The 57671-nt window shown below is 43.0% G+C and carries 50 protein-coding genes, 1 pseudogene and 2 riboswitches; of the genes and pseudogenes, 34 read left to right on the plus strand and 17 right to left on the minus strand.

Annotated elements, in window-relative coordinates:
• Nucleotides 1-122: 122 nt before the first annotated feature.
• Nucleotides 123-205: riboswitch (cyclic di-GMP riboswitch) on the minus strand.
• Between the two features lie 237 nt (nt 206-442).
• From BM265_RS06000 to BM265_RS06020, 5 genes and pseudogenes are all read right to left on the minus strand, one after another.
• Nucleotides 443-3178: a DUF4116 domain-containing protein gene (locus BM265_RS06000; protein WP_074960657.1), complete on the minus strand. Its 2736-nt coding sequence runs from the start codon at nt 3176-3178 to the stop codon at nt 443-445.
• A 134-nt stretch (nt 3179-3312) separates the two neighbouring features.
• Nucleotides 3313-3819 (minus strand): annotated as a pseudogene (locus BM265_RS06005) (recombinase family protein).
• A gap of 229 nt (nt 3820-4048) precedes the next feature.
• Nucleotides 4049-4480: a hypothetical protein gene (locus BM265_RS06010; protein ID WP_074960658.1), complete on the minus strand. Its 432-nt coding sequence runs from the start codon at nt 4478-4480 to the stop codon at nt 4049-4051.
• A 49-nt stretch (nt 4481-4529) separates the two neighbouring features.
• Nucleotides 4530-5516: a hypothetical protein gene (locus BM265_RS06015; RefSeq protein ID WP_074960659.1), complete on the minus strand. Its 987-nt coding sequence runs from the start codon at nt 5514-5516 to the stop codon at nt 4530-4532.
• A 201-nt stretch (nt 5517-5717) separates the two neighbouring features.
• On the minus strand, nt 5718-5990 hold the full coding sequence (locus BM265_RS06020; RefSeq protein ID WP_242940787.1) for an SOS response-associated peptidase family protein: 273 nt from the start codon (nt 5988-5990) through the stop codon (nt 5718-5720).
• A gap of 248 nt (nt 5991-6238) precedes the next feature.
• Here BM265_RS06020 and BM265_RS20000 point away from each other — a divergent pair, with 248 nt between their 5' ends.
• Together BM265_RS20000 and BM265_RS06030 are read left to right on the plus strand one after the other, a co-directional pair.
• The gene (locus BM265_RS20000; protein ID WP_207646958.1) at nt 6239-6412 is read left to right on the plus strand and encodes a hypothetical protein; all 174 of its coding nucleotides are present in this window, start codon (nt 6239-6241) and stop codon (nt 6410-6412) included.
• Between the two features lie 313 nt (nt 6413-6725).
• A complete protein-coding gene (locus tag BM265_RS06030) occupies nt 6726-7427 on the plus strand; it encodes a hypothetical protein (RefSeq protein WP_074960660.1) in 702 nt (233 codons plus the stop codon).
• Between the two features lie 119 nt (nt 7428-7546).
• Here the strand turns inward: BM265_RS06030 and BM265_RS06035 are convergent, their stop codons facing one another.
• From BM265_RS06035 to BM265_RS06045, 3 genes are read right to left on the minus strand one after another with little or no spacing between them, the layout of a single operon-like run.
• Nucleotides 7547-8194, minus strand: coding sequence for a hypothetical protein (locus BM265_RS06035; RefSeq protein ID WP_074960661.1), 648 nt, complete (start codon nt 8192-8194; stop codon nt 7547-7549).
• On the minus strand, nt 8143-8655 hold the full coding sequence (locus BM265_RS20870) for a DNA topoisomerase (RefSeq protein WP_074960662.1): 513 nt from the start codon (nt 8653-8655) through the stop codon (nt 8143-8145). The genes BM265_RS06035 and BM265_RS20870 overlap by 52 nt, the downstream gene beginning before the upstream one ends.
• Nucleotides 8562-9725, minus strand: coding sequence for a DNA topoisomerase (locus BM265_RS06045; protein WP_074960663.1), 1164 nt, complete (start codon nt 9723-9725; stop codon nt 8562-8564). Before BM265_RS06045 ends, BM265_RS20870 begins: the two co-directional genes overlap by 94 nt.
• 402 nt (nt 9726-10127) lie before the next feature.
• Here BM265_RS06045 and BM265_RS06050 point away from each other — a divergent pair, with 402 nt between their 5' ends.
• On the plus strand, nt 10128-11522 hold the full coding sequence (locus tag BM265_RS06050; RefSeq protein ID WP_074960664.1) for a hypothetical protein: 1395 nt from the start codon (nt 10128-10130) through the stop codon (nt 11520-11522).
• A 180-nt stretch (nt 11523-11702) separates the two neighbouring features.
• Here BM265_RS06050 and BM265_RS06055 read toward each other — a convergent pair whose 3' ends face one another.
• The 4 genes from BM265_RS06055 to fic form a co-directional block, all read right to left on the minus strand.
• The gene (locus BM265_RS06055; RefSeq protein ID WP_074960665.1) at nt 11703-12032 is read right to left on the minus strand and encodes a helix-turn-helix domain-containing protein; all 330 of its coding nucleotides are present in this window, start codon (nt 12030-12032) and stop codon (nt 11703-11705) included.
• Nucleotides 12019-12606 (minus strand): helix-turn-helix domain-containing protein, encoded by a 588-nt coding sequence (locus tag BM265_RS06060; RefSeq protein ID WP_074960666.1) that lies wholly within the window; start codon nt 12604-12606, stop codon nt 12019-12021. Before BM265_RS06060 ends, BM265_RS06055 begins: the two co-directional genes overlap by 14 nt.
• A 91-nt stretch (nt 12607-12697) precedes the next feature.
• Complete coding sequence (locus BM265_RS06065; protein ID WP_024856315.1) at nt 12698-12883, minus strand: hypothetical protein; 186 nt, start codon at nt 12881-12883, stop codon at nt 12698-12700.
• Between the two features lie 41 nt (nt 12884-12924).
• Complete coding sequence (gene fic / locus BM265_RS06070; RefSeq protein WP_177219550.1) at nt 12925-13530, minus strand: protein adenylyltransferase Fic; 606 nt, start codon at nt 13528-13530, stop codon at nt 12925-12927.
• 936 nt (nt 13531-14466) lie between these two features.
• Here fic and BM265_RS06075 point away from each other — a divergent pair.
• Nucleotides 14467-16968, plus strand: coding sequence for a fibronectin type III domain-containing protein (locus BM265_RS06075; RefSeq protein ID WP_074960668.1), 2502 nt, complete (start codon nt 14467-14469; stop codon nt 16966-16968).
• Nucleotides 16969-17086: 118 nt separating this feature from the next.
• On the opposite strand, the gene BM265_RS06080 is transcribed toward BM265_RS06075, so the two are convergent.
• From BM265_RS06080 to BM265_RS06095, 4 genes are all read right to left on the minus strand, one after another.
• Nucleotides 17087-17890 (minus strand): zinc ribbon domain-containing protein, encoded by an 804-nt coding sequence (locus tag BM265_RS06080; protein WP_074960669.1) that lies wholly within the window; start codon nt 17888-17890, stop codon nt 17087-17089.
• Between the two features lie 15 nt (nt 17891-17905).
• Nucleotides 17906-20257 carry a substrate-binding and GGDEF domain-containing protein gene (locus tag BM265_RS06085; RefSeq protein ID WP_074960670.1) on the minus strand — a complete coding sequence of 784 codons (2352 nt, stop codon included), beginning with the start codon at nt 20255-20257 and terminating at the stop codon, nt 17906-17908.
• 167 nt (nt 20258-20424) lie between these two features.
• The gene (locus BM265_RS06090; protein ID WP_074960671.1) at nt 20425-23052 is read right to left on the minus strand and encodes an EAL domain-containing protein; all 2628 of its coding nucleotides are present in this window, start codon (nt 23050-23052) and stop codon (nt 20425-20427) included.
• 504 nt (nt 23053-23556) lie between these two features.
• Complete coding sequence (locus BM265_RS06095) at nt 23557-25542, minus strand: hypothetical protein (protein WP_074960672.1); 1986 nt, start codon at nt 25540-25542, stop codon at nt 23557-23559.
• A 353-nt stretch (nt 25543-25895) separates the two neighbouring features.
• On the opposite strand from BM265_RS06095, the gene BM265_RS06100 reads away from it, so the two are divergent.
• The 10 genes from BM265_RS06100 (at nt 25896) to BM265_RS06145 (ending at nt 36423) form a co-directional block, all read left to right on the plus strand.
• A complete protein-coding gene (locus BM265_RS06100) occupies nt 25896-26609 on the plus strand; it encodes a hypothetical protein (RefSeq protein WP_074960673.1) in 714 nt (237 codons plus the stop codon).
• A gap of 37 nt (nt 26610-26646) precedes the next feature.
• Nucleotides 26647-27189, plus strand: a complete 543-nt coding sequence (locus BM265_RS06105; protein ID WP_074960674.1) for a hypothetical protein — start codon at nt 26647-26649, stop codon at nt 27187-27189.
• Nucleotides 27190-27210: 21 nt separating this feature from the next.
• Nucleotides 27211-27684 carry a peptidylprolyl isomerase gene (locus BM265_RS06110; RefSeq protein WP_074960675.1) on the plus strand — a complete coding sequence of 158 codons (474 nt, stop codon included), beginning with the start codon at nt 27211-27213 and terminating at the stop codon, nt 27682-27684.
• A 94-nt stretch (nt 27685-27778) separates the two neighbouring features.
• Nucleotides 27779-29131 (plus strand): hypothetical protein, encoded by a 1353-nt coding sequence (locus BM265_RS06115; protein ID WP_074960676.1) that lies wholly within the window; start codon nt 27779-27781, stop codon nt 29129-29131.
• A gap of 305 nt (nt 29132-29436) precedes the next feature.
• Nucleotides 29437-30726: a 23S rRNA (uracil(1939)-C(5))-methyltransferase RlmD gene (gene rlmD, locus BM265_RS06120; RefSeq protein WP_074960677.1), complete on the plus strand. Its 1290-nt coding sequence runs from the start codon at nt 29437-29439 to the stop codon at nt 30724-30726.
• A 190-nt stretch (nt 30727-30916) separates the two neighbouring features.
• Complete coding sequence (locus BM265_RS06125) at nt 30917-31852, plus strand: AAA family ATPase (RefSeq protein ID WP_074960678.1); 936 nt, start codon at nt 30917-30919, stop codon at nt 31850-31852.
• A gap of 5 nt (nt 31853-31857) precedes the next feature.
• On the plus strand, nt 31858-33027 hold the full coding sequence (locus BM265_RS06130; RefSeq protein WP_074960679.1) for a DUF58 domain-containing protein: 1170 nt from the start codon (nt 31858-31860) through the stop codon (nt 33025-33027).
• 14 nt (nt 33028-33041) lie between these two features.
• Complete coding sequence (locus BM265_RS06135; RefSeq protein WP_074960680.1) at nt 33042-35267, plus strand: DUF4129 domain-containing transglutaminase family protein; 2226 nt, start codon at nt 33042-33044, stop codon at nt 35265-35267.
• 12 nt (nt 35268-35279) lie between these two features.
• Nucleotides 35280-35825, plus strand: coding sequence for a DUF6985 domain-containing protein (locus BM265_RS06140; protein ID WP_074960681.1), 546 nt, complete (start codon nt 35280-35282; stop codon nt 35823-35825).
• Nucleotides 35826-35847: 22 nt separating this feature from the next.
• The gene (locus tag BM265_RS06145) at nt 35848-36423 is read left to right on the plus strand and encodes a hypothetical protein (RefSeq protein WP_074960682.1); all 576 of its coding nucleotides are present in this window, start codon (nt 35848-35850) and stop codon (nt 36421-36423) included.
• 107 nt (nt 36424-36530) lie between these two features.
• Here BM265_RS06145 and queA read toward each other — a convergent pair whose 3' ends face one another.
• A complete protein-coding gene (gene queA / locus BM265_RS06150; protein ID WP_081358380.1) occupies nt 36531-37601 on the minus strand; it encodes a tRNA preQ1(34) S-adenosylmethionine ribosyltransferase-isomerase QueA in 1071 nt (356 codons plus the stop codon).
• Between the two features lie 149 nt (nt 37602-37750).
• Nucleotides 37751-37950, plus strand: a riboswitch (Lysine riboswitch).
• 166 nt (nt 37951-38116) lie between these two features.
• Between queA and asd the strand changes: the two genes are divergently transcribed.
• The 20 genes from asd to BM265_RS06250 all read left to right on the plus strand — a co-directional run bounded on the left by asd (nt 38117) and on the right by BM265_RS06250 (nt 57620).
• Nucleotides 38117-39202 (plus strand): aspartate-semialdehyde dehydrogenase, encoded by a 1086-nt coding sequence (asd, locus tag BM265_RS06155; protein ID WP_074960683.1) that lies wholly within the window; start codon nt 38117-38119, stop codon nt 39200-39202.
• A gap of 95 nt (nt 39203-39297) precedes the next feature.
• The gene (gene dapA, locus BM265_RS06160; protein WP_074960684.1) at nt 39298-40194 is read left to right on the plus strand and encodes a 4-hydroxy-tetrahydrodipicolinate synthase; all 897 of its coding nucleotides are present in this window, start codon (nt 39298-39300) and stop codon (nt 40192-40194) included.
• Nucleotides 40195-40271: 77 nt separating this feature from the next.
• Complete coding sequence (gene dapB, locus BM265_RS06165) at nt 40272-41030, plus strand: 4-hydroxy-tetrahydrodipicolinate reductase (protein WP_074960685.1); 759 nt, start codon at nt 40272-40274, stop codon at nt 41028-41030.
• Nucleotides 41031-41438: 408 nt separating this feature from the next.
• Nucleotides 41439-41906, plus strand: a complete 468-nt coding sequence (locus tag BM265_RS06170) for a hypothetical protein (protein WP_074960686.1) — start codon at nt 41439-41441, stop codon at nt 41904-41906.
• Between the two features lie 350 nt (nt 41907-42256).
• A complete protein-coding gene (locus BM265_RS19675; RefSeq protein ID WP_207646959.1) occupies nt 42257-42670 on the plus strand; it encodes a hypothetical protein in 414 nt (137 codons plus the stop codon).
• A 369-nt stretch (nt 42671-43039) separates the two neighbouring features.
• Nucleotides 43040-43438, plus strand: coding sequence for a hypothetical protein (locus BM265_RS19680; protein WP_143098683.1), 399 nt, complete (start codon nt 43040-43042; stop codon nt 43436-43438).
• A gap of 162 nt (nt 43439-43600) precedes the next feature.
• The gene (locus BM265_RS06185; protein WP_074960689.1) at nt 43601-45271 is read left to right on the plus strand and encodes a formate--tetrahydrofolate ligase; all 1671 of its coding nucleotides are present in this window, start codon (nt 43601-43603) and stop codon (nt 45269-45271) included.
• A gap of 17 nt (nt 45272-45288) precedes the next feature.
• Nucleotides 45289-46488 carry a DUF3810 domain-containing protein gene (locus BM265_RS06190; protein WP_074960690.1) on the plus strand — a complete coding sequence of 400 codons (1200 nt, stop codon included), beginning with the start codon at nt 45289-45291 and terminating at the stop codon, nt 46486-46488.
• 14 nt (nt 46489-46502) lie between these two features.
• On the plus strand, nt 46503-46964 hold the full coding sequence (gene tsaE / locus BM265_RS06195) for a tRNA (adenosine(37)-N6)-threonylcarbamoyltransferase complex ATPase subunit type 1 TsaE (RefSeq protein ID WP_074960691.1): 462 nt from the start codon (nt 46503-46505) through the stop codon (nt 46962-46964).
• Nucleotides 46936-47637: a tRNA (adenosine(37)-N6)-threonylcarbamoyltransferase complex dimerization subunit type 1 TsaB gene (gene tsaB / locus BM265_RS06200; RefSeq protein ID WP_242940788.1), complete on the plus strand. Its 702-nt coding sequence runs from the start codon at nt 46936-46938 to the stop codon at nt 47635-47637. The genes tsaE and tsaB overlap by 29 nt, the downstream gene beginning before the upstream one ends.
• A 79-nt stretch (nt 47638-47716) precedes the next feature.
• Nucleotides 47717-47905, plus strand: a complete 189-nt coding sequence (locus BM265_RS20365) for a hypothetical protein (protein ID WP_074960693.1) — start codon at nt 47717-47719, stop codon at nt 47903-47905.
• A 38-nt stretch (nt 47906-47943) separates the two neighbouring features.
• Complete coding sequence (gene rpiB, locus BM265_RS06210) at nt 47944-48384, plus strand: ribose 5-phosphate isomerase B (protein WP_074960694.1); 441 nt, start codon at nt 47944-47946, stop codon at nt 48382-48384.
• 220 nt (nt 48385-48604) lie between these two features.
• Nucleotides 48605-50845: a GH25 family lysozyme gene (locus BM265_RS06215; RefSeq protein WP_074960695.1), complete on the plus strand. Its 2241-nt coding sequence runs from the start codon at nt 48605-48607 to the stop codon at nt 50843-50845.
• Nucleotides 50846-50992: 147 nt separating this feature from the next.
• Nucleotides 50993-52357, plus strand: coding sequence for a hypothetical protein (locus BM265_RS06220; protein ID WP_074960696.1), 1365 nt, complete (start codon nt 50993-50995; stop codon nt 52355-52357).
• A gap of 45 nt (nt 52358-52402) precedes the next feature.
• Complete coding sequence (locus BM265_RS06225) at nt 52403-53107, plus strand: response regulator transcription factor (protein WP_024856350.1); 705 nt, start codon at nt 52403-52405, stop codon at nt 53105-53107.
• Between the two features lie 16 nt (nt 53108-53123).
• On the plus strand, nt 53124-54650 hold the full coding sequence (locus tag BM265_RS06230; RefSeq protein ID WP_074960697.1) for a HAMP domain-containing sensor histidine kinase: 1527 nt from the start codon (nt 53124-53126) through the stop codon (nt 54648-54650).
• A complete protein-coding gene (locus BM265_RS06235) occupies nt 54640-55605 on the plus strand; it encodes a DUF1385 domain-containing protein (RefSeq protein ID WP_074960698.1) in 966 nt (321 codons plus the stop codon). The genes BM265_RS06230 and BM265_RS06235 overlap by 11 nt, the downstream gene beginning before the upstream one ends.
• On the plus strand, nt 55602-56453 hold the full coding sequence (gene prmC, locus BM265_RS06240; RefSeq protein ID WP_081358382.1) for a peptide chain release factor N(5)-glutamine methyltransferase: 852 nt from the start codon (nt 55602-55604) through the stop codon (nt 56451-56453). Before BM265_RS06235 ends, prmC begins: the two co-directional genes overlap by 4 nt.
• Nucleotides 56450-57106 carry a leucine-rich repeat domain-containing protein gene (locus BM265_RS06245; protein ID WP_074960700.1) on the plus strand — a complete coding sequence of 219 codons (657 nt, stop codon included), beginning with the start codon at nt 56450-56452 and terminating at the stop codon, nt 57104-57106. Before prmC ends, BM265_RS06245 begins: the two co-directional genes overlap by 4 nt.
• 127 nt (nt 57107-57233) lie before the next feature.
• Nucleotides 57234-57620: a hypothetical protein gene (locus tag BM265_RS06250; protein WP_074960701.1), complete on the plus strand. Its 387-nt coding sequence runs from the start codon at nt 57234-57236 to the stop codon at nt 57618-57620.
• Nucleotides 57621-57671 lie beyond the last annotated feature (51 nt).

Genomic DNA, 57671 nt, shown 5'->3' on the forward strand with positions numbered 1-57671 from the left:
GTGCGCTCTGAAACAGCTTATTTCACCAGTTAATATGTTTTTTTACTCTGATGTTCGGATATGGTTAGAGGGTGCTGCGATTGCAACACCCCCTTAAATACCGAAATAATATCGAGGATAACCTCGGCAACCGGCTGTCATACCATTCGGCTTAGACCCTTTGGCTTTGCGTCGCTGTCTTTCGACAGGTTTGCTTATATTATTAATATACCTTTTTGTTGTTGAATTGTCAATAATATAGCGAATAACTAGAAAAAAAGATAATGATTTCTACTTTATGCACAATAGACCATGTAGTGGATTAAACAAATTGACGTATGAAGAATGGTATAGTAAGTACTTTTTCGGTAATCATTTAGACTGCTGTACCTGTCTTACAATGTTTTCTTGAAAACTTCTTTACGCCTACCACCTTTTGCATCTATATTTTGTTTGTAGCAATTTATATATCTATATAATCCAAACTATCAGAGGTTAATGCTTCACTATTAATGAGATCATCATACCAAGTACGAATCACATTATTGTCAAACATATACTGGATGGCTCTTAACTTGTTTGAAGGATTATATACACTGGTATCCGGAAAATATTGAAAATTACAATTTACTTTATTTAGTATTTGAAGTTTTCCAGATTTTTGAAGCTCATTGTAATCTGGTAAGAGTGTAGGAGCTTTATCGTAAAGAAGAGTTGAAACATTTGAATAAGGAAACTTGTCGACTATATTAATAGCAAAATAAGGAATAATCGAACTATCTTCAATATTCAGGTATAAATGTGTAAAAGGAGTAATATCTACTATGCTCCCGTGAATAAAGCCACTGCCGCCGAACCTCTTGACTTCTTCCGATATAGCCCTTAATTTCTCATGTACAGGTTTAAGAAATAGCTTCATTTTTTGATAGTATTCATCCATGTGAATATAATAATACTGTGGATCACGATGCGACAATGGATGAATTTTACCTCCTTCCAAGAGGGATATTCTATTATATTCATCTCTGAGTAGGAACATATACAATTCATTCTTTTTTAACATTAGGATATCGTCTCTTGACTTAAAACTGGTAATATTTATTCCTTTTATTCGGCGGTTAAAATACAGATAACTATCCTTTGATATCTTATATATACCGTCCGGATAAGGCAAGAATGGTTCATCCCATTCAGCAGTAGTAAATGCTTTTAACTTGAATTCTTTTGGAGAATAACCAATCTGATTATCATGAAGAACAAAAGCACCATTCGATTGTTTGATTATACCGTTTCTATGAGTATGACCACTAACGTAAATCCAGTTTTCATTTAGTGGTTTATCAGTCCAATTATCATAGGGACAGTGAGTCAATACTATGACACGCCTGTCACCTACACATCTGCTTAGTTTATTGTAGACAGCGGCAAACCTTTCGGTTTGAGTTATGTCATCTTCAACAGTTTGCAGAGTATGTCTGTACAGCCCTCTTTTAGCATTGTAAAACGGGTTTAATCCTGAAAAGCCAGTCCCTCCAAGGATTATCAACCCAGTTCCTAATTTATACCTGAGTTCTTCTTCAGATATTTTCAATATTGTATTTTCGTCTATTAATCCTCCCGGTAAAAGGAAAATTGTATTTTGGAGCATTTTTATTCCAAATTTATCAAATACAGTTCTATTGTATTTGTCTGAGATAAAGTCAACAGAGGGAGGTACAATAACTTCTTCAGGATCATAATGACCATTCCAAAGCTCGTGATTCCCTAAAACAGATACTATTTTGCCTTCCCATTTTTCCGAAAGATACTCATAGAAATGATACATAATAGGGAATGAATGGGCAACATCACCGCCGATAAGAAGAACACTATCACACGTATCTGTGATTCCATCAATCATCTCGTCAACTTTTTGCTCAACATATTCATATAGCTTTGATAGTTTTACGTCTTTTTCATCTGGAAATGTATTATGAAATTGATGTTCAAGATGGAGATCTGATATATAGTATATTGTTCTTTGATTATTTCTATCATCTGAAAAATCATATATTTGAGGAATTGATGAGACAGGCTCTACTTCATAAATTGAATCAGGTAGATCACATTCTGAAGCATCAAGTTTTATAATTGTATTGTATACAACTTTTTGCTTTTTTTGAATATAATCAACTGTTGCACTGGGTAGAAATTGTTCCAAGATATTTTTCTGCTCATTTACTTCGATAATTTGTTTAAGAACATCCTCATTTATTACGGCTATCATATAATTAATAAATTCTTTATCCGATATGATTTTCCGAGGAATGTTTTTTAACAGTTTTGTTATCAGCGACTTCTCATCTAAGTAACCGTTTTTAATCCTAAAATTTGCTATATAGTCTATTACCTCTTTGCACATATCTATATTCAAATATTTATGAGGAATATCCTTAAAATTTTTGATATCAGTGTTGAATGCATTAATGCATCTTTGTTTATTTTTATATTTCTCTGGTATATATTCAAGAGCCATGACTGTATTATCAAGTGCTTTGTCCACAATAACTGTATCAATATAGCTTTCAGGCACATATTTTATAGCGATACCGTTCCTTGATATTGCAACTTCACAGATATCCTTTGTTCGATACTCTTCAGGAATATTTTTTAAGCTAAGTGGTTGAGCTTTTACTGATGCATATACAATATCTTTATCTATAATTTTGTCTGGAATATACTTTATTGGATAGACTCGTCTTTCGTTTTTTCTTATATTTCTTTTCATTTCAAGAGGAACTGAGGTAAAGAAAAAATAAGCAGCCGAGCCTATTGGTTCAGAACTAACCGCCTCCATAGCTACTTCTTTGTCTATATAATCGACGGGAACAAATTCAATTGCCATTCCATCACTTACAACTGCAGCAAGACAAAGGTTTCGGTCTATAAGATCTTTAGGAACAAACTTCAAAGTCATTCCTTCTGATTTTACAGCTTTAAAACAGATTTCGTATGTTTTAAGTCTTTTAGAAGCATATTGCAACGAAAATGGATTTTCACTAATTGCCGCTTCGACCATCTGAGAAGATTGCTTTCTTTTATTTGTAGCTTTAAGCAGATGGATTGCACCGGTTAATTTGAATTGGACCGGAACATCAATACTTTTGCTAATATCTGTTATGATCAAGTTATTTGTTATATCCAGTTTATTATTGTTCAATATTATTACCACCTTTATTTCAAATTCCATTTGTTCATAAAACGGAGCAAGACAATATGCAGATGACTTAAATCAAAAAATTATAATCCAGACTCCTTAACGATACGATAAAACCTATTGGGCTTCATATTCAATTATTGCATAGTAGCACGCGCAGTCTGTTCGCCATTACGCCACTTCTTACACTCCTTTTTGAAAAGAGCCTTATCGTATGGAATAGGCTGTCTCCCTTTGTAAAGCCCCTGCTGTTTGGCTATTGCAATGCCTTCAAGCTGCCGCTGACGGATCATATCACGTTCAAACTCCGCAAGTCCTGCAAATATAGTCAGCATCAGCTTTCCCTGTGGAGTTGTGGTATCCAGTGATTCCTTGAGACTACGAAGTTCAACATTTTTCTTTTTCAGTTCGTTGATGATGTTAAGAAGATCCTGCACGTTACGGGCAAGCCGTGAATACTCACTGACAATAATAATGTCACCCTACCTGACATACTGGAGCATTTCTTTCAGCTGAGGACGGTCACAGTTTTTTCCAGACTGCTTATCTATAAAGTTTTTCTCCGTTCCGAGCTTTTTAAATTCTTCGATTTGTCTCGCTTCATTCTGATCTATGGACGATACCCTTGCATATCCTATCATCATAATTCGTGATTCTCCTTAAATAGTATTTGATATAAGTATAAACCGTATTATGAAATATGTCAATCCACTCGAAGTAATTTAAATGACATATATTTCTTATGTTTCATTAGGGTATACATAAAAGACAGATACCTCAAAGTCAAATGAAGTATCTGTCTTTAACTATTTTGGATTCAAATATGTATTCAACAATATCTTTATATAATATCGGTTCTCATTTTTCTTATTGTCAGTCAAGCTTATCTACAAATATCTTATTTGTTTTTAACGTATCTGGATAAATAATAGCGTCATCTGTTTCTCTTCGGATTCTCAGTTTTGATATTTGTTCATCGTTAAGATTTTTGATGATAGCAAAAGCATCATATTCCTTTCTTTTCCCTTTGCTATGGACTAAATCAAGCTTATCATGAAATGTTTCTTTATTCATGATGTAATACCACGAAAATCCTCGTTCAGATTTGAATATATATTTTTCCCAGTTTCCTAGGATCCCGTTTTTTTCTATACTATCTTTATTAATGTACCTTGTAAAATGAACTAAACCATTCTGCTTGATCATTTCAATTTCTTGTTCATTAAGTTTTGCTTTAGGAGTATGATATTTTATATTATTATAATGTCCTTTCAGATTTGTCCCGATTTGATTAATGAGATTCAAAGTACTAACCTTCTTTCTGTTTTCTCAGATGGGTTTAATATTATCTTTATTATTTTGCGAGTAAATCGTATTTAATATCGTCATATTCTTCGCCTTTAATGGCAGCTTTTTTCATTCGTATCAGTTTTTTTCTGTTTATTACTTTTTGATCAGTATTCAACTGAAGGAAAGATGCCATATACCCAAATACTCTTTTTTGCTGTTGTTTGTCTAAACCTGATAAAATCCCACTTGCAAGAGAAACGGCTACTGCATCTTTTTTTATCAGAGTCTGGATTTCATCGATTAATAATTTCGTGCGTCTATAGAACGAAATGCACTGGAATGATAAACCGAAATCAGCTGCGACTTGATCTCCGTTTTTTTGGGTGATATCTATATAGCAATTGAGTTTATCACCTATAATAAGTCCTAGTTCACCTCTTCCCGATGTTCGGGTTGTCATTTGTTTCATTTTTGTAAATAAATCGCTTAATTCCTCGTATAGTTTTTTAGCTTCTTCACTTTTGTGTATTATTCTTTTGTCAACACTTAAATTTTTCGGGCTTTCGAGGTTTATATCTTCGAGGGATGTTTTATCAGTCGATAACCTATAAGAATATAGACGGATATCTACACTATCAGTAAATACTTCAATGGCGTTTTTTAGTCTATTTATTGGTTCGTTTTCTCTTTTTTCAACGAGGATAATTATTCGCGAATTCTTTTTATTTGCTTTTAGTTTATTTTCGTCAACGGGTATGCCTTGACGTTTGGCAAGCGCAGCCATACTCTGAGACTCTTTTGTGCGAAGTAAATATAAATATTCACCGACTTGTTCTAGGACATAAGTTAACGAACCATCCGTGATTGATTTTGCTTCAATAATAACCGGCGTATGATTTTTGTCTAGTGCTAAGATATCAAATTTAACATTGCTTCTATTATCCTCTTTTTCATTAATACATATTGTGTGGCTACTTTCAAGAAAGATTAAATCTGCTTCTATTTTTTTTATGTTTTTTTCTATTAGTTCCTTAAGTATAGTGTCTGACATAAAAAACCTCCAAAAATTCAAAGTCCGTTAGAATTTTCGCTCTAATGGACTTTATTATATAACAAATATTTCGTTTTGTCAAGGGGGTTTCAAAAATAATGGATTGATCATTCATAGTTGAAATTTTTACGGAAATATGCTATACTTTCTCAATCATAAATATTAACGGCACTGTGCTATAAAGACGTAGTGCCGTTAATTTTATGTGTACAGTTCAGGATAGTCGATAGCCTTTTCCATAATCATTTTCGTAAGTGCCATTTTAGCTATCTTATATGGATCACCATTTGGACGTATCCATTCGTTCAGGTTGTCCTTTCCGAGAATAAGTGGCATTCGATCATGAATGCTACTTACGGGAGCCACAGCTGCTCTTGTAATCACGGTGAACATCGGAACTTGAATTCCCCTATGTTCCTCAAAGCGATACAATCCAGCGAGGTATGTGATTTCAGTTCCTTCGGGCTGTATCACAAACTTTTCTTTCTTTATGTTACGCTGTTCATTTGCATCTTGACTTAACGGAATACACAGATGATAACCTTAAAAAGTTCTGCGAAGACCAAGTAAATAAATTATCTATTTTTGGACATATCGATCAAGATCTATTTACATATACTATCCAAAAATCCGGTAACAGAGCAGTTATTATATTAAGAGATAACACTACACATGACAATGAGAACGAGAGAGGAAGTTATTCTATAATACACGTTCATTGTTTGGACGAAAACTTTGTGGATACTACGTTCTCATTTGCTGTTGCACCATGTAATGGCAAAGAAAGTATATCTGATGAAGAACTTGAAAGCGCAGATAGTTGGTTTTTTGAATTTGCACAAAGTGTAAAAACAACGAAGAGCGATAATATACCTCAACCAGATATTATGCCTTAACTAATAGATAAAAATACAAAGCGTCTGACACTACAACCTTTAGGTGAGTGCCGGACGCTTTTATGTTTGGCTGAACTGTGTCCATAGACACCCTTTTGCAAGATGAATTAGCTCATATGCTATATTCTGGAAATAATATTCTTAGCTGAATAGGATGTTTTGTTAAAATGGTAAAACTATTTGCTATTTGAAATAGGTAGTTAGTTAAATTTGTCAATTGATAAATTTTATTAAATATGATAAAATTACTAATGCAAAATGAATTGTTCGTTTTGCAAGGAAGGTAAAATTTATTTGTAAAGGAGAAGAGGAAATGTTCAAAAGAATATCAAACCTCAAGAAGAAGATCCTTTCGGTAGCAATGGCTGCAGCTATTCTGCTTACCGGAGAGATTGGTTATGGTGGACTTGCTAATAGCGAGAATGCAGCTGTTTCCACGATTATCACCGCGAGTGCAGCAAAGAAGAAGTATTACTGTAAGTACAAGAAAAAGGGCTGTACATATTCGAATACTGACCAGAGCAAGGTCAAGAGCCATGAAAAACACTGTCAGTACAGACCCTTTAATTATTGTAAGTACAAGAGCTATGGCTGTACATTCAAACATAAGGACAAGAGCATGGTGACTTCTCATGAGAAGACCTGCGACTATAGGACGAGAAAGTGCAAGTATAAATCTCACGGCTGCACGAGTACTTTTAATTCACAGAGTGATCTTGAAAAACATGAAAAGGATTGTCCTTACAAGAAATGGTGCCCACACTGCCGTAAAAATCAGTCGACTGTAAGTAGCTGTGATAAACACATTCCCAAGTGCACTAAAAATCCTAACAGGAAATGCTCTGATGCTGCTTTAGCGCTGCTCGACCCAGGACTTGATCCGCCCAAGTGGGATGTAACGAATCAGAAATGGTATTGTCCTTACTGTTATCAGGAGCAGAATTCCAATAAATCTGATGTTATTGTTGCAGGGCACATTGATGTGTGTAACGTTAGAAGATATCACGATTATTGATTTATATGATAATTCGGACACAGCCTGCGCTGTGTCCGTTTGTTTTTCTAACCATATATAATCTAGAATATGGATTTTGAAGCGAACTTAGGTGTGTCTATAGACACACTTTGCTGTATTTAACCATCAACTTTCTTCTTTTCTCGGATACGCTCTATACCGACAAAGTCATGCATATTATCAGACTTGAAAGTTACACCAATCTTGTACTTGCCCTTGCCGTTTTTCTCCTCGATGCTGACCGTAGTGCTTCCGCTGCCGAGAAGAGCCTTACAGTTTGCTTTTGTCAGGGACATTGGCTTAGAGTATTTTATCTCTTTGCCGTCCTTTACGAACGAGAAATGACAGTATGTATTTTTGAAGATGACGAACTTGCAGCCGCTTTTGTATGCAGAGCAATAGAAGTTCTTAGTGCCGTCAAGTACATCACTGCCACAGAAAGGGCATTTTCCTAAGCTGTTGCTATCTGTAAATTTCTGAGCGGAACTTACTGTAACATCCTGTGCGATGATACTGCGTATCTCATCGGCAGTTTTCTCTATTGAGTGCTGCATCGTTTCTCTCCCAAGTTCAACCGACTTTATCATCATGTTGAATTCAATGTTCCTTTCGGTGAAAAGGTCTATATTCAGCTGATGAAGATAACCGATGAAAGCTTCACCTTTTTCGGTGCAGTAATACTTTCCTTGTTTTATATCAAGGTATTTGTAAGTCTTTACGCATTTAGTGATAAGTCCTGTCCGCGTTGCAACGGTGCCAATCTCCATGCTTTTTTTACAGCTTCATACAGTTCGCTGTCATCGGCAGGGGAGTCATCGTTATCCTGGGCAGATGATGATTTAGCAAAAGGCGCTTTAAGGTACGCATTAAGGCTATCTATGGTATAACGTGGGGGAGCCTTTGTCATCTTGTTATCTATGACCCATGTGAATGAAACAAGTTCTCCTTGAGAAAAAGAAGGAAGTGTCTTGCTATCATCATCGTTTTCATCGGATTTCTTAGGCTCATAACGTCTGAAACTGGGTGTCAGGGGAGTATCACCCTTAATTTTGAATTCATGAGTGCCATCAGTGAACACTATCACGGTCCTGTTGACAGTACACGGAGGAGCGAATACCGCACAGAAACGTTTGACTATCGTGTTATAGACCTTCTGTTCATCATCGGACAGACTGCTTTCACTGGTCGGAAAGTTAAGCGTAGGTCTGATAGCGGAGTGACTATCCACCTTGCTGCTGTCAAAGTTTTTTTACTGTCCTTATGTTCAAGATCGAGGGAGTATACAGCATTCATCTTGTCAGCAACAGCGAATACATCTGCTTTTTCTTCCTCCGCGAAGTATTCCGTATTAGCACGGGGATATGTAATGTATTTTTTGTCATACAGCGACTGGATAAGCGGCATCGACTTGTCCAGTGTCATGCCGAGATCCTTTGACAGCTTGCCTTGAAGCGTATCGAGAGAAAACATCTTCGGGGGAGTGACAACAGCTTTTTTCGTATCGATGCTGCCGACCCGATATACACCCGATGACAGTTCTGTAAGCCGCATCTGTGCCTGTTCCTGAGTATCGTATTTTTCCTTATCGGTGACAGTGACTTTTATACCGTCCTTTTCCGTTTCACCATGAAGCTGAAAATACGGTGTCGAAACGAAGTTGCGTATTTCAAGTTCGCGCTGATACACGGTATCGACTATCGGGATAATTACACGACCAACGCCCCAGCCTTTACGGACATTAGCTTTCTGCATCAGATAACGGGAAAGATTATATCCGAACAGCCAATCAACGAATGTTCTCGCATAGCCAGCGTTAGCCAGATCATCGTATTTGCTGTCATTTTCCAGTGAGCTAAGGGCTTTCAGTATCGTGCTTTCGGTCTGTTCCGGCAGCCACAGACGATACACAGGCTTTGTGTTACTAGCGACGCGCAGGACGTTACGCACGATGATCTCACCCTCACGGTCCGCATCACCGCAGTGTATTATACCGTCGATCTCGGGCATATCCATCAGCTTCTTGATAAGCGAATACTGTCTTGCACAGTCCTTGTCATTCGGGAACAGCCTGAAATTCGCGGGTATTATCGGCAGAACCGCAGTTTCACCCTCGGGTATATATTTTTCAGGTTCTCCGAGCGTAAGCAGATGCCCGAAACAGAACGTTATCACGTAGCTGCTGCTTTCGTAATAATACAAATCTTTGTTGCCTACACGCTGAACATTCTCACGATGTGCAATCGCATCACGGACGTTCTTAGCTAAACTCGGTTTTTCGCATATTATAAGCTTTTTCATTCTTTCTTTTTCCTTTCTCTTGGTGTTCTTGGCTGAAATCGTTCAGCCTTGTATACTGCATCAAAAAATTCGGCTGGAACTTTCAATGCATAGCAGATTATTTCGATGTAAATCTAGAAGAGTTGATTATTCGATTGATAAAATAGTTACTAACTTTATCTGATTCCTGTATCTGACAAAATAATAGTAAATATCTTTAAAATATTCGCAAAATGTCCGTATTTATTTTGAATTGTGCAAAACAACAATTCAATTATTACAAAATTATCTTTGTTTTATTGACAAACATTTACGCTTGTGATAGAATGACACCGTAGGCAAACAGTTATAAAAACAACCTTGCAAGGCAACTGTTCTACACATTACAACAAAATGTTTATTAATAAAGACAGGAGAGTAAGTATGTTTAAGAGTAAAAATCTCATTAAGCGAATCACCGCTGTTGCATCAGCTGCAGTAATCTACACTGCTTCTATGTCTGGCACATTTTTGGGTTCGCCTATGGAAAAATATGGCTTGCAGAATACAATTGTTGCTGAAGCTGCAAGTGTTCTTGATGGAGCAGAGTTTATTGCTTCTAAGAATTCATTGCAGGCAAATCATTGGTATATGTCTAAGAACGGTCAATACGGTCTGATTTTCCAGGGTAGCGATGGTAATCTTGTTATTTACAGATACAATGATGATGGCAATAGAAAACCTTACTGGGCTTCGGGAACAGATAGATGTGATGCGAACCTTTGTCAGATACAGGATGACGGCAACTTTGTTATTTATGATAAATATAGAAGACCCGTATGGACGACAGACAGCTTTCAAACTCCTGCTTCTCTGTATCTCAGCAATAATGGCGAACTGTTCATTTATTCCCGTAAGACCCGAAGTAAAGTTTGGTCCAGCAAGTATTCATCAAACCCGAATGGTACAAGAATTTATCAGGAGCCTAAAAATGAGCCGCAAAAGCCGAGTCATACTCATAGGATGGGTTTTGAGAGTAAAAATAATAGAGTTTATTATGGTTGCTACGATTGCGATTATATTGACCATGAAGTAGACTATTATGAGTATGTTCAAACGACATTTGAACAGCAGAAGAGGTTTAATTCAAAGGAAGAAGCTCTTGCACGTTACTTCTATTTGCTTGATCAGACTATTGATGAAAAAAAAGCTCTAGAAGCTGCAAAGGCATTCTATAACGTGGTTCCTTTGGGAGAGACCAAGAAAACAGGTCTTAAGAAATTTATAGCTGATGAAGCCAAAATAGCTGATTACTTTCCAATTGATAGTCTGCCCGATTGTGAAGGTAAGACTTATGTAGCTAAATGTCAAATAGCTAATAAGTGTTTGGGTGTTTATGATCTGCTTACCAATAACAATAGCAAGACTGTTAATATTGGTACATTAAATACTCTCATAGATGTGTTACATACAGCAACTGATCTTGTTGATGGCGGTTCAAATTCATACGGCAAAATTCTGGATCAGATTCAAACATCTGCGAAAGAATCAGTTAAAGCCGGCTTGAAAAAAAATATTAAGGAGTATTTACTGGGTCAGATTTATGATACTTGGGATGGCGGAGCATCAAATGAATTCTGGGCAAATACAGTTACATTAGACAGCCTTAAAAATGGAGAAACATTTGAATTTGATGGATATGGTAATTTAACTGTAAAAAAATATTTAACAAAGAAATTTGGTAAAGACGGCTCAATCGTATATGAGGCTTTATTAAATCTAAAATGTGTACAGGAAGCGACCGGCATAGATTTCTGGGAACTGGTAGAAAAGTTCTAATCAATTACAGTGGCGGTCACTAACCACTTAAATAAAAAATAATTTTTTATAACACAGTCCGATTCTATTAATGGATGGGGCTGTGTTTTTGTAATAATACAAGTGCTTGTTTCCTATGTACTGGTCGTTCTGAATGTATGTAACTACATATCTAAATAGCTTTTGGTATGATATGCTTTTTCATGTTTTCTTTTTCCTATCTCTTGGTGTTCTCGGCTGAAATCTTTCAGCCTTGTATACTGCATCGAAAAAATCGGCTGGAACTTTAAGCGCATAGCAGATCCTTTCAAGCATTTCTAAATTCGGGATGTTGTCACCGCATTCCCATGTGTATACAGTGAACTTAGTGCAGCAGATAGTATCCGCAAGCTTTGCTTGTGATATACCCGCCTGCGTTCGTGTTTTCTTTAGGAGTTCCGCAAATGTTTCATTTGCTTTAGGTTTTGTTTTTGGTGGTTCATCACCTAGCTGATACTTAGCTTCCATCATCATGAGCTCATAGTAGTTCAATCCAAATCTCCGGGAGAAAAGAAAGAACATGTTCGCTATTATCTGTGTGATCGCCTGCCTTTGTTCTGCGCCTTGTGCGGAATACTAGCCTTGTTTTTATCAACGCACCGACAAGCTCTATGACTTCACTGCGCTTCAGCTTCATCATCTCGGCAAGGTCGTTGTAACTATGAAAGAAGGACTTTTTATTGCTGTCAGCCAACTTACAGAAAAGCGCATACGCATAGAACATCTTCTGCGACAGACCAAGCTTGAACACATTGTTAGGCATATAAAAATAATCCGAGAGGAAAGAAAAGGCTTGCAGATCGTAGTGAGTTGCACCCAGACAGCCGTTAGAACGTGTCTGACGATATTGGTGAGTAAATGTGATACCCTTTTCAGACAAAGCCTTTAAAACACGCTTAACGGTTGCTACAGACAGTCCACAGCTTGCTGCTATCGTTTCCTGCTTGATGCAGACCGCATAACCGTTCGTTGTCAGCTTGGTGTGACTGTTAACGATGCTGTAAAGGCGGCAGGCTACCATTAGTTCGTTACGGGACAGATCCAGCAGTTTGTTTGGAATTTTCATTTCACACCTCGATATATGTATTTTTGAAATAAAAAAACGGCAGACAGGTATAATCTGTCTACCGTAATTATACAGTATTAAATACTGTATGTCAAGAGTTTTCCTCAATATATTTATCTACAAATTCTTTGAATAGAGCATTTGGTGTTGTATTGTTCTTGTACGCAAGTTCTTTGAACTTAGCAGCTTTTTCTTTTCGAAGTCTGACTGCCAGATTAGTTAGGTTCTCTTTGCCCCATTTGATGTTGGCTTTCTGATGTGCTTCTGAAACTGCCATTGTGTCACCTCCGATTTAAATAGATTGTTATACGGTGATAGTCACCTCAAATCGTTGATGTCAAATGCCGTGTAGCCCTCGTAATAATAGCTGGTGTCAATTCCTTTCATGAATACTTCACGATCTTCTGTCTTCTCGGTAAGGGCATTTTTGAGCAGAACGTTTATCTCTGTGGAGCGTATCGGACTTCTTTCCATAGCAAGAAGGTAATCCTCCTTATCTATCAAGCTCCAGTCTACGACTTTTTTTAGCTCGCTCTTGAAAATGTGATCGAGCCAAATCCTTGTCGCTCTGCCGTTTCCTTCACGGAAAGGGTGACAGATATTCATCTCAACATATTTAGCAACGATATCATCAAAAGTCTTTTGCGGCATCTGTTCTACCGTTTTCAAAGACTGCTCCAGATACATGACAGGTGCAAAGCGAAAACTGCCTTTTGCAATATTTACAGTGCGGATCTTTCCGGCAAAGTAATAAATATCCTCAAAGAGCGTTTTGTGGATAAACATTAGCGTTTCAATTGTACCCGCCTTTTTATCAGCAAGCATATCCTGTTCAAACATTGCGATTACTTTCTGTTTTGAAATGCGTTCTTCTTCTCTTGCAAGCTCCGCCGAGCTTTGTGCATTTATTTTATTTTCAAGCATTATTTCACCTCTTTATGATTATAGTATATCCGAAACAGTAGTGTTTGTCAACCTCTTTTACAAGAAGAGTTAGATAATTCATTAATTGATTACACATTGTGAGAGTTCTCGATGTACTTGCGTATTTCTTCACGTTCTGTCATATCCAGATTGCCGCGCCCGATAGCCATTTTTATTATTTTCTCGACTTCGCTCAGGTTATTGTTTTTATACTCGTTAGTAAACTGTCCTCCCGACAGATTGTATCACACTCGGAGGTTATTTTAAATCGCTTGCTGAAGCTTTTTTATCTCCCCCGGTAGAACCGGGGGTTTATTTTCGCTAAAGCACCAAAAATAGCCTGCAAGTATCATTATGATACTTGCAGGCTATAAATATTTTAAGACGGTTATTGTCGATTTAGATAATGTGTAATATAAAGCTGACATTGAAATTAATCAGATGCTTAAATGTGATTTGTGCGAGTTAATATAGTATTATATAACAAGTTGTTGTATCTTAAAAATCTTTGAAAATCTGACTACTATTTGACTGCTAAAACTAAAACAAGGGATAAAATACTATAATAAGATGTGAGGATGGGATGCTATAAAATGACGAAACATCTTAGGTTTTAGTGGGTTTGCGAAAGATAGATTTACAATGATATGAAACTCCAAAACCGCGTGTCCCGAGTTCGATCCTTGGTGCCCCTGCCATAAAGAAGTTTTGTAAATTTTATATTTTCAGAACTTTTTGTTCTTTATTCATACATCCTCTTTTGTACCAAATGCAGTTCAATGCTTAATAACCTTTGTCATTCTTCACAAAATAAAAAGATATTATTCATATAATTCATGATAACCTTGCTATTTGTATTTGACTATGATATAATTATTAAGGCCAATAATTAAGTTAGATAGTTCGATTATCATTAACAAAAGGAGGATCATTTAAATGAATCATAATTTCACTAAGCGTACTCTTGCAGGTGCGCTGGCTGTTCTATGTGTTGCGGGAACTGTCCCCGGGAGCGTAGCTTCAAATTTCTTTGGCGGTACGGCTGCCGTTACTGCTTATGCTGATGCAGAAGCTGCTTCCATTCCGGTCGCAACTGTTCGTGAGGTCGCTACTCTTGAAGAGTTTCTTACTGCTGCAAATTCAGCTGAGGATGGCGACACCATCAAGCTTATCGATTCTTTCGATCTAACCGGCGCTTATACCATAGATAACAGCAATTCATTCACAGTTGACTTTAACGGCAATACTATCTTGTATGATAGTATGGGAAATCGTAATGAGCAGAGTTATTTGTATCTCTGCAATGCTAATACTCATATCACTTTCCTTGACAGTGGTCACGGCGGCGGAATGTTCGCTGAAAATCCGAGAGTAGTTCGTTTCATTAAGGTAAATAAGGGTACTGTCGAGATCCTCAGCGGTAACTATAAAGGTGGTCGTGATATATCCAGAACTGAATCAAACGATGCGCATATTTATATCAAAGGCGGTTATTTCGATCTTCAGGCTGATGACAGTGACGGACCTTTTTACAGAAGCGGCAGCGGTCAGTATTTTCTGACAGGCGGATATTTTACCGAGCGCACTAATTTGAAGAAGTATATTCCGTCGCCTGCAGACGGTTTTGAGTATTATGATATTGAAGACCCGGTATACGATTTTGGTATCCGCAAGATCGGTGCTGTTTCTATCGATCCTGCTGCTATTGAAAGCATTTCCGATCAGGAATACACTGGCAGCAAGATCACTCCCGATGTAAAGATCCAGACAGCCGCAGGACTTCTTTCCGAGAATGTTGATTTCACTGCTTCGTATGACGAAAATATAGAAGTCGGTACAGCTACGGTATATATCAACGGTATAGGTGATTTTTACGGCACTATCACAAAAACTTTCAGGATCAAGGAACTGCCGAAGTATGAGATACCTAAAGATTTAAATGCTCCTTATGGCAGTACACTTTCAAATGTAATTTTACCCGAAGCTGATAATGGTACATGGTCCTGGGACAACAGCGCTGAAAATGTGGGTAATGTGGGAGTAAATTATTTCACGGCTACTTTCGTTCCTAATGATACTGAGCATTATCTGATCGTTCATAATGTGATAGTACCTGTTAGAGTTTATCATACCTATAAAAAGGTAGGCGCTGTTGAACCTACCTGCACCGAGCCCGGACATACTGTTTTCTATAAAGGTTCAGACGGCAAATACTATGCCGACAACAAGGGTATATACGAACTTACACTTGATGATATCATCATTCCTGCAAAAGGACATACTTTCGATGATCCCGCCTGGACATGGTCTGATTTTTCTACTACTGCCGCTGTAACTGCAAAGGCTACATTCAAGTGCAAGGAATGTCGCTATGGCGAAATTGTAGATGCAAAGGTTACCGCTAAGGTCGTTAATCCCACATACACCGCTGACGGCAAGTACGTGTATACAGCTACTGTGAAATTCGATGGAAAAACATATACCGATACCATGGAAGTAGCTATCCCCATGCTGAAACTTACTTATGTTCCCAAGGTTGAACCGACCTGTCAGAAGAACGGTCACATAAGTTACTGGTTCGATGAAGTCAACAACAAATATTATGCTGATGAATATGGAATCAAAGAGATCTCTAAGGAACAGACAGTGATACAGGCAACAGGTCACAACCTCGGCAAGCTTGTATGGAAATGGAGCGATGATTATTCTTCGGCAACGCTGTCGTCAACCTGTTCTAACTGCAACATGGTAGTCGGCACAACTGCGACCATCAGATCTGTGACCACCGAGCCTACTTATACTTCCGCAGGCAAGATCGTATACACTGCTTCCGCTAAGTTGGAAGGCAAGATCTATACCGATACTAAAGAAGTGATCATTCCTAAGCTTACTTTTGTGGCTCCCGAGATCTCCTATGAACAGGGCGAGAATGCTGTAAAGCTCACATGGACAGAAGTTAAGGGCGCTGAAAAGTACGCTGTTGCATCTTATGTAAGCGGCAGATGGAATATGCTGGCAGAAGTCGATGACACCAGCTATGTATTGGATGGACTGAAAGCAGGAAATAAGTATACCGTGGCTGTTCTTGCAAACATCGGTGGTAAGTATATTACTGATTTTTCAAATGCAGTTACTGTATCTCCCAAGGGGGATGTTCCAGAATACCCCACTGTTAAGGCTATCGAATACAACGAGGAGTTCCACCAGTTCAAGGTAAGCTGGACAAGGGTCAAGAACGCCCAGAACTATGGTGTAGCTGTATACTTAGCAGGCAGATGGGTAGTAGTTAACCAGAAGATCCCTGCAGCTATTACATACTACACTTCGCCCAAGCTCAAGCCCGGTCAGACCTACAAGATGGTCATCTGTGCTAAGGTAGGCGGCGAGTGGGATACTTCCGCGCTCAACAGCAGAGCATTCACAGTTACCGTTAAGTAATATTATCGCAATACGGATTCTAAAATTACAAAAGAGCTCAGCTGACTTCAAAGGTCTGCTGAGCTCTTGTTTTTGCGCAAAATAATGCCTGTCCCATAAAGCACAGGCATTCGTACTATTATTTTATCGTGTCCTCATTCTCAACTACAGGTGGTATCTCACCCTCGTTAGGTGAACCGTCGGCGTTGATACTTCCCATATCCTCATCCATACCGAAGATATGCCAGTAACCGCCTGATCTTCCCACATAGATGAAAAGCTTCGACTGCTGACTGCCCTTAGCTCCGCGGAACTCAACATTTGTGACGACCTCGTATACCTCGCTGAGCTTCGGCGCAGAACCGTGCTGCTCCTTGTAAGCTGTCATATCATAATCTTCCGCCGAAAGGGGAGTCATATCACCGAACTTGACGGTTATGCTGTATCCCGCTCCGTAAGTATCGGTAAATTCCTGATACAGCGCTTTCATGTATTCGTCCTTGCTGAGTCCAGATACCTGCCTGTCATCGTCGTATTCACGCTTGATCTCTTTCGGGAAGCACTTGACGAACTTGTCGTAATCTCCCTGAGATATGGCAGAAAAATATTGCTGGATAACTTCTTCCTTTGTGTTAGAAAAAACAGCACCGCTTTTGTAAAGTGCGAATCCCAGCACGATCAAAGCCGCGATCACTACTACTATCAGAAAATGGGTTTTAGCCTTCGGGTCAGTCCTCTTTTGTACCTGTTCCTGCTTTTCTTCCTTAGCCCATTTTGCATACAGCTTTTTGTCCTCTTCCGTCTGCATACGCAGGGGCTTTTTCCTCGCCGCTTTTCTGTATTTTTTTACGGATTCCGCAACTTTTGCGGGCTTTCCGTACCCGCATTTGTCGCAGAATTCTCCGCTGTAATAGTGTCCGCATGACTTACAGATCTTTCCCATATATTAACCTCTATATTATTCTCTGATTTGTTTTGTTCTCTCCGATTTTATGACTGAAAGCTTGTTTTTCTTCTGCGAATAAAGCAGAGCATCCGCATGGCTGAGCAGTTCGCCAATCTCATCGTCGGAAGTGCACTTGAAAGGATAAACGCCTACGCTTGCATGAACATAGAACTCCTTGTTCCTCCCCTCGTTCTCGTTGAACTCAGCTGAGATCTCATCTATCCTCTTACGTATCGCAGCCGCGCTGAAATTCTCGTCTGTCTTTACGCATACCACGAACTCATCTCCGCCCAGTCTGCCGATGACTTCACCGCATCTGAAGGCAGAAGAAAGTATCTTAGCAACACCGCGTATAGCGAAATCGCCTTCCTCATGACCGAAACGGTCGTTTATGGTTTTAAGACTGTCCAGATCAGCGAATATCATCACCGCACTGCAGCCCTCGTTTTCCTCAGCACGTATAAGCTTTCTTGCTGACTCGAAGAATCCGCGTCTGTTCAGACAGCCTGTGAGATCATCCTGCTTTGAAAGCTCGTCCAGCAGCTGATTGTTCTCGCGTATCTCGATAAGGCTCTGATTGAGCTGCTTTTCGATGATCTTCTGGTTTTTCATAACAACGATCATTTTCAGCGCCGCACATATCTGAACCATGAGTGATGACAGAAAACTGAAATCCTGATGTTCCAGCTCGCATATCAACAGCCCGTAATGCTCTTCATTCGTAAACAGCGGCAGACATATCATAGTGCAGCGTCTGTCGTGAACAAAATGCTTGTTTGTAAGCAATTCTTCGGGCGCTATGTGCTGTTCCTCCGGGGGGAGAAGTTTGGGCTTGCTCATGTTGTGGTAAGCTTTCAGCTTTATGCAGTCAGGAAATTTCCATTCCATGCCTTTATGATGCTCCACAACATTGTCATATACGTAAAGATAGCTGGCAGTAACGTTCAGCCTGCTCATTTTGTCCACCACAGAGCAGTAAGCTGTATCATCATAAGCGTCAAACACCAGCATATCACGTGCTGTCATATTCGTCAGCTTGGTCATCAGCGTGTTGTTTTTCAGCTTGCAGTTATTCATTTTTATGTGTCTTTCTGAGATCAGCTTATATAACCTGATAAATATGCTGTTGAGCCTCAACTGTTCAGTTTTGGTATCAAGGGTACACGCAAGTGCCGAGTGTATATATTCCATTGTGGAATAAAGCGTTTCCAGATCGGTGTACTCAAAGAAATCATCTGTTATCGTATCTTCAAGCTGTTCGAAAATATGGTAAGGATCAAAATCGTTGTCCTGCTTTATTCTTTCCGCACTGGAACACAGTTCCTGAATGATCTTTGCGAAGGTCTTGCAATATTTTATCGATGTAGGGCTTTTCCTGTACCTGTTGAATATCGTCCTGCAGATATCATCAGCGTGCTCCGTTATCATTTTCGGGTCGTTATGCAGCGCGTTAAGCTCCGCCGAAGCCGCATCAGTACAGCCGCAGGAATTCCTTATTATGATCTTTGAAGAAACCATCTCCTGCTGAATAGTACCGTCGTTGATGTAGTTCACAGCCTCTATCAGAGCATTGTATCCCAGCTCAGTGGAATCCATAGCCACAGTAGTAAGATGAGGCGTAAGATCTGTAGCAGCAGGATCATCGTCAAATCCCGTAACGAGAATATCCGTGCCGGGTCTGATGCCACGTTTTTCCATAGCCTTGTAGCCGCCTATCGCCATCTGGTCGTTTGAGAATACTATGGCATCAAGGTCGGGACATCTGTCAAGGAGTTCGCCAACCTCATTTTGAACGTGCTTAGAAAAATTGCCGTAAGCCACCTTGTTATCGTCGTACTCGATACCGTACTCAGCAAGGACCTCTTTGTATACCTCAAATCTCTCCACCGCGTCATCGCTGGTCATAGGTCCGCTGACGAATCCTATCTTGAAACAGCTGTGAGCTTCTATCAGATGCTTTATCACCTGTTTCAGACCTGTGCGGTTGTCAACGGTTATGCAGGGATATCCGTTTATCTGTGAAGTAAGGGTTATTATTGGTATATCTGAAAACTTTTTGAGAAATTCCTCTCTGCGCTTTTTGTCAAGATGACTGCCTATTGTGCCGATAAGTACGAGCAAAGCATCAAAGCACTTGTCTTTGGCAAGTTCAAACACAGTGTTGAACTGATATTCGTAAGCGGTTCTTATTTTGTCAGCATACTGCGCGTCAATGTAACGTCCCGGCAGTATGAACATATCCACATCAAAATGTTTGGCAGCGATCATAGCGCCTTCGCACACTGCATTATCAAATTCTTCCTCTGGATTACTTATCAGCAGCCCTACTCTCAGGCGGCGTCTGCCGATAGTTGTTTCGCTCATAAAATACACTCCGTTTCATGATCGCAGGTCTGTTACGGCATCACCATTCCAAAACAGACCTCTTCCATCGAGTTCCTTCTTTTCACCCATCAGGCGGTCTCAGCCCTGATAAAGCTGAAACTGCCATCCTTCATTGATTCAGATGATACTGATATACCGATCTGATATTATAAGTTGATATGAATATTTTTCAGACAATCACGCATCTCCAGGCTTCCGTCTCGGCAGCCAAGGTCGAAACACTCCGCAGCCAGGAAATCTATATTGATCTCAGTTTCTGTGAGCTCAACAAATCCAGCACCTGTACTGTCGCCTATACCCGATACGATACTGCCTTCGCAGCTGAGGTTCATGGTAGAATTGGATATCCTGCAGGCGCACTCACTGCCGCGTGTACCGATGTTGGTTATCTCTCTGCCCTTGATGTTTGAAAACAGTTCACAGTTCCTGATGTTTATATCAGCGACACCACCGTTTTTGGCGCCCACAGCACACATAGTGTTGCCGCTTGCCGTGATAGCCAGCTTGACGTTTTCAACGTTTATTTGTGTATTGCCGTCGATAGAGCCTATACCCGTGAGATTAGCCGAAGCAGCACCTATGGAAACAAAACATTCCTTGATAGTGATATCGCTTCTGCCGATGGAGCTGCCGATGCTGATGCTGTTTCCGCCCGCGCAGCTTATTTCCATAGTTCCCGAGAGTATATTTATACCGTCACGGCAGCTGCATTTTCCACCGCCTATTCCTACGCAGTTGTCGCCGCAGGCAGTTATGGTCAGTTCATCGTCCATCTGCAAGGTTATTTTGCCGTAAGTCAGATCGAACTCATTTCCTATGCCAAAGCAGCTGACGCTTTCGGGGATTATCGTCAGGCTTCCCGAACCCTCGAGGGTCAGCTCTGCCTTTTCAGGAACAAGTATACCGCCCTTGACGAGCCTGTTTTTGCCGCTCACCCTGACTGTCACCTTGCTTCCTGTTCCCAGGGACAGCGCAGGACGTCCCAGGGTTGATTCAATAGAAGCATTTCTCAGTCTCAGCCGGCATTCAGCGCCCTCTTTGACAGTGATGGGCATAATGGTAGAAGGCATACCTGCCTCACCGATGATCTCTACATCACTTCCGCTGATGAATACCCCTGTGTACTTATCCTGTATAAGGTCAGAGAGTTTTATTATCTCTTTTTCATCCGACTTCGCATGGTATATCTTACCCGAATTTCCCTGGGCTTCAAGGTGATACTTCACTATCTGACTGCGTATCCTCTCGCTTATCTCATTGATAAAGAAAGGCTTCGGGCGCGAGATATAGAATCCCTGGAAAAGATCAGCGTGTATATTTGAAAGAACTTTCAGCTCTTCCTCTGTTTCTACACCCTCAGCCAGAACAAGCAGACCGTTGGAGTGCATCATGTCTATCAGCTTGGAAACTATGCTCCTAAGCTTCAGATTCGTATCTATACCGGATATCAGAGAATGATCCAGTTTGATGTAACGAGGATCGTAACGGATAAGTCTGGAAGTATTCGAGTATCCTGTACCGTAATCATCTATAGCCATCTCGACTTTCTGCTCTTTAAGTCTGTTTATCAGAAAAGCCAGATTCTCGTCAGATGTATCTGTCTGCTCGGTAAGCTCGATAACAACCTTTTCCATCAGCTCACCGTAATTTGCCATAAGCTCCGTCCAGTCATCGTCACTGAGGAAACTGGAAGGTATGGCATTTATGAAAAGCTTCCTCTTCTTGAAAAAGCTCTGGTTCTTGCTCAGCTGGTCAAGCACGTTGTACATGGTAGCGTGCTCTATATCGTAGAGCCTGTCGTACTTTGAAGCCATGTCGATTATCTGCAGCGGACTAAGCCCGAATTTCTTGTCTGTACGCATAAGTGCTTCGTAAGCGAATATGCTTCCGTCCTTTGCACTTACTATAGGCTGGAAATAATATGTGAAAGAATTCTGATCCAGCACATGGAAGAAATTCTGTACCCTGCGGTAGTCGTTTTTCTGGAGCTCGTATACAGCGCTTGAAAAACTGCTTATGGTTCCCACACCCGCACTTACAGCTTCATATAGTGCAAATGAAGCATAGTGGAACTCCTTTACTGCTGCATTCTCTTTGCTGCGGAAAGTCACATATCCGCCTGTAAAGGTCATGGAATGTTCCTTGCTTATGACAACACCGAATTCGTCTGTAACGGAAGAATCCTTTACAGCCTTCTGCAATTTTTCTGCAAATTCCTGAGGCTCTTTCACACCGCTTCTGACAAATACCCAGAATTTCATTCCCGAATGATAAGCCAGCGCTGTTCCATCGGGGGAAACTTTTTCCATACTTTCCAGCGCGCTTCTGATAAAGGACTTTTCGTCTCTGCCTTCATCGACGTGCTCAAGTTTTATAAGCATGAGAAAAGCGTCATCTCCCGCCTCAGTCATCCGCTCAGCCAGCTGATTCTGATTCAGCAGTGGATACATCTCCACGATAGACAGAGGCACAGCTGTGTCTCGGCGCACAACGAATCCCGCCATGCAGTCCTTGTCATCGACATGCACAGTTATCACCTTAGCAGGACTTGAAGATACCTCTGCATCAAGGGCACACTCAAGCACATTGCGCAAAGCATCGCAGGAAAGATACTCCCTGTCCATGCCAAGCAGCCCCAGCGCATTATCATCAATATAATATTCGCGGCTGTCGTCCCACAGCACAAAAGCTCCAACACTGTCCGTACAGTGCATAAGCTCTTCCCACAGACTGCCCAGCATACGGTGCAGCTGTTCGCTTCTTTTTTCATTCATTGTGTGACCTTCTTTTCGGCTGAAAAGCCCAGTATATTTTAGAATGCTCCATGTTAGATTATATCAGATTCTTATCCAAAAGTCAACTTTTGTAATTTCTGTCTTACGAGCTCGGAATCGACCCTAATAAGTGCTTATGAACGCCTTTTAGCGCCTTTTTGCATATGCTGATACAGCTTGTGTACTGTCAAAAATCAACAATGTCGCCGCGAAAACTTTGTGTTAACAATTGTTTTATATTTTAATATAGACATAATTTGGAAAGGATTGTACAAAAACGTACAACTTTTTCTTAATTATTAGCTGTTTTAAAATGAGGGTGAAAAATATACTTACCGATGTTTCCAAAATCCGTGTTTCATCAAAATATATCAGCTGTGGATACAAAATGCCTCGTTCGTCCTATAAAAAGTCAGCATTCTGAAAACTAAATCTATAAGTGGTAATTGCGCTGCGGCAAAAAAACACGGAGAGGAAAATACCTCTCCGTGTAGTATACATATATCAGAGATAGAATATAAGGAGGAAGACCAGTATTCCGACCAGTGCAACGAATCCGAATACCTTCATCATCGAAGCTGAAAGATTCTTCTCAGCCTTCTTATACTTGATGTACTCCTTGATTGGGTCTTCATGGTATTCTCTCTTCAGCGAGTTGCCCACAGTAGGATTGAGCATATCGCCGATGTTGATGTTCTTGTACTTCTCCTTGATAGCCTCAGCAGCGTGAGCCTCGTCGAATCTGTGATAGCCGAATGCAGAATCCAGATTTGAATTGTCCTTCTTCTTCATATCGATATCGTCCATGGTGATCTCGGCACCCTTATTCTCGCTGGTACCGCCGCCGTTCAGGTAAACATGCTCAGTATCAACTTCCTTCATCATCTTGCTGGAACGGTTGGAACGAAGCAGCTTGATGAGGGTGTCAGTGTACAGCTCATCTTCGATCTCCTGCTCGGTCAGCAGCTGATCGGTAGTTTCGTCGGTACGGGAGTCAACTTCGTTGATCAGGTAAGTCAGCGAACGGTTGCTGATCTCGCGCTCTTCAACGACTTCTTCCTCTTCAACATGGCGGTAGCCCTCAGGAGCAGTGAACTGGATATCATCTACATTGTCATTGACAATTTCGTCACCGAGACCTGTGAGGTTTACAGACTTACGCTTTGTGCCTGTAGCAATGCTTCCTTCGTCGATAACTCTTGCAGTGCTGGTGCCGACGCTTGCGAAAGGATCGATAGCTTCCAGTGTTCTTTCGCCAACGTTTGCAGAGGGCAGATCATCTGTCTCGGGACGATAGGAAACAGGTCCCATATTATCCTTTGGCTTTGTGTATTCATCAGGTTTAGCATTAACAGTAAAGCTGCTTGCAATATCCTTGTCAGAGGGTATCTCGAACGCACCTGTAGACTTGGGCTCTTCTTTCTTGATGATGGGCTTGGGTCTTGTCAGACCGTCGATAGCTTCAACGTGCTTTACAGGAATCTCTTCCTCAACAAGTGAAGTCTTGTTGGAGGAGCTGCTTGCTGTGCCGGACTGACTGTTCTGTGAGCTTGCAGCCTGTGCAGCGATAGCATCATCAACAAGGCTTACCTTATGCTCTTCCTGTGGCTTCTGCTGTGCAGGAGCGGGAGCAGGAGCAGCAGGCTTAACAGTATTGACAACAGGTCTTGCAGCAGGCTTGGGAGCTTCCTCGCTTATGATAGCGTCTGCGGTTATTGCAGATGCAGCAGCAACGAAAGTATGAGCTTCTTCAGCCTTGGGAGCAGGTGCAGCGCCTGTTACATCTCTTGCAGCTATCCTCAGCTTTGAACCAGAACCGTTAGCCTGACCGATGTTGGGCATAGGATATACCTTGTCAACGTCGATCTTTGCAGCCTTGAGTATCTGAGTTGCGGAAGTGCATCTCATTGAACCTCTTACCATCTCTTTGAGAGGCAGGAGTATAATATCTTTAAATGTAGCGTGGAGCTCTGCCAGCATCTGGTCGCTGCCTGCAGACATTACAGACTGCGGGAAACGATTGTCAAACAGACGCTTCCACTCGCTCTGCTTGGATTCTATGAGCTTGTCTATGTACTTAGCGAGAAGTATCCACAGATGAGGGTGCTCGAATCCTCTGTCATTTGTGATGAGCCACATATAGCATCTGATGAAAGCATCATAGCAGGTGACATCTTTCAGGTTCAGCAGTACATCGTCCTCGGTAAGTGCCTGAGAAAAACAGCCATCAGAGAACGCAAAGCAGCGGTAGCCGTTGCTGGCAAGCTTAGCATAAGCAGTCCTCAGTGTGATGTCATCTCTTTTGAAAGGCGGAAGAGCTGTAGGAAAATCATAGTCAGTCTTATAATTCTCCGCATCTCCCATAGAGAGCAGCTTCTTGTAGGTAGCAGTCAGCTCCTCATCCTCCGCAGTAACGGGCAGACCCAATATTCTGAAAGGATTGCAGGCGAACAGCTCGTTAGCGGTAACTCCAAGTTTCTGGTTTGCCAAAGTGATTCCCCCTTAAAGGTATTTAAATGTAAAAATTATCTAGAAAAAGTTTTAAACGGTTAAAAGATTATACATTGTACCCGCATAATAAACTCTATACTATATCGAATCAATTATATCAAATATTCTTACATAATATATCGATAAAAATAAAACGTTTAGTGAACTAAATGTGAATACAGGTAAATATAACTAAATTGTTCTCTGAAATTTATCTCAATTAGATGACAAAAAGTATTTGCATTTTTGTGCAGTTTATAGTATAATTAATTTGTATAGATATCAGTCCGCTGAACAGGCATTTGGTGCGGGTGATTTTATCTGAACATTTTTACACTAGGGGGAAATATATAATGGCTCTATTCAATAAAAAGAAACCGGCTGCTCCTGTGGCAGCTCCTTCGGCTAAGCCCGTGAATCCTGATGATATCTGGAATACTCCGTCACCCAGACGTAAGCAGACCGTTGCTGTGAAGGAGTCTAAGTATGATGAAGTTGTTCCCGAAACTCTTGAGGTAGAGAGCGTTGACCCTGAGATGATCAAGACAAAGATGGCTCAGCTTGAAGCGGAACTTGAAGAGAAGAAGAACCAGCCAGTTAAAACTCATGCAGATTACGGCACCAGCACGGTGGGACGCGAAGAGATCGTTGATGCCCAGACCGAGTATGAAAAGCTTTATGAAGTAGAGCATGAGAAGTATATAAGGTCACATCAGGAAGAGATTACCGAGGCTAAGGAGCATGGTATAGCAGAAAAAATGGAAGCTATGTATGCTGAGCATGAAGCTAAGGTGGCTGAGGTGGAGAATACCAAGTTTGAATTCAGTGAGGTAGCCCAGGCTGAAGTGGACAAGAAGCTTGTTGATCTTCCTTATGCGAAGAGACCTGAGGATTATGCGGAGTATAAGGATATAGCTGCTGTCGCATCCGAGCCTGATGAAGCCGAGATCGAGAAACTGGGTGTAATAGACCATAGCGAAGATCCCGATAATATTGGTTTTGTCGATGAAGAATTCCTTGCCAAGAAGGTCGAGGAGTTTGAGGCAAAATATGGTGACCGCAAATAAGGTCAGGGCAAATGTTTTTTTCTAGGAGCGATAGGTTTTGAACATCAACACAGACAATCCTATAATCAAGTATTCAGAAGCAGGAAAGGAATTTCCCTATGATAAACTTTTCTATTCTACAGTAAATGATTATATTATGGAGTATAAGAACGCGCGTCTCGATAAACTGACAGATCATGACGCTTCGGTGTGCCTGGCAAGGATTATCAGGCGCATGGAGGTCAACGGTGTACCTGTTCAGCAGTATTTCAAAGAGGAACTTGATGCGTGGAAAGATGCTTCCAACTATACAAGAGTTCTCAGACTCTGTGATCTTATGGCAAGAGATATCTTCTGTTGCTTTGATAAGAACAGGAACAATGAGAACGGGGATTTTGAAAAGGTAAACAGATTCTACTGCGTAAATACTGAAGGCAAGCGCGATTTTTTCACGCTTGACGAAGTAAGGAAGGCTTCGCTTTTCAAAAAGAGCAGGACTCCCGAAAGTCAGTATTTCATGGATCTTCAGAAGAGATACGATGCAGGTCTGCTGCCTAAGTCAAAGGAAGAAGAAAAAAGATTTTACGGCAATGCCGATTGATAAACAGAGAGGAAAGTGGAAATGGTTAAAATAGAAATGGAAAACGGTAAGGAGATTCTTATCGAACTTTATCCCGAGAAGGCACCTATCACAGTTGCAAATTTTGAGAAGCTTGTTAAGCAGGGCTTTTATGATGGTCTGATATTCCACAGAGTCATCAAGGGCTTTATGATCCAGGGCGGCGACCCCGAGGGCACAGGCATGGGCGGCTCTGACGAGAAGATCAAGGGTGAATTTGCAAGAAACGGCGTAAACAACGACCTCAAGCATACAAGAGGCGTTATCTCCATGGCAAGATCCATGATGCCCAACTCTGCAAGTTCACAGTTCTTCATCATGCACGAAGATGCTCCTCACCTTGACGGTGATTATGCTGCTTTTGGCAAGGTAGTAAAGGGTATCGAGGTAGTTGACGAGATAGCTGATGTAAAGGTCAATTTCAACGACAAGCCTCTGGAACCTCAGGTGATGAAGAAAGTCACCATAGTTGACTGATAATTATTATTTTTAAAGCAGATGCCTCTGTATTACAAAAATATAGAGGTTTTTGCTGTGTATAGCGAAAAATTATTTCTCGGGAGTGGTAAAAATGTTTATAAAAAGGTTTGCTGCGGTCATTGCCGCGGCTCTGGCGGTGACTGCTGCTGTTCCTTCTGTTTATGCGGAATACGGCTATGATCCGACATATGATTACAATACTTATGATTATAACAACTACGATTATAATAATTATGATTATAATAACTACGATTATAATTATGATAACGGCTATGACAACGGAGGATACGAGGAGACTACAACAACTACAGCGCCCGATCCCGGCTATGATCCTGCACAGTCTGCGGGAAATGAAGTTACAGCCATGGAGAACAAGGCAACTACTCTTGTTCCCGATAAGCCCACTTCTGCACCATCAAAGGTTTATCTGAAGCCGGGTGAGTTCAAGGACGACGCCGTATCGGTAGAGCTTAGGATAGAAGCTGATTCTGCTGTATCCAGCGCACTGATGTCGGTTGCATTTGATACCGCGCTTCTGCAGCTGGAAAGCACTCAGATAAATCCCGAGGCAGGCGGAAAGGCTGCCGAGAACAGCTTCAACGGCAAGTATGTTTTCAATTATACAAATGATTCGGGCAGTAAATTCCAGGGCAATTATGTTACCCTGAATTTTAAAGTTCTGGATAAGGATATGGTCTCCACTACACTTTTCCTGACTGTTACCACACTGGATAACAAGACAGGTATACCGATATCATATTCAGTCGAGAACGGTATAATTGCAAATCCCGATGCACCCGGATACAATGGCGAGGAGACAAAGGCGCCCAAGCTCAACCCGCTGGTAAAAGTTCAGAAGAGCATAGGTCAGGCTGCACCCTCGGAGATGGGTATCGAGAATTACAGGAATATCGTTGTTGCCGACCCCAGTATAGTAAGCTTTGAGAACGGCGTTTTCAAGATGCTTGCTGCAGGTGAGACTTCTTTCGATGTAGTGTTCAACAATGATGAGCTCAAGACCTACGATATAATAATTTTTGATGATACCAACACCACCGACGCTCAGGACAGAGCTGTTGCAGCTACTGATAACAAGAGCAACGGTGTTGATAAGACCGTCCGCAACCTTTTCATCATAATCGCCATCGCACTGACTATGATAATAATCGCTGTAGAGTACCTTATTATTATGAAGCCTACAAGCAAGCGCCGCAAGAAACTTGCTGCGGCAGAAGCTTTCTTTGAGAGAGAAGAGCAGGAAGATGACGATGAGGACGAAGAAGAAATGCGCGAAGACCTGAAAAAGGCTTTTGCAGCGCGTGATGCCCGCCGTAAGTCACTCCGCGGAGAGGAAGAACCCGAGGTTGAGGAAGAAGCTCCCGAAGAGCAGGACGACGCTGACGCTGAGACTTCCGAAGATAATGATAACGGTGACGAGGAATAATTTTTCGTGATGTAAAAAAGACAGCTGTACTGTTGTACGGTTGTCTTTTTTGTTGGCTCATTCATAGGGAGATACTAATGTATTTCAGCTTATATTTTATATTTGTGTGAATTTTTCTCTGAGACCTTTGCGGACGTTGACAGGGGAGTTGAAACATGGTATAATCGATATGCTGTTCTGATCTTTAAGTTGGAGTTGGGCAGTGTTTTGCTGAAAGAATGAGTTTCGGTGAATGGAAAAGTGATAGAAAATGTGTGTTTGGTAAACTTACGCACTTGGATAAATAATTTTCAGGAGGGCAAGATATGCCTAAAAAGGTCATTACAGATCATGCGACCGGTGAGAGAAAATGCCGCTGTTTCAAGAGATGCGGCGGATGTCAGCTGAGTGAGAGCTACAGCGAACAGCTTGCAAGAAAACAGGAAAAAGCCGCACGTATGCTTTCGGGCTTCGGGAAAGTTGAGAACATCGTGCCGATGGAAGTTCCTTATAATTACAGGTGCAAGGTGCAGACCGTTTTCGCAACGGACAGCTCAAAGCGTATAATTTCTGGCGTTTATCAGTCTAACGCAAAGAAGATGGTGGCTGTGGACGACTGTATGCTTGAAGCCGAAGTGGCTTCGCCTATCGTTCAGACCATCAAGGTGCTTATGAAAGATATGCGTATAAGACCATATGATCTTCGTACAGGCGAGGGTCTTCTAAGGCATACGCTGATTAGGACTTCTTTCACCACTGGACAGGTCATGGTTGTGCTGGTCACTGCTTCGCCGATGCTTCCTGCAAAGAATAATTTTGTTAAGGCACTGGTGAAAGCACACCCCGAGATAACTACTATCGTACACAATATCTGTCCGACAGGCATGCCTTTGACTCTTGGTGACAGGAGCGTTATCCTTTACGGTAAGGGATATATCGAGGACGAGCTTTGCGGATGTCGGTTCAGGATATCTCCTGCTTCATTCTATCAGGTGAATCCAATGCAGACCGAAAAATTATACAGCTTTGCTGTTGAGGCAGCGGGCATACGCAAGGGAGTAAAGGTAATAGATGCTTACTGCGGAACAGGTACCATAGGCATAATTTGTGCGAAGAACGGTGCGGAAGTCACAGGTGTGGAGCTTAACAAATCGGCTTGCAAAGATGCTAAAGTAAATGCGGAGCTGAACGGTCTGGATAATATCAAGTTCTTCAACGATGATGCAGGCAAATTCATGCAGGCAATGGCATCACGCGGTGACAGCTTTGATGTGCTGGTAATGGATCCTCCCAGGGCAGGTGCCAGCAGAGAATTCATCGGATGTGCGGTGAAGCTTGCTCCCGAGAAGATAGTTTACGTTTCATGCAGTATCGAAACTCTTGAGCGCGACCTGAGGATATTCAAGAAAGAGGGCTACAGAGCCACATTCATTCAGCCGGTGGATATGTTTCCGCATACTATGGGCATTGAGAATGTTGTCTGCCTTGAAAAGTCTGAGAAATCTGCCGATAAAGCATCTGAGAAAGCAGTCAAAAGGGAAGAACAGGTATTTTTAAAGCCCAGAGGAATGTCAGTGAAAAGACCTGTAAAGAATGGCGGCAAACGCAGAAAATGACGGATTTTCGGTGATGTTTTTATTTAATAAGATATATAGTCGGGTCTGCCTGAAATGGTGGATCCGAAATTTGTATAATTTATGTATTTGTCGTTTATTTGGTTGACATTGGTACATATTTATGGTATAATATTATAGTGTGAAATGCGTATTTTTACGCATAAGTTATCCCTGAACAGGAGGATATTTGATGAACAGTAAGATCGAAGCTTTGGTTGCAAATATAGAGAAAGTCATCGTCGGAAAGCAGGAAACAGTGCTTAAAATAGTAACTGCTATGCTCTGCGGCGGTCATGTGCTGATAGAGGATGTTCCCGGCGTTGGTAAGACTCAGCTGGTATCTTCGCTGGCAAGGTCAGTAGCGGGTAAATTCAACCGTATACAGCTGACTCCCGATGTTATGCCCTCGGATATTGTGGGATTTTCCATGATAAATCAGGTAACCAGAGAACTGGAATATAAAGAGGGTGCTGCCATGTGCAACTTCCTGTTGGCTGACGAGATCAACCGTGCTTCGCCTAAGTCACAGTCCAGCTTGCTGGAGATAATGGAAGAGCATCAGATATCAATCGACGGTGTTACACATATGCTGCCTGTGCCTTTCATGACACTGGCGACACAGAACCCTGTTGAGACATACGGTACTTATCATCTGCCGGAAGCACAGATGGACAGATTCATAATGAAGATATCCATGGGCTATCCCGCATATGAGGACGAGCTTCGCATCATGTCCAACGGTGAGAATCTTATCTCAGCAAAAGACCTGAGAGCTGTTATGAGTACAGATGATATCGCTGTGCTTATGGAAGAAGCTCAGAAAGTGGCTACTGCCCCCAGCATCAGAAAGTATATACTCGATATCGTTACAGCTACGAGAACTTCCGAGTATATCAGGCTTGGTGTTTCGCCCCGTGGCTCTATCGCACTGCTGAGGGCTGTGAAGTCCTACGCATATGTTATGGGCAGAAGCTATGTTATTCCCGACGACGTTAAGGCGGTAATGGTCGAGGTGCTTGCCCACAGACTTATGCTTTCGCCTAAGGGCAAGTCAAATTTTGAAGATAACGGCGCTGCACTTAAAGCTGTGGCGATGACGGTACAAAGTCCTACTACTGCGGAGTGATCAGATTGGAGACTGTAAAAAACCTGATAAGTTTTCTGTCCTGTCTGGCATTGTCTGTCGGACTGGGCTATCTGATAAGCGGCAGCGGAGGTATATTCATAGCGGTGCTGCTTATCATGGCACTTATTATATCGCTGGCGATGCTGGCTCTATCCCATGCGTCAATAGATATATCCATGGGGCTTTCGGGCAATATCGTCAACAAGGGCGACGAATTGACTGCCAGACTGGAATTCAATAAAAAGTTCTTTTTCCCCAGCACCTTTATCGAGGTGGATCTGGCGGTGACCCCGAATATTGAGGGCGGTGACGGCTCTCTGGCCTACAGGTTCATTTGTACGGGTCTGCGTGGAGACAGTATAGAGATACCGCTGAAAGCCATACTTTGCGGCGGCGCTGAGGTTACTGTGGAGAAGATAACATTCACTGATTATCTTGGTTTGTTCAACATGAAAAAGAAGACTCTTCCAGAAAAATGCACCGTGAAGATACTTCCGAGGATACCCGATACAGGCTCCCAGAGCGAAGTGCTGAGGTCGGTATCCCAGAATATATCCTTTGATGACAGCGATGAGGAATCCAACGAGACTTCATCTGCACTTACGGGTGTTCCCGGCTATGAGCACAGGGGCTATGTACCCGGAGATCCGCTGAAAAGAGTTAACTGGAAGCTGAGTTCCAAAAAGGATCAGCTGATGGTAAGGCTTGATGAGAAGGTGACTTCTTCCAGCCAGATATTCAGAATGGATCTGCCGCCCTGCCCGACACCTGATCTGATAAGCTATACCATGATGGATATCACGATAGAGGGTTCGCTGGCTATGCTTTCGATGCTGATTAGATCGGGGTATGAGAGTGAGTACAACTATTTCATCGACGATAAATGGGAAATGGCTGAGATAGCCGATGAGGTGTCGCTGATACAGCTTCAGGAGAGATTGGCGGGCATCACGCCTTATCCCAATGAACGCAGAATGGTCGATCATGAGATAAACGAAAAGGGTAAGGCGATGATATGCTTTACTTCATGCACCGGACAGATGACTGATCAGCTGGCTGAACTTATGGAGAATTTTGAGGGCACGCTGGTTGTCGTTAAAGAGAGCGGACTGGGTGCTGTCAGGAACGATATGTGGACAGTCAGCCGTGAATTTGAATTTGAAAAATTAACTTAAAGGGGGCGCGAGCCATGACTGATAAGAAAGAACCGCTGAAATGGCTCTATGCTTCCATAGCTAAATACTTTCTTCCGCTGCTGCTGGGTGCGGTCGTGATGAATGTTATATTCGGAACTTACTATGATTACTTCGTCAAGACTGTTACAGCGGGCTTCGTTGCATACGAATGTATTCTTTTCTGGTTTTTTGAAAAGATAAAGAAGCGGAAGGGATGGCGTTTCTTTATTTATATCACACTGGGACTGGTGATACTTGTTGTCTCGGGGTGGCTGATAGGCAACGGCTGGCAGCAAACGGGTGTCAGCTTTATTGACTGGTTTTACGTGAACTCACAGGAAGTGGGTTCGGTGACTTACTATAATGCCTTTCTGTTTGTAGGTATGGGATTTTTCATCATATCTATACTCTACTATTTTACCGTTTACAGGTTCAGGATATTCGGTGTTATGCTGACAACCATGTTTCCATTCGTTATCTACGGTAAGCGTGCACAGAACCTTAATACCCTCAGCCTTACTTTCATGATGACTGTTTTCCTTGCGATGATGATCCATCAGAAGAGGGTAGCAGACGATTATACCGAAAAGCAGAAGCGCAACATAATAATGAACCGCTCCTATGCCATCGGTATATCGCTGTTCGTTACTTTTGTAGGTGCTTTGACCATGCTTCTGCCAAAGCCTGAATATAGGTCACAGCTTGAAGCAAACAAAGGTATTTTCAAGTATTATCTCAACTCAAACACCACGGATTACGATGACCTGAATGATGTATCCTCACCGAGATTCGGTGCTGATTCGACAGGAGAGATACTGTTCACCATTGATACATCTAAGAATGTTGAATCTGTTTATATGCGCAGGCAGTCCTTTGATCTGTTCAGAGCGGATCAGTGGGTGCTGAGGAACGAATACAGGGATTGGTACGGTGCCGAGGACGGTACGGATAATATAGTTAATTCGCCGTTATATATGCATAAGCTTCTGAAGTCCATGGCGGCTACAGGCAGGTATGAGGATCTTGGACTTACGGAAGATCTGTTCGGTAAAGAGTACAAGAGCAAGATCTGGCTGAACCTTTCAGGTCCGACATACAGCCCCAGTTATATACCCGCTCCGCTAATGGCAGAAACTGAAAGCCTTGATTACGGATTCAGGAACGTTCATGGTGAGTTCTACTACAAGAGCAGATATTCATCGGCTTACGGCGGCCTTGGAGTCAGCTACGGCTGTGTTTCCGAGGAGGGCGAAGAGTATGATTATGTCAGCCGTCTGCCCTTCAGCTGGGAAAGCTTCGAGAAGATGATGACCAGGGGCGTTTACTACGGTGATGTCAGCCCCGAGGATTACTCACAGGTGCTCAGTATCTACGAGCGCTACACCGATAAGGGCGGTGTGACTGATAACATCGAAAAGCTTGCAAAGGAAATAACAAAGGACTGCAAGACCGATTTTGATAAGTGCTCGGCGATAGTTGATTATTTCGAGGATAACGGCTATATCTACGACCTTGAATATATACCCGATGATGAATCCATAGATTATTTCCTCTTCGAGAGCAAGACAGGTGTATGTACCAGCTATGCTACTTCAATGGTGCTGATGGCAAGGGCGCTGGATATCCCTTCAAGATATGTTGAGGGATTTGCGGCTTATGAAAGAAATGACGATGGCGATCTGGTTGTCCGTGACAGCCATGCTCATGCCTTTGTTGAGGTATACATCCCCGGCGCAGGCTGGGTGACTTTCGACCCGACAGTACCGGATTACAAGGGTACAGAGAACTACGGCGGTAATAACGCTGCAAATGTTATCAGGACATTCATGGATTATTTCAGCAAGATAGCACTGTTTTTGGGCGTTGTGTTCGTGCTCGTATTCGTGATATTTATCGACAGGATAATCGAGCTGTTCTTCCGCATTAGGATGAAGTTCCGCAAGACAACACAGGAGAAATCTCTGGCTCTGTATGAGCGTATAGTTCGTCTGCTGGAGATATCATCGGACAAGGATATGCATATCCGCGGTATGACACCCGGTGAGATACTTGATATGGGTAGCGAGAGAGGTGCTGAGATAACCAGGGCTGTCAGCCTGTTTGAGCAGGTATGCTTTGGCGGATACAAGCCTGCGGATGTTGAATTCGAGGCGGCTTACAGCTGTTATAAGCAGAGCTGGAAAGCTCTTGCGGGTAAGCTGAAAAAGCGCAAAGATAAAGCAGAGATTTCTGAGAGCTAAAGGAGCATAAAAATGAGTATTATCAGAGATATCGTCCACGATAAGGATGGCTTGGGCTGGCTTTACGGCAAGTTTGATTCTGATTCGTTTTTTCAGGGTGAAATGAGCATTACAATATACGGCGAAAGCGATGATTATATTGAATATGCGGAAAAATGCGTGGTTCACTATAACCGTCTGAAAGATGATTCAGGGTTTATGGCTGATCTGCGCGACAAGCTGGCGAAGTTCATGTATTATATGCGTAATGAGTGGGAGGCTATGGGCATATACGATGATATTGCCGAGGATACTGACAAGGCTGTGGCAGATTTTGAATCCGGCGGGGATATACTGAAATATCTCACAAGACCTTACCTTAATGTGGAGATTCCCGAAGACGGTACCGACGAGATAGGTTACAGCATCGTGGCGGAGTGCCCATGGGAGCCCGAGCATCAATGTTCGATCATCGTAAGGGGAGATCAGCTGAAATATGTTGGTCCCGATGACGGCAGCACGCCTTGGGATGATGATGACCAGTATTACTGCATCTGGCTTGACGAAGAGACGGAATGATCCGCATATAGTAGGATAATATATGGAAGATCGTTTTGAAATCGTCATGCTCGGTGTTCTCACGCTGCTTGATATCGTGCTTTTGATCAACCTTAGATCAAAGATCAAGGCGGAGCGGAAATATACCTCATCATGCGAAAAAATGTCAGCGGTGGTTGAGGACATTTCCAAAAAGAAGCTTGCAAACAGCATGTTGTACTCGTTCATCGTAAAAGCTGAGAATGGCTGCACATACAATGTCAGCTCAAGCAGTTTCTCTTCGGCATTGATAATGAAGGGCAGCACCGTTAAGATACTCGTCCCCCAGGGTGCTCCTGCACGAACAGACGAAGACAAATATATGGAGTCCGTCGTCATGGGCGGAAGAGAAGCGCTAAACTCTCTTTCGCATGAGGAAAAACTCCGACTGAACGACTATTTAAGCCGCAAGTCAGACGATAGCATCACTGCCGCGAGAATGATGATGGAAAACAACGTGGCGACCCTCGCTTCGGACGGAAGAGAACTGAAAAATGAGATAATCCCACTAGGAGTGCTCGCAGGTGTCGTTAGTCTGATCATACTCGTCTTTTGCTTTACGGTGCTTTTCGGCAGGTGACCGCATTCTTAGATGATTTTTAAAATTGTCTGCAAAGCGGACTCAATGTATATATCATAATAAACAACAAAGACCGCAAACTAATTGATTTGCGGTCTTTTCTTCTATCATTTATCTTCTTTTATACTGTCTGCAATAAACATAGAATCTCCGAAAGAGAAGAATCGGTATTTTTCTTCAACGGCTATTTTATAGGCATTCATGGTGTTTTCATAGCCTGCAAAAGCGGATACAAGCATTATGAGGGTGCTTTCCGGCAGGTGGAAATTTGTTATCAGTCCATCGAGAACTTTGAATTCAAATCCAGGATAGATGAATATTTCAGTGAAACCGTCGCAGGGCTTTATCTCGCCGTGGAATGCGGCTACACTTTCGAGGGTTCGGCAGGATGTTGTTCCTACTGCGATAACGCGTCCGCCCTCTGCCTTTGTTTTGTTGATGAGGTCAGCGGTGCGCTTGGGAAGCTCGTAGTGTTCACGGTGCATTTTGTGGTCGAGAACTTTGTCTTCCTTAACAGGTCTGAAAGTACCCAGACCGACGTGAAGAGTCACATAGGCGATATTGACACCCATTTTCTCGATATCTGCCAGCTGTTCCTTGGTAAAGTGCAGACCTGCCGTGGGAGCGGCAGAAGAGCCTATCTCGTTAGAATATACTGTCTGGTAGCGCTCCTTATCTTTGAGTTTTTCGGTTATGTAGGGTGGCAGTGGCATCTGACCTATCTCGTCAAGGGCGGCAAAGAAATTGGTTGATTCACTGCACTCAAATTTAGCAATACGGTTGCCGTCTTCAAGAACTTCTGTTATCTCGGCGGTGAGTAGTCCGTTGCCGAAAACGAAACGCCTGCCCACGCGGGCTTTTTTACCCGGGCGGCAGAGGATCTCCCATTCCATATTTCCGCGCTGTTCAACCAGCAGGAATTCGATGAATGAGTGAGTATCCTCGGTCTCCCCGTAGATCCTGGCGGGAAGTACTCGCGAATCGTTCAGAACCAACAGGTCACCTTTTTTCAGATGATCGCATAGATTATAGAAATGGTCGTGGCCGACCTCACCTGTGGTGCGGTCAAGGCAAAGCATCCTTGATGCGTTTCTTGGCTCGATGGGGGTCTGGGCTATGAGTTCCTGTGGGAGCTCATAGAAAAAATCGGACTTTTTCATGTTGTTCAGGTCTAGCATTTTAAACTCTCCTTGCTTATATCGTATGCCGCGTTATATACAAAATTCTTAGCGGCTTGCTGACAATTTACAGAAAATTCATATAAAACTTTTCGGAACATGGGCGCTTTCTATTGACAAGCGGCGGAATATGTGTTATCCTTTATTTCAGAACAGATAGAGGTGCAGTTGAAAAGAGTAGCACGGTCTGTCCTTTGAGATTTTTCCCGAGGACTTAGCACCCCATGCCGAATGACCGATGTGAAAGGTAAAACTGCCGAAGCTGCGATGTGGGAAATCGTTTGCTGACTGATGGTTTAATAGGTCATCGGTTGTCATCATGACTTTATGATGGAGTGCTATCGGCGGAAAATTTATTTTGCCAACATTCTTATTATATTGTATGATGCGCCGGTTTTCAACCGGTTTTTTTGTTATTTGTCAATTTTTTATGTTTTGCGCAAAATTTCGGCGCGGTACAGCTGATGATTTGGCTATCGTGACGATGAGCGTGAGAGGAAAAGGAGTTTTTTGTTATGGAAAAGAAATTTAAGGTAGGTATCATCGGTGCGACCGGTATGGTAGGTCAGAGATTTTCTCTGCTTCTCGACAAGCACCCCTGGTTCGATGTAGTATGTCTGGCAGCTTCCCCCAGAAGCGCAGGCAAGACTTATAAAGAGGCAGCAGGCAGCAAGTGGAAGCTGGCTGATCCTATGCCCAAGTCCATGGAGGATATGGTTATCCTCAACGCAGAGGATGATGTTGAGAAGATCGCTTCTATGGTTGACTTCGTATTCTGCGCAGTTGATATGAAGAAGGACGAGATCAGAGCTCTGGAAGAGAAATACGCTAAGGCTGAATGCCCTGTTGTTTCCAACAACTCTGCTCACAGACATACCGATGACGTTCCTATGGTAATCCCTGAGATCAACCCTGAGCACATCGAGATCATCGCTTCCCAGAGAAAGAGACTGGGCTCAAAGAGAGGCTTCATCGCTGTTAAGTCCAACTGCTCACTGCAGAGCTACGTTCCCGCACTGGCTCCTCTGCACGCTAAGTACAAGGTAACCAAGGCTCTTGCCTGCACATATCAGGCGATCAGCGGCGCAGGCAGAACTTTCGAGACATGGCCTGAGATGCTGGATAACGTTATCCCTTACATCGGCGGTGAGGAGGAGAAGAGTGAGCAGGAGCCTATGAAGATCTGGGGCAAGATCGAGGGCGACAAGATCGTTGACGCTACAACTCCCGCGATCACTGCACAGTGCCTGAGAGTTCCCGTTTCCGATGGTCATACTGCTGCTGTATTCGTAAGCTTTGAGAACAAGCCCAGCAAGGAAGAGATCCTTCAGACATGGAAGGAATTCGCTGGTGTTCCTCAGGAGATCAATCTGCCTTCCGCTCCCAAGCAGTTCCTGAACTACTTTGAGGAGAACGATAGACCTCAGGCTAAGCTCGACAGAAACCTCGAGGGTGGCATGGCTGTTTCCATCGGCAGACTGAGAGAAGATACTCAGTATGATTACAAGTTCGTTTGCCTGTCTCACAACACACTGAGAGGCGCTGCAGGCGGTGCTGTTCTGCTGGCTGAGCTTCTGGCTGCTAAGGGCTATTTTGACTAATTATAAAAGATGATTTGGTCGGCGGGCGGCTATATATGTCGCCGCGGCAGACCTTCAACAAAGATCATTGATCTTAACGATCAAGGAGAATTATTATGAAGAATACCATTTTTACAGGCGCAGGCGTTGCTATCGTAACACCTATGAACGCCGACGGTTCTATCAATTACGATAAGCTAGGTGAGCTTATCGAATGGCAGATAGCTGAGGGTACTGACGCTATCATCATCTGCGGTACTACAGGCGAAAGCTCTACAATGGGTGATGACGAGCACGTTGAGGCTATCAGATACGCTGTCGAAAAGGTAAACCACAGGATACCTGTTATCGCAGGTACAGGTTCTAACCACACCGAATATGCTGTTGGTCTTTCGAAGAAGGCTGAGGAGCTGGGTGCTGATGCTGTTCTGCTGGTTACACCTTACTACAACAAGACTTCTCAGAAGGGTCTGATTGTACACTACACCACCATCGCAAATGCTATCAATATCCCCATAATCCTTTACAATGTTCCTTCCAGAACAGGTGTTAACATCACTCCCGAAACTCTGAAGGAGCTGTCAAAAGTAAAGAACATCGTGGCTGTTAAGGAAGCAAGCGGCAATATCTCGCAGATAGCAAGAGTTGCAGCACTCTGCGGCGATGATCTGGATATCTACTCAGGTAATGACGATCAGATCGTTCCTATCATGGCACTGGGTGGCAAGGGCGTTATCTCTGTTCTGTCCAACGTTATGCCTAAGGAAACTCACGAGATCACTCAGCTTTGTCTGGAGAACAAGTATCCCGAGGCACAGGCTAAGATGAACAAGATTCTCGATTTTGCAAACAGCAACGGTCTGTTCTGCGATGTTAACCCTATCCCTGTTAAGGAAGCTCTCAACCTTATGGGCTGGGAGGTAGGCGAGTGCCGTCTGCCCCTTATCAAGATGGAAGAGGCTAAGATCGAGAAGCTCAGAGCTAAGATGGCTGAGCTGGGACTTGTAAAGTAATAGAACTTTCTGAGGGCGGAGCGGTGAACGCTCTGCCCTTTGTTTATTGATCGTAAAAACGAAAGGACTGATAAAAAATGACAAATATTGCTATATGCGGTGCTTGCGGTCACATGGGCAGAGTTATTGCCGATGTTATCAGCGGCAGAGATGACTGCAAGGTCATTGCGGGTATTGACAAGGTGACTGCGCAGTATTCTGATTTCCCCATAGTTGCAAATGTTGCCGATATGGCTGAAAAGCCCGATGTTATCATCGATTTTTCTCACCCCTCAACTCTGGATGATCTGCTGAGCTATTGTCTTTCAAACGGCACAGCTCTGGTAGTTGCAACCACGGGTTACGATGATGAGCAGACTGCTAAGATCAAGAAGGCGGCTGAACAGATACCCCTGTTCTTCACCTTTAATATGTCGCTGGGTGTTAACCTGCTGGCTGATCTTGCTCGCAGGGCTACCAAGATACTGGGCGACCAGTTCGATATCGAGATAATCGAAAAGCACCACAACCAGAAGCTTGATGCCCCCTCGGGTACTGCTATTATGCTGGCTAATGCCATCAATGAAGAACTGGATAACAGATGCAGCTATACATATGACAGACACTCCGTTCGTGCAAAGAGAGGCAAGAACGAGATCGGTATGCACTCGGTTCGCGGCGGCACCATCGTTGGCGAGCATGAGATAATCTTTGCAGGCAGAGATGAAGTAGTAAGCCTGAAGCACGAGGCGCACTCCAAGAGCGTCTTTGCTGTTGGCTCCGTAAATGCGGCTGTTTTCCTTAAAGGAAAGGCTGCTGGTCTGTACGCTATGGACGATCTGCTTAAAGAGAGCTAAATCTTTTTGAATATATTTTTTAGGAGACCTTCCCAGAAACGGGAAGGTCTTTTTATGTGTTGCAAATTCTGAATTACAAAAAATAAATATCGAGAAACGATAAAAAAGTATTGACAATCAATTTTTGATGTGATATAATACAAATCAAGAAAGAAAGGAGAAATTGGTTATGAGGAAATTTACATATGATGATCTGAACGTAATAGTAATCTTGCTGATTTTTTTTTGTTCCCTGCATGGTTGTATGGTTTAATAACGTTCGGGATATCGCGGTATTTTTTAGTAAGTGCGATAGTTTTTATTGTCGCTACGGGGAATATTTATAAAAATATCAGCCGCGTAGAAAACGGCAGGATAATACTCAACTGTATGAGGGCAGCTTTGTTTTTGTCCGTGGCGGGTATATATATGCCTTCGATAGTGCTTTTCAGTTTCGATGAAACAAAAAGTATGTACAATATAAAACGGCTGGATTATATTCATGGAGAGTATGGGATAGACGGAAAAAATGCAGAATTTTACAAAAAGCTTATCCCCGAGAAGCTTCCTTGTGAATGTGAGGATTACTCATATATAACTGAGGGTCATTTTCTTTCTCATCATGCTTTTTCTTGTCTGATATTTCGCACTGATGATGAAACGATAGACAGTTATGCTGAATACTATGGCAGTCTGTGTGATGAGGTAAGGGTGAAAAAAGATTACGAGGGTGAGAAATTAGGCTGGTTCGACAGGTTTTTAAATCACGCGGATATATATGATAGCAGGCGTGAAGAGTTTGATGACGCTGAGATCTATTGGACAAACGGACCATCTTCAAAAGGTGTGGGTGTTCTGCTTGACAGAGACAGCGGATATGTTGTGATACTGGCATAGGAAAAATCACGGATAGCTACTTTGTGTAAGATATGATATAAGTCAACAAATATAAGGAGACAACAATTATGAAAAAGAGCACTTTAAAGAAACTGAACATAATAATATTCTTGCATAATTATGTATTTCCTGTGTGGATCTTTTGCAGCTTAATGACTATAGGAATATCACAATATTGCTTTTTGGGGACGCTCGTGTTTATGATCGCTACGGGGGTGACTTATGAAAAAGCTGATCGCATAAAAAACGGCAGGAAAATCTTACGTTATTTTAGGATCGCTTTGTTTTTGTGCATTTCCGGGTTGATCCTGCCTGCGATTGTACTTTTGAGTTTTGATCATACAAAATGTATGTACAATATAAAACGGTTAGATTACACCTACGGAGTTTTCGGGAAGAATGCGGAGTATTATAAAAAGCTTCTTCCTGAAAAACTTCCTGATGAATGCGAGGACTACTCATTTGTGACGAAAGGCAGTATATTAGCGCAGGATTATCACGCATCTTCATGTCTGATGTTTCGCACCGATGAGGAAACGATAAAAGATTATGCGGAGTACTACAGTTCTCTAAGCGATGAGGTAATAGTAAAAAAAGAAGATGAGACAGAGGACTATAGTTTTTATTCGTTTTTAGATAAGGCGAAAATAGATGACAGTTTGCTCGGAGAGTTTGATAATGCAAAGATTTACCGGATAAATGGGAACGATCCGGAAGGCGCACTGCTTGACAGAGACAGCGGATATGTGGTAATACTGACGTAGGGAAAATCAGGAAAGGAGAAAACGATAATGGAGAAATATGGATTTAAGATATTGAACGTAATAATATTCTTGCTGACTTTTTTTGTGTTTCCTGCGTGGTATATCTGTATAAACACATCTAGTATCTCTTTCTATTTCATTTTAGGGACGATCGTGTTTATGATCGCTACATGGAAGTTTTATGATGATGTTTACGATATAAAAAACGGCAGAATAATATTGAACTGTTTTAGAGTTGCTTTGATTTTGTGCGTGGCGGGGTTATATCTGCCATCGATGGTGATCTCACATTTTGATCATACAAAATGTATGTATGATTTAAAATGGCTGAATTATGCGCACGGGCTGTACGGGTTTAGCGGGGAAAGATTGGAGTATTACAAAAAGCTTTTCCCTGAAAAACTTCCCGATGAATGTGAGGACTACGAATATTTGACTACGGGTTGGCTGAATCACAGATTTCCAGGTTCTCGTCTGATGTTTCGCACAGATGAAGAAACAATTGAGAGGTATGCGGAATACTACACCGGTTTTTGTGATAAGAAATACTACTACGGTATTTACGATGAGATAAGTATTGAAGATTATGAGAGCGAAAATACGATAGATGAGCTTGAACGTTTTATGTACTGGGCGAAATTAGATGATAAATGGCGTGAAGAGTTTGAAAATGCTGAGATATATAGTATAGGCAGTCATATTCGTGAAGGTGTTCTGCTTGACAAAGACAGTGGTTATGTGGTCATAACGATAGATGAACCTAAGTGATAAAACAGGGGATATCTCTTTATACATGGGCAGATATACATTTTTGCTATACCCTTGATGTTATATTTAGTACTTGCAATTTTAATAGTCGTGTGTTATAATTAAAGAGTATTATTTTTGGCAGTGAAATTAAGCTGCTGTTGAGGAAAGGAACTGATCGTCATGCTGTCAGATATCGAGATAGCCAAGCAGGCTAAAATGCTGAAAATTTCCGAGATCGCCAAGAAACTCGGGATAACCGAGGAGGAGTATGAGCCTTACGGTCACTACAAGGCTAAGCTCTCTGAATCTCTTTATGAAAAGACCAAGGACAAGCCCGACGGTAAGCTGATTCTTGTAACTGCTATCAATCCCACACCTGCGGGTGAGGGCAAGACTACCATTTCGGTTGGTCTTCATGAGGCTATGCACGTTATTGGCAAAAATTCAATACTCGCCCTGAGAGAGCCTTCTCTCGGACCTGTGTTCGGCATAAAGGGCGGCGCTGCAGGCGGCGGATATGCTCAGGTTGTTCCCATGGAGGATATCAATCTTCACTTTACAGGAGATATGCACGCTATAACTGCGGCTAACAATCTGCTTTGTGCGCTGATCGACAACTCGATGCAGCAGGGTAATCCTCTGAACATAGATCAGAGAAGAATAATGTTCAAGAGATGTCTTGACATGAACGACAGAGCACTGAGAGATATCATCATCGGTCTGGGCTCTAAGGTAAACGGTATCCCCAGAGAGGATTCTTTCCAGATAACCGTTGCTTCCGAGATTATGGCTATACTTTGTCTTGCGGCTGACCTTGACGATCTGAAAAAGCGTATTGAAAGGATACTGGTGGCTTACACCACTGACGGCAAGCCTGTATTTGCTAAGGATATCGGCGGCTGCGGCGCTATGGTTGCACTGCTGAAAGACGCATTGAAGCCAAATCTGGTACAGACACTGGAGAACAATCCTGCGCTGATACACGGCGGTCCTTTTGCGAATATCGCTCACGGCTGCAACTCTGTAAGAGCTACAAAGCTGGCTCTGAAGCTTGCTGATTACACCATCACCGAGGCTGGTTTCGGTTCCGACCTTGGTGCTGAGAAGTTCTTTGATATCAAGTGCCGTTTCGCAGGACTCAAGCCTAGCTGTGTTGTTCTGGTCGCTACTATCCGTGCACTGAAATACAATGGCGGTGTTGCACGTGCTGATCTGACAGCCGAGAATGTTCCTGCACTGGAAAAGGGCATCGTAAACCTGAAAACACATATCGAGAATATGAAGAAGTTCGGTGTGCCTGTTGTTGTGGCTATCAACAGATTCGCTACCGATACCGAAGCTGAGATCGAGGTGATCAAGCGCACCTGCGCTGAGATGGGCGTTGAGGTATCTCTTGCAGAGATATTTGCAAACGGCGGCAAGGGCGGCACTGATCTGGCTGAAAAGGTTGTTGCTACCATTGAAAATAACGAGAGCAACTTCAAACCTCTTTACGATGAAAAGCTGCCTATCAAGGAGAAGCTTGGCATAATCGCTAAGGAGATATATCGCGCTGACGGCGTTATTTTCACAGCTCAGGCTGAGAAAGCACTGAAAGAGATCAACGATCTGGGTTACAGTGATATTCCTGTCTGTGTTGCGAAGACACAGTATTCGCTTTCGGACGACCCTGCTAAGCTGGGCAAGCCCGAGGGCTTTGAGATAACTGTCCGTGACCTGAGAGTTTCGGCTGGTGCAGGATTTGTTGTGGCTTATACAGGCGATATCATGACCATGCCCGGTCTGCCCAAGGTGCCTGCTGCTAACAACATCGACTGCGACAACAAGGGTAATATCTACGGATTGTTCTGATAATACAGAGGTGCGAAATGAAAACCAAAGTCATACCCGAACAGGAGACAGCACAGGGCGTTGACGTAAAAGTGTCCCAAAAAGCGGACAAAAAGCATAAGCACACACAACTTAAATGGCTCATTGGCAGCGCGATATTTTTCGTGCTGCTGAATGTGCTTGCCTGGAAAAGCACACAGTTCTGCGATTTTTACCAGAAGCATATTTACCCACTGTGGGCGCAGACCTACGGTCGCGTAACATCGCTGCTGCCGTTCTCATTCGGGGAACTGCTGATAGCTATCGCGGTTTTCGGTATACCGCTATCACTTCTGGTGATGATAGTTCTGCTCATTATTAAAAGGGGCAGACGTGGGAAAGTTGCAAAGGTATTCGGGTTCATCTATGGGTGGATCCTGGTTTTTATCCTTGGTACAGAAACCTTGAACTGCTTTGTTCTGTATCATACTTCTACTTTTGAAGAACTCAATAATATCAGTGTAGAAGAACATACCAATGATGATCTTGAAGAGTTAGGTTTCCGTATCGTAGCGCAGTTAAATGAGCTTTCGTCTCAGGTTCAGCGTGACGAAGAGGGTCGGTTCGTACTTACTTCGGATACCGATGATACCGCTCGTGTAGCTGTCGAGGGTCTGGAAGATGAGTTTGTTTGCTTCGGCGGATATGAAGTTCACCCGAAGCCGATTTACTGTTCTTTCTTTATGAGCCAGATGGACTTGATGGGGATATACTTTCCATTTTCCATGGAGGCAAACTACAACACTGATATGTACAAGGCGAAGCTTCCGAACACTATCTGTCATGAGCTTGCCCACACAAAGGGTTTCATGAGGGAGGAAGAGGCGAATTTTATCGCTTTTGTAGCCTGTGATCGCTGCGGCGATGTGGACTATCGGTATTCGGGATATCTTTCTGCGCTGACTTATGTTCGAAACCAGATATTCGAATATTGTGACGAAGACACGAAGTGTGAATTCGATAATGCTATCTGTGATGAGGTATGGGCGGATATCGACGGAAACCGCGAATACTGGGAGTCAGTGGAAGAAGCTGAGGACACTGTGTTTGAAAGTGAGAGCGTCAGTGAAGTTAGTGAAAAGGCTATGGAGACATCACTTCATGCCAATGGCGTTGAGGATGGAATCGCGTCATACGGCAGAATGGTTGACCTTATGTTGAATTATTACGGCGAGCACAAGTTCGTCGGTGAAGAATAGTGGGTTGAGATGAATTGAACTTTACATACAGGACTTCTTCTCCCGAGCAGACTATCGCGCTCGGACGAGAGATAGGCAAACGTCTGCGGGGCGGCGATGTGCTTGCTTACCGCGGAGGGCTCGGTGCAGGGAAAACTACCATAACACGCGGTATCTCAGATGGGCTGGGGCTTGGTGACGAAGTTACTTCGCCTACTTTTGCTCTGGTTAATGAGTACCGGAAAAAGGACTGCAAACTTAGCCTGATACACTTTGATATGTACCGCATAACCTCTGGAGAAGACCTTGAAACTACAGGATTTTTCGACTATATGGACGAGGATACGGTGCTGGCGGTGGAGTGGTCAGAGAATATCGACGACGATCTGCCAGAGGATTGTATCAGGATCACGATAAACAGGATATCCGATGATGAGCGAGAACTCACTATCGAGACCTGCGGCGGAGATGACAGATTTGAGAATATTAGCTATTGATACAAGCGGCAAAACGGCTTCTGTTGCTATAAGTGACGGGGCACGTATGCTATGGGAAAAGACGGTTTTTACTAAGCTTACACATTCGCAGGTTATACTGCCTATGGTGGAGAGTGCGTTGGAAGAAACGGGGTTTGATTATCCCGATATAGACTGCATTGCAATCGCTAACGGTCCCGGGTCTTATACCGGACTCAGGATAGGTGTAGGCGCTGTTAAGGGCATCTGCATGGGTGCACCTGACATCAAGGCGGCAGGGGTATCGACCTTGCTGGCGCTGGCTTACAACTGTGTTGGTTTTGAGGGCAGGATACTTGCAGTGATGAGGGCGCGCCCCAAGATAATCTATGCGGCGGCTTTTGAATGCAGCGGCGGAAAGATATTAAGAATGAGCGATGACAGAGTTTGCAGTGAAGAAGAATTCTTCGCGCAGACAGAGCCCTGTGATCACATAATGCTGGTGGGCGACTGTGCTGAGGAGATCAAGTCAGGTCGGTTTGCTGATGCTGATAATGTGCGTACAGCTCCTCTGAACTGTGTTCTGCAAAGAGCATCATCACTTTGTATGGCTGTGGAAGCTGACCAGACACTGATGTGCAGTGCTGATGAGCTGGAAGTGTCATATCTTCAGGCTACTAAGGCCGAAAAGGACAAGGCTCACCGCGACAGCTGATTTTGAGCGGACAGTTCAGTAAAATTTAATCTCGGTACACGGGATAAGAATTCTGTTTTATATTTTAGGTGAAGTTGTTATGAAGAGATTTATCGATCCTATTTATGCCTATGCTCTGCTTTTATCGGCGACGATATGCCTGTTATTAAAGGGACACAGCAAGGTATTTCTGATAATTTCGGTAGTTCTTCATGTGATGGCCTTGATTGAATTCTATATGATCTTCGGAAATATGAAAAAGAGGAATAGGAAAGATTCGGACTTTTGAGCAAATGTATCTGAAACCATAATTTGGAGGTAACTATTATGAAACTGGCAATTGGCTGCGATCATGCAGGTCCTGAGCTTAAAAAAGAAGTTCTGGCTTATCTGGACGAGATAGGTGTAGATTATGTTGATCTGGGCGTTCAGGAGGGCGAAAAATGCGATTATCCTGACAAGGCACAGGAGGTATGTGCCAAGGTAACAGGTGGCGAATGTGAGCTTGCTGTACTTATCTGCGGTACAGGCATAGGTATGTCTATGGCGGCTAACAAGGTAAAGGGCATAAGGGCTGCGTGCTGTTCAGATTATTTCTCGGCTAAGTATACAAGGGCACACAACGATGCGAATGTTCTGTGCATCGGCGCGAGAGTTGTTGGTGCAGGTCTTGCCTGCGAGCTAATCAAGGTGTTTATCGATACTCCTTTCGAGGGCGGAAGACACCAGCGCAGAGTTGATAAAATTCATGCTATCGAAAATGTATAGTGTAAAAAATATATTACACTTGTTTATTGATTTTGTTTAAATTGAAAAAGCTTTCTCCCAAAAACTGGTGTTTTTTTACAAAAAATCCTGTTTTTGGGATTTTTTTAATTGATTTGGAAAATTCTTTCTATTGACAAGCTTTGTGAAATCGAGTATAATATACAGCATTGAATGTAACCGTTATGTAATAAACTGTAACTTTTACGGAGGTCTATATTTTATGAAATTTATCAAAGCGGCATCAGGTGCAGTTATCGCGGGCATTATCTTTGCGGGCATGAGCCTGACTGCCAGTGCTGATGAAGTCAGCAAGGATGTTATAAGCGCGGACGGTGAAACCTTTGAGGTATCTTACGCAAATGAAAATGAGGATGCAGGTTATCTGAAATACAGGCATAATCTCATCAATGAAAGAATGGCGAGAAATTCGCCTGCAGGCAGGATAAAGGAAAACCTTTCCACCATATGCGGTACTTTCGGTTCCTATCTTTCACACGACAGCAGATTCGACGGTATGGATAGAACATATCTTATTGATGTATCACAGTGGCAGGGAAAGATTGACTGGCAGAAAGTCAAGAAAGACGGAATTAATGATGTTATAATCAGACTGGGCTATCGTGGTTACGGTTCGGCCGGTACACTTATGATGGACAACAGTTTCTATGAGAATATCAAGGGCGCAAAGGCTGCAGGTCTGAAAGTAGGCATTTATTTCTACACCCAGGCTATCAGCTACGCTGAGGCTCGTCAGGAAGCTGACTTCTGTGCAGAAGCGCTTAAAGGCTTCGATATTGATCTCCCTGTATACTACGATATCGAGAGTGTTGACTTCGATTATGGCAGACTCGACCATGCAGGACTTACAAAGGCTCAGAAGACAAAGCTCTGTAAGGAGTTCTGCAACAGGATAGAGTCTTATGGCTATGAATCTGGTGTATATGCAAATTATTACTGGCTTACTAATATGATAAACGGTCCCGAACTGGGTAATGATTACAAGACCTGGGTCGCTGCTTATGGGTCATATCTTAATTACGGCGGCATATACGATATGTGGCAGTATTCCAGCAATGCTGATATCGACGGTATCAAGGGCAGTGTTGATATCAACGTAATGTACGATGTTGATTATTCACCAACATCCACTGTCAAGGTGAATATCGATAACGGCGTTCTTTCCTGGAACAAGGCTGCCGGAGCTGACGGTTACACAGTCTACGGTTCTGATAATGGTACCGATACTTATGTTGTTGCAGATGTTACAGGGACAAGTTTTGACATTAATGGTCAGAGCTCTGGTAAATACTGCGTAGCAGCATATAACTATTTCAGCGGCAAGAAGCACTACGGTAAAACATCAAATATGGTTGACAGCTTCCGTCAGGCACCTGAAAATGTTGAAGCAACCAGAATTGGTATCGATAAGGTGTCTGTAAGCTGGAACGCTGTTCCGGAAGCAGTAGGATATGAGGTATACACTGTTACTGACGGAAAATCCATGCTTGTCGGCAAGACTTCTGATACTTTCCTTGAGATAAGAGGAAGCGATCTTCAGAAGAAAAAGGTCGTTGTAAGGGCATACAACAAGAACGGTCTATTCGGCGATCTTTCTGAACAGGTTGCTCTTCCAGGCAATGCTCCTTCAGACGTGCCTTATGCTGAATTCAGGGCTAACAGACTGGTATGGACAGTAGTTCCCGATGCTGACGGTTACATCATAACAAGGTACCTTAATGGTAAGGTCAGTGAACTGGTTGTTCAAGAAAATAATTATTATGTTGACGATAGCCAGTCAGCCGAATTCTATGTTCAGGCTTATATAGAGCTTGAGGGGCAGAAGTTCCGTACAGAGCACTCCAATATCTGCTCTTTCAACGGAGTAAATTACCCGCCTAAGGGTTCTATCGAACTTGATTCAAGCGCTGACGGTCTGACTTGGAACAAGATCGATGACGCTGTGGGCTATGTAGTATACAAGCTTGATTATGACGGCAGTGAAGTTGAGGTAGGCAGAGTTGATGGCTGCCATTTCAGCACCGAGGATACCGAGGCAATCGAATTCTATGTAAAGGGCTACAATGTCAAGGATGGTCAGGAGTTCTATACCGAGGCTTCAAACCGCGTGATAATTTCTCTGCCCGAAGTAACCGAGGCTGCACTGGTAAGCAAGACTGATGATTATGCTGTCATCTCCTGGAACGAGATCGATGGCTGCGATGAGTACATGGTTTACCTGGACAAGGGTAAAGGTTACGAGCTGTACTCTACTGTCAGGGGCAGAAAGGCTATGATCGGTGATCTGAAAGACGCTGATTTTGCAAGCGTAAGGATCAAGGGCTATATCGGAAATAAGGACGTAGTCAGCTACGGTCTGTTCTCGAATCAGCTTTACATCATAGGCGACGAAAATTCAAGACCCGCTAAAGAAGTTTTTGACTTTGGCGATCTGTTAGGTTAATACGAAATTATGCGGCTCCGCTTTTGGCGGGGCCGCTTTTTGTTTATTGGTATAACGTTGTTGTTACGGCGGGTAATTTTTGCGCCTTGGTGTCTTTACATTTGCAGGAAAATATGTTATAATAACATTGTATGGAATGAAACTGATATGATCGGAAGTGATGTGGTGAGCTGTTTTCGTTTGAGCCTTGCTGCGGCTGTGACGGCGCTTAGTGTCGGACTCAGCGGCTGTACGGGGTTCAGCTTTACGGTTGACGGTCTTCTTAATGCTCCAAAGCTCACCGAGGAGCAGGGCGAGATCCATGAAGCTCTGACGGCTGCTGTCGGGGGGAGCGTTACACTGAAATATCCAAGAAACGGTGATAACCGTTCGGCTTTTGTTATAGGAAATCTTGACGGCGAGCCCGGCAAGGAAGCTCTGGTATTCTACGAGTATAACACGGGCGCAGGCTCGGATAACGGTATAAGGGTCAATCTGCTGGATAAAGATGAGAACGGCAAATGGTTCTCAGTAAAAGAGCTTGCAGGCGCAGGTACAGAGGTGGACAGAGTAATAATCGCCCAGATGGGTGAGAAGAACCGATACAATGTGCTGGTAGGCTATCAGTCTGTGACGGGCAGCGATTGTGCGCTGGAGATATACAGCTGCTATGACGGCGATTTCAAGCGTGTGGGTACAGATACTTATTCGGTGCTGGATACGCTGGATATAAACTATGACGGCTATCGTGAGATAGTCACGATACAGAGGCAGACCAATGCGGAAACAAATGTTACATCTGCAAAGGCTTCGCTTCTGGATATGTCTGCGGACAATGAGATAGTCAAGACAGAGGGCATAGATATGTGCTCGAATGTTGTGAATTACGTCAATACCTGCTCTGGTCTGCTGAATAAGCAGCATGAGGCTATATTCATTGACGGCATGAATACCGACGGAAATCTTCAGACAGAGATAGTATACTATCGGTATTCCAGCCTGCAGAATCCAATGCAGCTCAGCCCTCAGAAGCTTCTGCCGCTGTGTACCAGACCTTCGGGCTATTACAGCACCGATGTAGATGATGACGGCATAGTTGAGATACCATCGGTAAAGCCTATGACAGGTTATGAGAATGCTGTCACCGATGAGATGGTATACATGACAACCTGGAACGTATACAAGGATTTCTTTGACCTGACGGAGAAGTATCACGGATATTACTCCATATCCAACGGATATTTCTTCTCTTTCCCCAACAGGTGGAACGATCAGGTTACTGTGAAGAGAGAGCTTGATATGTCTGAATTGGTATTCTACAAATACAGTGGGGATATCAACAGCTCCAACACCGAGATAATGAGGATAGCGGCTGTCAGCCGAAAGGACAGCGCATCTTATGCGGACGATGGCTATAAGCTTATCGCCAGCAAGGGTCAGCTGGATTATTATGTGAAGCTCCCCGAGGATAAGAGAGAACAGCTGATACTTACTATCGACGAGGTCAAGAACAATTTCTTTATCGTTGGCTGATTAACGATATTATACTTACTAAAAAACGAGAGGAGAACTTTGAACATGAAAAAAGTGCTTGTTTGTGAAGATGAAGACTCCATCCGCGAGTTTGTTGTTATAAATCTTGTAAGGAGCGGCTACGAAGTTGTAGACGTAAATTGCGGAGAAGACGCTCTTAAAGCTTATGAGGAGAATGAGGGCGGCTTCGATGTTGCTCTGCTTGATATAATGATGCCCGGCATCGATGGTATGCAGGTATGCAAGAAGATACGTGAGAAGAACAATTCAGTTGGTATCATAATGCTTTCTGCAAAAAGCCAGGAAATGGATAAGATATCCTGCCTGATGAGCGGTGCGGACGATTATATCACAAAGCCATTCTCCATATCCGAGCTTATCGCCAGAGTTGACGCTGTCTGCAGAAGAGTGAACCGCTCGGCAGTCAAGCCCGAGGAGGCTTCCACCATAACTTCTGGACCCTTTGTGCTCAATCTCAAGAGCAGGACTGTTCTCAAGAACAATAAGCAGATCGATCTTACTCAGGTTGAATACCAGATCATGGAGTATTTCTTCAAGAATCAGAATGCAGCGCTGGACAGATCCAGCATACTTAACCATATCTGGGGTGAGAGCTATTACGGCGACGACAAGATCGTTGACGTTAATATAAGACGTATCCGCATGAAGATCGAGGACGAGCCTTCTAATCCCAAGTATATACTGACGATATGGGGCTTCGGCTATAAGTGGTCGGGCGGAAACGGCTAAAGGGGTACTGCTGAAATTGAGCATTGATATTAAACGGAGATACCGTGGCAGAGAAAGCATTACAAGGCACTGGCTGATAAACAGCATGGGCATCGTAACGCTGATACTGCTTGCGGTGGAGATAGTGCTGATAGTTATAGTGCGCAGCTATTACTATACTTCGGCAAAGCAGTACCTGACTTCAAAAATGAATATCATAACAACTTCGGTGATGAATTCGGCGGGAGATACTACCAACTACAATGCCGAGATAAGAAGCATAGTTGAAAGCTACGAGGACAAGGACAGGATCGAGCTTATGGCGATAACCGCAGACGGCGATGTTGATGTTACTTCCTCGGGATTTTCGCTGGAAGGCAGTGACAGCATGACCGATTACGCCGAAGCTAAGGCTTCCGCGGCTGGCACAGCTGCACAGATAATCAAGCTACCAACAGGTGAAAAGGTGGTGGCGGTGACCTCGGTCATATCTCCTAAGGGCTGTGACTACGAGGCTCTGAGAATGCTGAGTTCCATGAAGAACGTGGATCATCAGATAGTGATGATAATTGCTGTGATATCTGCTATAGTTATGGGTATCATACTTTTGATGTTCTTCACGGGTATGTATTTTATCAGGCAGATAGTAATACCTATCCGCGGTATAGCTGATATTACACATAAGTACGCTAAGGGCGATTTCTCAAAGCGTATCGAGAAAAAAAGCGAGGACGAACTGGGTCAGCTGTGCGATTCCATAAACAACATGGCTGAGGAGCTTTCAAACACCGAACAGATGAAGAATGAGTTCATATCCTCGGTATCCCATGAGCTGAGAACACCTCTGACAGCGATAAAGGGCTGGACGGAAACTGTTGCAACTATGTACGGCGATGTGGAGACCTTCAAGAAAGGTATGCGCGTCATAAACAGTGAGACGGAAAGACTTTCGCAGATGGTTGAGGAGCTTCTGGATTTCTCTCGTATACAGGATAACAGGCTTATGCTTCAGATGGATACCATCGACATACTTGCGGAGCTTGGCGAGACTGTCCTCATTTATCAGGAGAGAGCAAGGGCGTTGGGTATAACTCTTAACTATTTTGAACCAGATATGCTGCCCTTTGTTTACGGTGACAAGAACAGACTGAGACAGGTGTTCATCAATGTGGTGGATAACGCGATAAAGTATTCTGACAAGGGAGATACGGTATCGGTGGAAGCTTACGAGGAGGACGGAGATATCTGCATATCCGTATCAGATACGGGTATCGGTATATCTAAGGAAGATCTTCCAAGGATTAAGCAGAAATTCTTCAAGGCAAACCACACCCGCCGCGGTTCGGGTATAGGACTTGCTGTTGCTGATGAGATAATCTCAAGGCACGGCGGTGTTCTGACCATTGACAGCGAACAGGGCGTTGGTACAACTGTTATGATAACTCTGCCATGTATTGAGCAGGAAGAAAGATCGGAGGAAAGCGACACTGTAGATGTGGAGCTGATATCCTCTGATGACAAGCCCGAAGGGGCTATAGAAAGGAAAGAGACCGATGAGCAGTAATGCCGGTAAGGAAAAGTTCAAATCAAAGATAGGCGGTCAGGCAGTTATCGAGGGCGTAATGATGCGCGGCATCGACAAGGGCGCTATGGCTAACCGTATGCCTGACGGTACTATCGATATAGATGAGTGGGAGATAAAAGGCGGAAAAAATCCGCCATTCTACAGAAAAGTGCCTTTTGTGCGCGGTATATTCAACTTTGTGACTTCGATGATCGACGGCTACAAGTGCATATCACGTTCGGTGGATAAGCAGATGACCGACGACGAAGAGGAAGAACCTACCAAGTTTGAAAAGTGGCTGGAAGAAAAGCTGGGCGACAAGCTTATGCCCATTGTGACCACCATATCCATGATAATTGGACTTGTGATCGCAATGTTCCTGTTCATGTGGGTGCCATCGGCTTTGATTAAGCTGATAGAGAAGCTTGCAGGTACAGAGCTCAACACGGTTCTAAAAAATGTTATCGAGGGCTTTTTGAAGATAGGCATATTCATTGGATATACGGCTCTTACTTCCCTTATGCCAGATATGAAGCGCCTTTACGAGTATCACGGTGCTGAGCACAAGACCATCGCCTGCTATGAGGCTGAGACAGAACTTACCCCAGAAAATGTAAAGCAGTTCACCCGCTTCCACCCCAGATGCGGAACAAGCTTCATATTCCTCGTGCTGTTCATAAGTATTTTTGTGAATACCATTTTCAGGATATCATGGGCGAGCCTGCCTATGAGAGTGCTTTGCAAGCTGGCTCTTCTGCCTGTGGTGACTGGTATAGCTTACGAACTGATACGTCTGGCGGGAAAATATACAAATGCTGTTACTAAAGTATTTTCCGCACCCGGACTCTGGATACAGCGCATAACTACACGCGAGCCCGATGAAAAAGAGATCGAGTGTGCTATAGCTGCGCTGAAAGCTGTTATCCCCGAGAACAAAGAGGACGATCAGTGGTGACTTACAGGGAACTGCTGAAAGCGCAGGCTGAACGTCTTGAAAGTGCGGGAAATGACAACGCGCTTTTCGATTGCAGTGAACTTCTGGGTCTGGCTATGGGTATGGATATTCGCAGCGGAGCATTTGAATCTGCTCTGAACGGACAGGCTGAAAGTCCTATAAAAGCTAAGTTTGAAGAACTTTGCGGCAGGAGAGCAAATGGTGAACCTCTTCAGTATCTGCTGGGGGAATGGGAGTTTTACGGTATCCCGATAAAGGTCGGTAAAGGTGTGCTTATTCCGCGTCAGGATACGGAAACTCTTGTGGAGCTGGCCGTTAGTAAGTACAAAAACTCGAAAGATATAGTTATTGCCGATTTGTGTTCCGGAAGCGGCTGCATCGCTCTGGCACTGGAAAAATACCTACGTTGCAGGGAAGCTTTCGCCGTTGAGAAAAGTGAAGCGGCTGCAAACTATCTCAGCGAGAATATCAAAATGAACGGTTCGGCAATTAAGCTCGTTATGGGCGATGTCCTTGACGAGGACTGTTCTGCCGCTATCCCCGAATGTGATATGATAGTCTGCAATCCGCCTTACCTTACAGGTGAAGATATGGTACATCTGCAAAGGGAAGTCACTCACGAACCTAGCGAAGCACTTTACGGCGGTGAGGATGGTCTGGATTTTTACCGCGCAGTTACGCGCATATGGAAAAATAGACTTAAAACAGGCGGTACGCTGATATACGAGATAGGCATGGGTCAGGAAGATGACGTTATGCAGATAATGGTGCAGCACGGTTTTGAGAACGTCCGCTGTAAGCCAGATCCCTGCGGCATCATGAGGTGTGTTATTGGTACAAAAAAATGAACACTAAACATATAATCACCGATAAGGACTACTACCTCTGTGACGGTGAAAAGGTCCGCTTTATCGAAGACGAGGGCACCATATGGCTTATAGGCGACTATAAGAATCCGGGCACAGGGATAAAAGATCTTTATATCCCGAATACGATAAACGGCAAGCCTGTCGATACGATAGAGGGCGATATAATAGATTATAAGAAAGATCTTCGCAGTTTTATCGTAGAGGATGACAATGAGTACTTCCGTTTGTTTGAGGGCGGACTTTACTCAAAGGATATGACTGAGATGTACTTTATGCCCCCGAAATATGAGGGCAAGGTGTTCTTTGTGCCTGAGGGCGTAAAGCTGATATGCGATACTGCAATATTTGTAAATACTATTGAAACGCTTGTCATCCCCGAGGGCTGTACACGTATGATAGAATACAGCGCCTCTGCACTTAAAAATCTTAAAAGTGTATATATCCCCAAAAGTATTGAGTTTATAGGCTTCAAGGCTTTCATCGGTACAGCGCCCGAGAAAGTTTTCTACGGCGGAAGTGAGGATGATAAGGCTAAGATAGATTTCTGTGATGAGTTCTTCAATGCGGGGCTTCTGGACGCTGAATGGCATTATAACTGCACTATACCGAAGTCTCCCGATGAAATAAAATAATGCAGTTATACTAAACTCTATTGCAAAATGCGCATATAAGCTCACAGGAGCTATACTTTTTGCGATTGGGAGCTTTAGAGGCGCATATTTTGTTATAGAGTTTAGTATATATCGTAGGTGATGCTTTTTGAAAAACAGAAAGAACTATCTGAAACGCAGGGCGAAGCTTCGCAGGCTTGTAAATGAGGGATTTGCTTTTGAGACATCTCGCGTATGCGAGGTATGTGGCGCGGTACTTTATGATTTTCCGATGTATGATGCGCTTGGGTGTCTTGCCTGTGACAGTTGGGCAGAGGATATCTGCGATGACCCCGATTGTCCCATGTGTGCAAAACGTCCCGAAAGACCCTGGGGTATTCTGTTTGATGCAGATGCCGATCTGGGCGGACATATGGCTGTACGTCACGCGCTGTTGAGAAAAAGAAGTCTTCAGGACAACTATTTTCACAAGAAAAAAGGTTCTGAAAGGCGAAAAAGACGCATAGAGTACATTAAAGAGTACAGAAAACGTTAAGTGTACTGAAATTGGTACGCATATCATAAATTAGGCAAAAAATTACTTGCA

Source organism: Hominimerdicola alba (assembly GCF_900112155.1).
GTDB classification, from domain to species: Bacteria; Bacillota; Clostridia; order Oscillospirales; family Ruminococcaceae; genus Hominimerdicola; species Hominimerdicola alba_D.

Excerpts from the sequence above, each read along its gene's own strand:
- BM265_RS06110 (WP_074960675.1), top strand. The coding sequence starts at position 27,211 with ATGGTTAAAATAGAAATGGAAAACGGTAAGGAGATTCTTATCGAACTT.
- BM265_RS06065 (WP_024856315.1), bottom strand. The coding sequence starts at position 12,883 with ATGGCAGTTTCAGAAGCACATCAGAAAGCCAACATCAAATGGGGCAAA.
- BM265_RS06125 (WP_074960678.1), top strand. The coding sequence starts at position 30,917 with ATGAACAGTAAGATCGAAGCTTTGGTTGCAAATATAGAGAAAGTCATC.
- BM265_RS06075 (WP_074960668.1), top strand. The coding sequence starts at position 14,467 with ATGAATCATAATTTCACTAAGCGTACTCTTGCAGGTGCGCTGGCTGTT.
- rpiB (WP_074960694.1), top strand. The coding sequence starts at position 47,944 with ATGAAACTGGCAATTGGCTGCGATCATGCAGGTCCTGAGCTTAAAAAA.
- BM265_RS06145 (WP_074960682.1), top strand. The coding sequence starts at position 35,848 with ATGGAAGATCGTTTTGAAATCGTCATGCTCGGTGTTCTCACGCTGCTT.
- BM265_RS06050 (WP_074960664.1), top strand. The coding sequence starts at position 10,128 with ATGTTTAAGAGTAAAAATCTCATTAAGCGAATCACCGCTGTTGCATCA.
- BM265_RS06185 (WP_074960689.1), top strand. The coding sequence starts at position 43,601 with ATGCTGTCAGATATCGAGATAGCCAAGCAGGCTAAAATGCTGAAAATT.
- BM265_RS06090 (WP_074960671.1), bottom strand. The coding sequence starts at position 23,052 with ATGAATGAAAAAAGAAGCGAACAGCTGCACCGTATGCTGGGCAGTCTG.
- BM265_RS06170 (WP_074960686.1), top strand. The coding sequence starts at position 41,439 with ATGCCTTCGATAGTGCTTTTCAGTTTCGATGAAACAAAAAGTATGTAC.
- fic (WP_177219550.1), bottom strand. The coding sequence starts at position 13,530 with ATGCTTGAAAATAAAATAAATGCACAAAGCTCGGCGGAGCTTGCAAGA.
- BM265_RS06030 (WP_074960660.1), top strand. The coding sequence starts at position 6,726 with ATGTTCAAAAGAATATCAAACCTCAAGAAGAAGATCCTTTCGGTAGCA.
- BM265_RS06190 (WP_074960690.1), top strand. The coding sequence starts at position 45,289 with ATGAAAACCAAAGTCATACCCGAACAGGAGACAGCACAGGGCGTTGAC.
- BM265_RS06035 (WP_074960661.1), bottom strand. The coding sequence starts at position 8,194 with ATGGAGATTGGCACCGTTGCAACGCGGACAGGACTTATCACTAAATGC.
- BM265_RS06100 (WP_074960673.1), top strand. The coding sequence starts at position 25,896 with ATGGCTCTATTCAATAAAAAGAAACCGGCTGCTCCTGTGGCAGCTCCT.
- BM265_RS06225 (WP_024856350.1), top strand. The coding sequence starts at position 52,403 with ATGAAAAAAGTGCTTGTTTGTGAAGATGAAGACTCCATCCGCGAGTTT.
- BM265_RS19675 (WP_207646959.1), top strand. The coding sequence starts at position 42,257 with ATGTACAATATAAAACGGTTAGATTACACCTACGGAGTTTTCGGGAAG.
- tsaB (WP_242940788.1), top strand. The coding sequence starts at position 46,936 with ATGACAGATTTGAGAATATTAGCTATTGATACAAGCGGCAAAACGGCT.
- dapB (WP_074960685.1), top strand. The coding sequence starts at position 40,272 with ATGACAAATATTGCTATATGCGGTGCTTGCGGTCACATGGGCAGAGTT.
- asd (WP_074960683.1), top strand. The coding sequence starts at position 38,117 with ATGGAAAAGAAATTTAAGGTAGGTATCATCGGTGCGACCGGTATGGTA.
- BM265_RS06115 (WP_074960676.1), top strand. The coding sequence starts at position 27,779 with ATGTTTATAAAAAGGTTTGCTGCGGTCATTGCCGCGGCTCTGGCGGTG.
- BM265_RS06215 (WP_074960695.1), top strand. The coding sequence starts at position 48,605 with ATGAAATTTATCAAAGCGGCATCAGGTGCAGTTATCGCGGGCATTATC.
- rlmD (WP_074960677.1), top strand. The coding sequence starts at position 29,437 with ATGCCTAAAAAGGTCATTACAGATCATGCGACCGGTGAGAGAAAATGC.
- BM265_RS06060 (WP_074960666.1), bottom strand. The coding sequence starts at position 12,606 with ATGAAAATTCCAAACAAACTGCTGGATCTGTCCCGTAACGAACTAATG.
- BM265_RS06045 (WP_074960663.1), bottom strand. The coding sequence starts at position 9,725 with ATGAAAAAGCTTATAATATGCGAAAAACCGAGTTTAGCTAAGAACGTC.
- dapA (WP_074960684.1), top strand. The coding sequence starts at position 39,298 with ATGAAGAATACCATTTTTACAGGCGCAGGCGTTGCTATCGTAACACCT.
- BM265_RS06080 (WP_074960669.1), bottom strand. The coding sequence starts at position 17,890 with ATGGGAAAGATCTGTAAGTCATGCGGACACTATTACAGCGGAGAATTC.
- BM265_RS06015 (WP_074960659.1), bottom strand. The coding sequence starts at position 5,516 with ATGTCAGACACTATACTTAAGGAACTAATAGAAAAAAACATAAAAAAA.
- BM265_RS20365 (WP_074960693.1), top strand. The coding sequence starts at position 47,717 with ATGAAGAGATTTATCGATCCTATTTATGCCTATGCTCTGCTTTTATCG.
- BM265_RS06220 (WP_074960696.1), top strand. The coding sequence starts at position 50,993 with ATGATCGGAAGTGATGTGGTGAGCTGTTTTCGTTTGAGCCTTGCTGCG.
- BM265_RS06140 (WP_074960681.1), top strand. The coding sequence starts at position 35,280 with ATGAGTATTATCAGAGATATCGTCCACGATAAGGATGGCTTGGGCTGG.
- BM265_RS06245 (WP_074960700.1), top strand. The coding sequence starts at position 56,450 with ATGAACACTAAACATATAATCACCGATAAGGACTACTACCTCTGTGAC.
- BM265_RS06085 (WP_074960670.1), bottom strand. The coding sequence starts at position 20,257 with ATGAGCGAAACAACTATCGGCAGACGCCGCCTGAGAGTAGGGCTGCTG.
- BM265_RS06235 (WP_074960698.1), top strand. The coding sequence starts at position 54,640 with ATGAGCAGTAATGCCGGTAAGGAAAAGTTCAAATCAAAGATAGGCGGT.
- BM265_RS06135 (WP_074960680.1), top strand. The coding sequence starts at position 33,042 with ATGACTGATAAGAAAGAACCGCTGAAATGGCTCTATGCTTCCATAGCT.
- queA (WP_081358380.1), bottom strand. The coding sequence starts at position 37,601 with ATGCTAGACCTGAACAACATGAAAAAGTCCGATTTTTTCTATGAGCTC.